General features: G+C 69.6%; 45 protein-coding genes and 7 pseudogenes (2 of these 52 running past the window's edge). 25 read left to right on the top strand and 27 right to left on the bottom strand.

Annotated features, from left to right (window positions below; genetic code table 11):
* The 10 genes and pseudogenes from NQU54_RS13555 to NQU54_RS13510 form a co-directional block, all read right to left on the bottom strand.
* Positions 1 to 1,029, bottom strand: partial view of a sodium:solute symporter family transporter gene (locus NQU54_RS13555; protein WP_257631278.1) — the 5' portion only. It extends 432 nt beyond the left edge of the window; 1,029 of the gene's 1,461 nt are visible here — the first part of the coding sequence; it begins with the start codon at positions 1,027 to 1,029; the stop codon falls past the left edge of the window.
* The gene (locus NQU54_RS13550; protein ID WP_257631277.1) at positions 1,026 to 1,952 is read right to left on the bottom strand and encodes an arginase family protein; all 927 of its coding nucleotides are present in this window, start codon (positions 1,950 to 1,952) and stop codon (positions 1,026 to 1,028) included. The genes NQU54_RS13555 and NQU54_RS13550 overlap by 4 nt, the downstream gene beginning before the upstream one ends.
* Positions 1,953 to 2,297: 345 nt before the next feature.
* On the bottom strand, positions 2,298 to 3,386 hold the full coding sequence (locus tag NQU54_RS13545) for a BUD32 family EKC/KEOPS complex subunit (RefSeq protein WP_257631276.1): 1,089 nt from the start codon (positions 3,384 to 3,386) through the stop codon (positions 2,298 to 2,300).
* A complete protein-coding gene (locus NQU54_RS13540; RefSeq protein ID WP_257631275.1) occupies positions 3,311 to 3,607 on the bottom strand; it encodes a hypothetical protein in 297 nt (98 codons plus the stop codon). The genes NQU54_RS13545 and NQU54_RS13540 overlap by 76 nt, the downstream gene beginning before the upstream one ends.
* A 197-nt stretch (positions 3,608 to 3,804) precedes the next feature.
* A pseudogene (locus NQU54_RS13535) lies at positions 3,805 to 3,942 on the bottom strand (VOC family protein); the annotation flags it as partial.
* 12 nt (positions 3,943 to 3,954) lie between these two features.
* Positions 3,955 to 4,941, bottom strand: a complete 987-nt coding sequence (locus NQU54_RS13530) for a fumarylacetoacetate hydrolase family protein (protein ID WP_257631273.1) — start codon at positions 4,939 to 4,941, stop codon at positions 3,955 to 3,957.
* Positions 4,942 to 4,944: 3 nt separating this feature from the next.
* Complete coding sequence (locus NQU54_RS13525; RefSeq protein ID WP_069868049.1) at positions 4,945 to 5,457, bottom strand: flavin reductase family protein; 513 nt, start codon at positions 5,455 to 5,457, stop codon at positions 4,945 to 4,947.
* Positions 5,458 to 5,504: 47 nt separating this feature from the next.
* Positions 5,505 to 6,674 (bottom strand): 3-hydroxy-9,10-secoandrosta-1,3,5(10)-triene-9,17-dione monooxygenase oxygenase subunit, encoded by a 1,170-nt coding sequence (gene hsaA / locus NQU54_RS13520; protein ID WP_257631272.1) that lies wholly within the window; start codon positions 6,672 to 6,674, stop codon positions 5,505 to 5,507.
* A 219-nt stretch (positions 6,675 to 6,893) separates the two neighbouring features.
* Positions 6,894 to 8,120 (bottom strand): annotated as a pseudogene (locus tag NQU54_RS13515) (acetoacetate--CoA ligase); the annotation flags it as partial.
* A gap of 9 nt (positions 8,121 to 8,129) precedes the next feature.
* The gene (locus NQU54_RS13510) at positions 8,130 to 8,417 is read right to left on the bottom strand and encodes a hypothetical protein (protein ID WP_257631271.1); all 288 of its coding nucleotides are present in this window, start codon (positions 8,415 to 8,417) and stop codon (positions 8,130 to 8,132) included.
* A 111-nt stretch (positions 8,418 to 8,528) separates the two neighbouring features.
* On the opposite strand from NQU54_RS13510, the gene NQU54_RS13505 reads away from it, so the two are divergent.
* Positions 8,529 to 9,092, top strand: a complete 564-nt coding sequence (locus NQU54_RS13505; protein WP_257631270.1) for a TetR/AcrR family transcriptional regulator — start codon at positions 8,529 to 8,531, stop codon at positions 9,090 to 9,092.
* Positions 9,093 to 9,288: 196 nt separating this feature from the next.
* On the opposite strand, the gene NQU54_RS13500 is transcribed toward NQU54_RS13505, so the two are convergent.
* A complete protein-coding gene (locus tag NQU54_RS13500) occupies positions 9,289 to 11,814 on the bottom strand; it encodes a SpoIIE family protein phosphatase (protein ID WP_257631269.1) in 2,526 nt (841 codons plus the stop codon).
* A gap of 427 nt (positions 11,815 to 12,241) precedes the next feature.
* Between NQU54_RS13500 and NQU54_RS13495 the strand changes: the two genes are divergently transcribed.
* The 5 genes and pseudogenes from NQU54_RS13495 to NQU54_RS13475 all read left to right on the top strand — a co-directional run bounded on the left by NQU54_RS13495 (position 12,242) and on the right by NQU54_RS13475 (position 16,619).
* Positions 12,242 to 13,357, top strand: coding sequence for a sugar ABC transporter substrate-binding protein (locus NQU54_RS13495; protein WP_257631268.1), 1,116 nt, complete (start codon positions 12,242 to 12,244; stop codon positions 13,355 to 13,357).
* Positions 13,358 to 13,388: 31 nt separating this feature from the next.
* Positions 13,389 to 13,562: pseudogene (locus tag NQU54_RS13490) on the top strand (ATP-binding cassette domain-containing protein); the annotation flags it as partial.
* A 5-nt stretch (positions 13,563 to 13,567) separates the two neighbouring features.
* A pseudogene (locus tag NQU54_RS13485) lies at positions 13,568 to 13,819 on the top strand (amidase family protein); the annotation flags it as partial.
* Between the two features lie 505 nt (positions 13,820 to 14,324).
* Complete coding sequence (locus NQU54_RS13480) at positions 14,325 to 15,395, top strand: glycoside hydrolase family 43 protein (RefSeq protein WP_257631267.1); 1,071 nt, start codon at positions 14,325 to 14,327, stop codon at positions 15,393 to 15,395.
* A 90-nt stretch (positions 15,396 to 15,485) separates the two neighbouring features.
* Positions 15,486 to 16,619, top strand: a complete 1,134-nt coding sequence (locus tag NQU54_RS13475; RefSeq protein ID WP_257631266.1) for a GDSL-type esterase/lipase family protein — start codon at positions 15,486 to 15,488, stop codon at positions 16,617 to 16,619.
* 75 nt (positions 16,620 to 16,694) lie between these two features.
* Here the strand turns inward: NQU54_RS13475 and NQU54_RS13470 are convergent, their stop codons facing one another.
* The 4 genes from NQU54_RS13470 to NQU54_RS13455 all read right to left on the bottom strand — a co-directional run bounded on the left by NQU54_RS13470 (position 16,695) and on the right by NQU54_RS13455 (position 22,064).
* A complete protein-coding gene (locus NQU54_RS13470) occupies positions 16,695 to 17,567 on the bottom strand; it encodes a carbohydrate ABC transporter permease (RefSeq protein WP_257631265.1) in 873 nt (290 codons plus the stop codon).
* The gene (locus tag NQU54_RS13465) at positions 17,564 to 18,586 is read right to left on the bottom strand and encodes a carbohydrate ABC transporter permease (RefSeq protein ID WP_257631264.1); all 1,023 of its coding nucleotides are present in this window, start codon (positions 18,584 to 18,586) and stop codon (positions 17,564 to 17,566) included. The genes NQU54_RS13470 and NQU54_RS13465 overlap by 4 nt, the downstream gene beginning before the upstream one ends.
* A gap of 83 nt (positions 18,587 to 18,669) precedes the next feature.
* On the bottom strand, positions 18,670 to 19,989 hold the full coding sequence (locus NQU54_RS13460) for an ABC transporter substrate-binding protein (protein WP_257631263.1): 1,320 nt from the start codon (positions 19,987 to 19,989) through the stop codon (positions 18,670 to 18,672).
* An 89-nt stretch (positions 19,990 to 20,078) separates the two neighbouring features.
* The gene (locus tag NQU54_RS13455) at positions 20,079 to 22,064 is read right to left on the bottom strand and encodes a glycogen debranching N-terminal domain-containing protein (RefSeq protein ID WP_257631262.1); all 1,986 of its coding nucleotides are present in this window, start codon (positions 22,062 to 22,064) and stop codon (positions 20,079 to 20,081) included.
* Between the two features lie 127 nt (positions 22,065 to 22,191).
* On the opposite strand from NQU54_RS13455, the gene NQU54_RS13450 reads away from it, so the two are divergent.
* The 3 genes from NQU54_RS13450 to NQU54_RS13440 all read left to right on the top strand — a co-directional run bounded on the left by NQU54_RS13450 (position 22,192) and on the right by NQU54_RS13440 (position 28,011).
* Positions 22,192 to 23,274: a LacI family DNA-binding transcriptional regulator gene (locus NQU54_RS13450; protein ID WP_257631261.1), complete on the top strand. Its 1,083-nt coding sequence runs from the start codon at positions 22,192 to 22,194 to the stop codon at positions 23,272 to 23,274.
* 221 nt (positions 23,275 to 23,495) lie between these two features.
* Positions 23,496 to 25,787, top strand: coding sequence for a hypothetical protein (locus NQU54_RS13445; protein WP_257631260.1), 2,292 nt, complete (start codon positions 23,496 to 23,498; stop codon positions 25,785 to 25,787).
* A 172-nt stretch (positions 25,788 to 25,959) separates the two neighbouring features.
* On the top strand, positions 25,960 to 28,011 hold the full coding sequence (locus NQU54_RS13440; protein ID WP_257631259.1) for a phosphocholine-specific phospholipase C: 2,052 nt from the start codon (positions 25,960 to 25,962) through the stop codon (positions 28,009 to 28,011).
* Positions 28,012 to 28,184: 173 nt separating this feature from the next.
* Here the strand turns inward: NQU54_RS13440 and NQU54_RS13435 are convergent, their stop codons facing one another.
* Positions 28,185 to 30,257, bottom strand: a complete 2,073-nt coding sequence (locus tag NQU54_RS13435) for an alkaline phosphatase family protein (RefSeq protein ID WP_257631258.1) — start codon at positions 30,255 to 30,257, stop codon at positions 28,185 to 28,187.
* Positions 30,258 to 30,779: 522 nt separating this feature from the next.
* Here NQU54_RS13435 and NQU54_RS13430 point away from each other — a divergent pair.
* On the top strand, positions 30,780 to 31,550 hold the full coding sequence (locus NQU54_RS13430) for a GntR family transcriptional regulator (protein ID WP_257631257.1): 771 nt from the start codon (positions 30,780 to 30,782) through the stop codon (positions 31,548 to 31,550).
* Between the two features lie 28 nt (positions 31,551 to 31,578).
* Here the strand turns inward: NQU54_RS13430 and NQU54_RS13425 are convergent, their stop codons facing one another.
* A complete protein-coding gene (locus NQU54_RS13425; RefSeq protein WP_257631256.1) occupies positions 31,579 to 32,319 on the bottom strand; it encodes a GntR family transcriptional regulator in 741 nt (246 codons plus the stop codon).
* Between the two features lie 215 nt (positions 32,320 to 32,534).
* On the opposite strand from NQU54_RS13425, the gene NQU54_RS13420 reads away from it, so the two are divergent.
* The 5 genes and pseudogenes from NQU54_RS13420 to NQU54_RS13400 form a co-directional block, all read left to right on the top strand.
* The gene (locus tag NQU54_RS13420; RefSeq protein ID WP_257631255.1) at positions 32,535 to 33,692 is read left to right on the top strand and encodes an ABC transporter substrate-binding protein; all 1,158 of its coding nucleotides are present in this window, start codon (positions 32,535 to 32,537) and stop codon (positions 33,690 to 33,692) included.
* Positions 33,689 to 34,585, top strand: a complete 897-nt coding sequence (locus tag NQU54_RS13415; protein ID WP_257631254.1) for an ABC transporter permease — start codon at positions 33,689 to 33,691, stop codon at positions 34,583 to 34,585. Before NQU54_RS13420 ends, NQU54_RS13415 begins: the two co-directional genes overlap by 4 nt.
* Positions 34,573 to 35,385, top strand: a complete 813-nt coding sequence (locus tag NQU54_RS13410; RefSeq protein WP_069868023.1) for an ABC transporter permease — start codon at positions 34,573 to 34,575, stop codon at positions 35,383 to 35,385. Before NQU54_RS13415 ends, NQU54_RS13410 begins: the two co-directional genes overlap by 13 nt.
* A 3-nt stretch (positions 35,386 to 35,388) precedes the next feature.
* Positions 35,389 to 36,465 carry an ABC transporter ATP-binding protein gene (locus tag NQU54_RS13405; RefSeq protein ID WP_257631253.1) on the top strand — a complete coding sequence of 359 codons (1,077 nt, stop codon included), beginning with the start codon at positions 35,389 to 35,391 and terminating at the stop codon, positions 36,463 to 36,465.
* Positions 36,466 to 36,503: 38 nt separating this feature from the next.
* Positions 36,504 to 37,313: pseudogene (locus NQU54_RS13400) on the top strand (HAD family hydrolase); the annotation flags it as partial.
* Positions 37,314 to 37,461: 148 nt separating this feature from the next.
* Here the strand turns inward: NQU54_RS13400 and NQU54_RS13395 are convergent.
* Positions 37,462 to 38,289, bottom strand: coding sequence for a calcium-binding protein (locus NQU54_RS13395; protein ID WP_257631252.1), 828 nt, complete (start codon positions 38,287 to 38,289; stop codon positions 37,462 to 37,464).
* Positions 38,290 to 38,538: 249 nt separating this feature from the next.
* Here NQU54_RS13395 and NQU54_RS13390 point away from each other — a divergent pair, with 249 nt between their 5' ends.
* Positions 38,539 to 39,006: an NUDIX hydrolase gene (locus tag NQU54_RS13390; protein ID WP_257631251.1), complete on the top strand. Its 468-nt coding sequence runs from the start codon at positions 38,539 to 38,541 to the stop codon at positions 39,004 to 39,006.
* Between the two features lie 128 nt (positions 39,007 to 39,134).
* Here the strand turns inward: NQU54_RS13390 and NQU54_RS13385 are convergent, their stop codons facing one another.
* On the bottom strand, positions 39,135 to 40,046 hold the full coding sequence (locus NQU54_RS13385) for a hypothetical protein (protein WP_257631250.1): 912 nt from the start codon (positions 40,044 to 40,046) through the stop codon (positions 39,135 to 39,137).
* Between the two features lie 4 nt (positions 40,047 to 40,050).
* Positions 40,051 to 40,413: a hypothetical protein gene (locus NQU54_RS13380; protein ID WP_093699924.1), complete on the bottom strand. Its 363-nt coding sequence runs from the start codon at positions 40,411 to 40,413 to the stop codon at positions 40,051 to 40,053.
* A gap of 123 nt (positions 40,414 to 40,536) precedes the next feature.
* On the opposite strand from NQU54_RS13380, the gene NQU54_RS13375 reads away from it, so the two are divergent.
* Together NQU54_RS13375 and NQU54_RS13370 are read left to right on the top strand one after the other, a co-directional pair.
* On the top strand, positions 40,537 to 42,774 hold the full coding sequence (locus NQU54_RS13375; RefSeq protein ID WP_257631249.1) for an aldehyde dehydrogenase family protein: 2,238 nt from the start codon (positions 40,537 to 40,539) through the stop codon (positions 42,772 to 42,774).
* 197 nt (positions 42,775 to 42,971) lie between these two features.
* A pseudogene (locus NQU54_RS13370) lies at positions 42,972 to 43,433 on the top strand (ABC transporter substrate-binding protein); the annotation flags it as partial.
* Positions 43,434 to 43,498: 65 nt separating this feature from the next.
* Here NQU54_RS13370 and NQU54_RS13365 read toward each other — a convergent pair.
* The 6 genes and pseudogenes from NQU54_RS13365 to NQU54_RS13335 form a co-directional block, all read right to left on the bottom strand.
* Positions 43,499 to 44,004, bottom strand: a pseudogene (locus tag NQU54_RS13365) (cation transporter); the annotation flags it as partial.
* A gap of 677 nt (positions 44,005 to 44,681) precedes the next feature.
* The gene (locus NQU54_RS13355) at positions 44,682 to 46,304 is read right to left on the bottom strand and encodes a dipeptide ABC transporter ATP-binding protein (protein WP_257631248.1); all 1,623 of its coding nucleotides are present in this window, start codon (positions 46,302 to 46,304) and stop codon (positions 44,682 to 44,684) included.
* On the bottom strand, positions 46,301 to 47,101 hold the full coding sequence (locus NQU54_RS13350; protein WP_257631247.1) for an ABC transporter permease: 801 nt from the start codon (positions 47,099 to 47,101) through the stop codon (positions 46,301 to 46,303). Before NQU54_RS13350 ends, NQU54_RS13355 begins: the two co-directional genes overlap by 4 nt.
* Positions 47,098 to 48,117 (bottom strand): ABC transporter permease, encoded by a 1,020-nt coding sequence (locus NQU54_RS13345; protein WP_257631246.1) that lies wholly within the window; start codon positions 48,115 to 48,117, stop codon positions 47,098 to 47,100. The genes NQU54_RS13350 and NQU54_RS13345 overlap by 4 nt, the downstream gene beginning before the upstream one ends.
* A complete protein-coding gene (locus tag NQU54_RS13340; protein ID WP_257631245.1) occupies positions 48,114 to 49,382 on the bottom strand; it encodes a hypothetical protein in 1,269 nt (422 codons plus the stop codon). Before NQU54_RS13340 ends, NQU54_RS13345 begins: the two co-directional genes overlap by 4 nt.
* The gene (locus tag NQU54_RS13335; RefSeq protein WP_257631244.1) at positions 49,379 to 50,917 is read right to left on the bottom strand and encodes an ABC transporter substrate-binding protein; all 1,539 of its coding nucleotides are present in this window, start codon (positions 50,915 to 50,917) and stop codon (positions 49,379 to 49,381) included. Before NQU54_RS13335 ends, NQU54_RS13340 begins: the two co-directional genes overlap by 4 nt.
* Positions 50,918 to 51,362: 445 nt before the next feature.
* Between NQU54_RS13335 and NQU54_RS13330 the strand changes: the two genes are divergently transcribed.
* From NQU54_RS13330 to NQU54_RS13310, 5 genes are all read left to right on the top strand, one after another.
* On the top strand, positions 51,363 to 53,018 hold the full coding sequence (locus tag NQU54_RS13330) for an MFS transporter (protein WP_257631243.1): 1,656 nt from the start codon (positions 51,363 to 51,365) through the stop codon (positions 53,016 to 53,018).
* 18 nt (positions 53,019 to 53,036) lie between these two features.
* Complete coding sequence (locus NQU54_RS13325) at positions 53,037 to 53,387, top strand: tautomerase family protein (RefSeq protein ID WP_308408485.1); 351 nt, start codon at positions 53,037 to 53,039, stop codon at positions 53,385 to 53,387.
* Entirely contained in the window at positions 53,374 to 54,234 is an 861-nt protein-coding gene (locus tag NQU54_RS50065; protein WP_372505866.1) for an alpha/beta hydrolase, read from the top strand. Before NQU54_RS13325 ends, NQU54_RS50065 begins: the two co-directional genes overlap by 14 nt.
* Positions 54,219 to 54,359 (top strand): hypothetical protein, encoded by a 141-nt coding sequence (locus tag NQU54_RS50060; RefSeq protein ID WP_372505865.1) that lies wholly within the window; start codon positions 54,219 to 54,221, stop codon positions 54,357 to 54,359. The genes NQU54_RS50065 and NQU54_RS50060 overlap by 16 nt, the downstream gene beginning before the upstream one ends.
* Positions 54,360 to 54,496: 137 nt before the next feature.
* Positions 54,497 to 54,955 carry an ATP-binding protein gene (locus NQU54_RS13310; RefSeq protein WP_257631242.1) on the top strand — a complete coding sequence of 153 codons (459 nt, stop codon included), beginning with the start codon at positions 54,497 to 54,499 and terminating at the stop codon, positions 54,953 to 54,955.
* Here the strand turns inward: NQU54_RS13310 and NQU54_RS13305 are convergent, their stop codons facing one another.
* Positions 54,956 to 55,855, bottom strand: a complete 900-nt coding sequence (locus tag NQU54_RS13305; RefSeq protein WP_257631241.1) for an alpha/beta fold hydrolase — start codon at positions 55,853 to 55,855, stop codon at positions 54,956 to 54,958.
* 150 nt (positions 55,856 to 56,005) lie between these two features.
* Between NQU54_RS13305 and NQU54_RS13300 the strand changes: the two genes are divergently transcribed.
* Together NQU54_RS13300 and NQU54_RS13295 are read left to right on the top strand one after the other, a co-directional pair.
* Positions 56,006 to 57,199: a CaiB/BaiF CoA transferase family protein gene (locus NQU54_RS13300; RefSeq protein WP_257631240.1), complete on the top strand. Its 1,194-nt coding sequence runs from the start codon at positions 56,006 to 56,008 to the stop codon at positions 57,197 to 57,199.
* Positions 57,196 to 57,671, top strand: partial view of an NADPH:quinone oxidoreductase family protein gene (locus NQU54_RS13295; RefSeq protein ID WP_257631239.1) — the beginning only. It continues 514 nt past the right edge of the window; only the first 476 of its 990 coding nucleotides appear in the window; the start codon lies at positions 57,196 to 57,198; its stop codon lies beyond the right edge, outside the window. The genes NQU54_RS13300 and NQU54_RS13295 overlap by 4 nt, the downstream gene beginning before the upstream one ends.

Genomic DNA, 57,671 nt, shown 5'->3' with positions numbered 1-57,671 from the left:
CCGCCGCCCGCCCAGCGGCCGCAGCACATCGTTGGTGAGCACCGTGGACGCCCCGATCAGCAGGCCGCTGGCGGTGGACATGGACGCGGCCAGGGCGGCCGCCATCACCAGCCCGAACAGCCCGACCGGCAGGACGAGCGAGGAGATGCGGGCGTAGGCGTCATCGGGGTTGGCGAGGTGGGGCAGCACCACCCGGCCCGCCGTGCCGATGAGGGCGCCGGCCAGGCCGTACAGGGCGCAGTAGAGGCCGGAGACGATGGCGCCCCAGCGGGCGACCTTCTCGGAGCGGGCGGTCAGCAGCCGCTGCCAGTTGCCCTGGTCGATCATGAAGCCGAAGAAGAACAGCAGGAAGTACGCGCCGATCGTGCTCATGCCGATGCCGGTCGGCGAGAAGAATCTTCCCGGCAGCTCGGCGCGCATCGCCGAGAAGCCACCTGCCTTGTGGACGACGAGCGGCAGCAGCACGGCGAAGACGCCGAGCGTCTTGACCATGAACTGCACCACGTCGGTGAGGGTGATCGACCACATCCCGCCCGCGACGCTGTACAGCATGATCGTGGCCCAGCCGATGAACGCCGCCGTCGTGGGCGGTATGTCGAAGACGACGGTCAGTACCGTGCCGATGCCGATGATCTGGCCCACGCCGACCATGAGCGTGTAGAAGACGACGATGACGGAGCTCAGAACCCCCGATGGGCGGCCGAAGCGGCGGCTCATGGCGTCCGGCACCGTGTAGACACCGCTGCGGAAGAGCCTGCCCGCGAAGAGCACACCGATGGCGGCGATGCCGATCGCGAGGGACAGCACGAGCACCATGCCGGAGATCCCGTACTGGTATCCGAGGCTGACGCCGCCGACGGTGGACGCCGCGCCCAGCACCACGGTGCTCATGGCCGAGGTGTACATGAACGGGCCGAGTCGCCGGCCGGCCACCGTGAAGTCCTCCGAGGTCCGGCTCCGGCGCATGCCGAGGTAACCGGCCCCGACCATCAGGAGCAGGTACAGCAGGATGATGAGCTTGTCGATCATGAGAGCGCTCCTTCGGGAGCCGCGTCGGGCGACCCCCCGTGGACGACGAAATGTGCCACGAGATAGGCGGCCAGGTTGGCGGTCCGGTCGTGCAGGTCGGTGAGCGGGTTGACCTCGGTGAGGACGAGGGCGTCGACGTACGGGGCCAGCCGCTGCACCAGGTCGAGCGCCTGGAAGGAGGTCAGCCCGCCGGGCTCGTGCGCACCCGCGCCGGGGGCGTGCGCGGGGTCGACGCAGTCGATGTCGAAGGCCAGCAGCACCTGGTCCGCGGCGGCGATCTGGGCGATCACGTCCTCTGCGATGGCCTCGGTGCCGCGCCGGTGGATCTCGGCGGCGGGGATGTTGCGCAGGCCCGCCTGCTCGCGGAAGGAGAGCGAGGAGGGGAAGTTGAAGTGCCGGGAGGCGAGCTGCACGCTGGCGGCGAGGTCGACGTTCGGCAGTTCGCTCGCCCTGCGCATGCCGGACGAATGGCTGTGGGCGCCTTGCTGTTCGCTGCGGTCGAGCAGATCGAGGTGGGCGTCGAGGTGGACCACGGCGACGGTGCCCGCGGTCGACTCCGCGAGGCCGCGGGCCGCCGGGTAGAGCAGGCTGTCGTCGCCACCGAGCAGCACGGGCGTATGCCCGGCGGCGAGCGTGTCGCGCACACCGGCGGCGGCGCCGGCGAGGGTGGCCTCCAGGTCGTGGGCGACGGTGTGGACATCGCCGCCGTCGGTGAGCAGGTCATCGGGGAAGGGGTGCAGCGCGGCGTGGTCGAGGCAGTAGATCTGCCCTCCCTCGCGGCGCTGGAGGATCCACCGCATCCCGGCACGGATACGGTCCGGGGCATAGCGGCTGCCGGGCCAGCCGAGGGTGGCGGCGCCGTCGAAGGGGGCGCCGAGCAGCGTGAAACGGCGGCTGGTCCGGGGCAGGGCGCGGGCGGTCATCTGGCTCCTCGCGCGCCCGTGGCATGCAGCCTGCGCTGCTTCGCCACATCGCGAGTGCCATCGAGCGCGGTTCGTCGGTTGGCCGCCCATCGTTCAGCACCCGTCCAGCCCGTACCCCCGGCCCGGATGTCGAACGTACGGGTCATCCACTGGCCCGTCCGGCGATGGACACGAGGCCCGTCTGGGGTGCACGGGCGGGCGGTCAGACTACGGCCAGTGTGGGACTCGCAGTGCCCGTGGGGCCGTCAGGGGCGCCGTATGGGGGAGACGGCGCCCCTGACGGGGCGTTCCCCGGTCTGCGCGGACGGGAACATCCCCGAGCGCACGGCGGCAGCGCGCTCCTTTTCACATCCCGGACTCGGAATCATGCTCCGGGCCGCGACGAGACCTGTCCGCATGGAGGGCCCGGCGGAGCGCCATCAACGGGTACGGGGTCTCCCTGTCCTCGTCCTGGATCGTGACGTAAAAGTCCGTCATCACTGCGGCGAGCGGTGCGTGGCGGGAGAGGATCGCCCTGGCCTCTCGCGGTCCGTCCGGCGGGTCCTCCCCCTCCGCGCATGCACGAATGAGTGCCTCGCGTTCTTTCCGCTCGTAGCCGTACAGATTCGTGATCAACCAGTTCACCAGCCAGCTGCGCGTGTAGCAGAGATCGTAGGTCCGGTGCAGTTCGAAGAAGCTGGTCTCGGACGGTGAGAGATCGAATTGGGCGGAGAGGGCGAGGCCGTAGTCGGCGAAGTAAAGGCGTCGGCCGTCGGTCAGGATGTTGTGAAAATGGGCGTCGAAGTGCAGAAGCCCGCGAGCGTTCAAGAAGGACGTGCCGGCCTCCAGCCCACCCTCCACCAGGGAACAGGCCAGGTCGGCAGACTCTTCATGAGCCTGCACCTGCTCGGTGAGCCACTCGTGGAGAGTCTGCGGGATGTATTCCACGAACAGCGCGAGGCTCGCAGAGGAACGCTGAAGGGCCTCGATACGACGACGTACCTCCGGCCTGCCTCCCCAATAGGCCACGACCCGCTCCACATCCGCGAGTTCCTCGGGCAGCGCGGCCGTGTCCGGCAGCACGCGCCAGTGGTACATCATCGGGAACCCTTGGTGCTGCCCTCCGAGCACCCAGTTCGTCGTCATGATGTGAACGGCGAGCTCCCGCCATGCCCCGAAACCAGGCCCCCCACCGACTCCGTACTGGCAGAAAGTGGGTATTCCGAACAGGTTGGCCGTGGATCGTGCATGCTCCGGCAGCCGCTCCATATCCGTGAGCGGCACCCGCTTCACGAAGACCGGCTTGCCCTCAACCTCCAGCAGCGCAGACCTCCCGCCGATACCGGAGCCAAGCGGTACGGCAGCGTCCACAAGCTCGCTCAGCTGGCGATCACTTCGAAGGGCGAGAGACGTGGAGACAGTGCTGTAGGTGGCCAAGCGCGCGTCTTCTGACATATGGAGAAGGCTGCCACGGTCCAGCGCCGGCAGGCAGCACGGAAGAGGCTCGCCGACCACAAGATCGTCCTCTTGGTCCGGAAAACGCCTGCGTAGCGATCGAGGAGGTGGATGATCAGTTCCTCGGCGTCGGCCTGCATACGGTCGAGCGTGAGCGGCTCGTCGAGCCGGTGGTTGTTCGCGCCGAATGTCTTGCCCGCACCGCGCTGGTCCCACTGCACGACGGTGAAGAAGTCCTCCCACGGCCGCTGGAAGCTCCATGCTCGCCCATCATGGGCGAGCGGGGGCCGCCGTACGCGTCCCACGGCGTCGGCGTCGTACCGAAGCTAGCTTAATTAAAGAGGCTTAGTTAGGGCCTGGGGCATGACACCGGTCGCTCGTCGGCCTCTGAGAGGGGATGTCCATGACCTCTGGCGTGCGCCGCCAGGAAGGAGATGCCCGGGTCCTGGGCGACCGGCACCAGACCCCATAGGCCGCGGTAGAAGTCGAGTTGGGCCTCGTAGTCGGGAACAGCGAGGTCGACGTGGCGCAGGTGGGTCAGCAGACGTTGTGTCATCGTGTCGTCCCTTCAGTGCTGCTCGGCGGCGCAACGGGTGATCTGTGTGCCGAGTCCGGTGATGGTGCTCTCCATGACGTCGCCGTCCCGCAGGAGCCGGCCCCGGTGGATGCCGTTGCCGGCGGGGCTGCCCGTGAGCAACAGGTCCCCGGGAAGCAGCTGGGTGGTCTGCGAGGCGTAGGAGACGAGGGCGGCGACATCGAAGATCATGTCCTTGGCCCAGTCGTCCTGTTTCACCTCGCCGTTGAGCTTCAGGGTGAGGCGAAGGCCCTCCGGGGCCCCGATGTGCTCCGCCGGGACGAGAAAGGGGCCCAGCGGGGTGAATCCGGGCAGGTTCTTACCGGGTCGCCAGTCGGCGCCGATCCGCCCGAGGTCGTCGCGGAAGACGGCATCGCGCGCGGAGACGTCGTTGGCGATCGTATAGGCCCCCACATGGGCGAGCGCCTCCTCGCGACGGACGCGGTAGGCGGGCTTGGTGATGACCGCGCACAGTTCCAGTTCCCAGTCGACCTGCTCCGACCAATCGGGGAGTCGCAGGTCGTCATAGGCGCCCGCCAGCGAGGAGTGCAGCCCGGAGAAGACGTACGGCTCGCCTTCGGCGGCGCGCCGGTCGACCCCGGCCGCGGCCTCGGCGCGGGCCACCTCCTCGGGGCGGTCGTCGTCCGCCAGCCGATGCGCCAGCGTCAGCTCGATCACGTGCTTGCGGTAGTTGGCGCCGGCCTGGAGGATCTGGTGGGGCTCCACGGGCGGGTGCACACGGAGCTCCTCCAGCGGCAGCCAGTCCTCCCGCCGCGGCGCGTCGGCGAGACGCCGCAGCTCCGTGAGCGCCTCGTCCCAGTTCTCCAGCAGCTCACGCGTGGTGCGTGCGCCGCCGGGTGACCTCAGCGTGCTGAGGTCGAGAGCGCGGTCCCCGACAACCAGTCCGGGGAAGGGCGCGGCTTCGGCGAGCGAGAAGGTTCCAAGGGCGAAGGGACCGGCGAACGCCACATTGCGGGTCATGGTTCAGAACGCTCCTTTGCCGAACGAGCCGCCGAAGAACAGCAGCGGCGTACCGTCCTCACGCATGGACAGGTCGGTCACCTCGCCGATGACCACGATGTGGTCTCCGGCCTCGTGGATGGCGCTGATCCGGCAGTCGATCGTGGCCAGCGCTCCGTCGATGTGTACGGCCCCGGTGGGGGAGGCGCGCCAGGGGATGGAGCTGAACTTGTCCTCGGCCCGCCGTCCCAGTGCCGCGCAGATGTCCTTCTGCTCCTCGGCGAGGATGCTGACTCCGAACCGTCCGGTGGGCTCGATCTGGGCCCAGCTTCCCGATCCCAGCCCGATGCAGACCAGGATCAGCGGCGGTTCGATCGAGAGGGAGGAAAAGGACTGGCACGTGAGCCCCGCGGGCTCGCCCTTCTTGTCCAGGCCGGCCACGATGGTGAGCCCGGAGGCGAAACGGCTCATGGTCGTGCGGAACTCACGCTCGTCAATGGTGCGGCCGACGTCACGGTTCGCGATCTGATGGCTCATGGTCTCCTCCTGTACGGGTGTGGTCACGGGCACTTGGCGGTGGGGAGTCAGAGCATGGGGTCACGGACGTCCAGACCGAACGCTTCCCGGCCGAAGAGCACCAGCGCCTTCTCCGGGTCATTGGTGATGTGGCCCCGACCCGTGTGCACGTCACGCCAGGCCCGCTGAAGCACATTGCCCCCGGCGCGCATGGCGCCTCCGCCCGCGTTGTCCATCAGCAGGTCCACGGCCTTCACGGCCCGTTCGGTGGCCAGCACCTGATCGCGGCGCAGGCGGGTGCGCAGCCGCATCGGGGGCTGCTCCCCGCGCTTGACGCACTCGTAGAGGTCGCTGATGTTGCGGCTCAACTGCAACCAGGCGGCGTCGATGTCGCTCGCCGCGCGGGCGGCACGGACCTGCGCGAAGGGATCCTCGGAGACGGGGCCGCCACCCGAGGCGCGGATGCGCTTGCGCATGGCGGTCAGATACGCCTCGTAGCCGGCCTCGGCCATGCCCACGATGGGCGTCGCAATGGCCGAAGTGAAGATCGAACCCAGTGGGAGGCGGTATACCGGCTCCTGGTTCACCGCGTGGCCGGGCCGGGTCCAGGACGCGACCTGGTCCGCGGCGATCGTCCGGTACGCGGGGATGAAGGCGTCCTCGACGATGATGTCGTTGCTTCCCGTGCCCCGCAGCCCCACCGTGTCCCACACCCTGTCGATGCGGTAGTCGCGGCGCGGTACGAGGAAAGTGCGCATCTCCAGCGGGCTGCCGTCGTCGTTGCGCACGATGGCACCGACCATCGCCCAGTCCGTGTGGTCGCTCCCGGAGGAGAAGCCCCACCGCCCCGACAGCCGGTACCCGTCCGCCAGGCGAGTCACCTTGCCCATCGGGGCCAGCGACACGCACAACCGGGCATCGCGGTCGGCACCCCAGACATCCTCCTGCGCCTGAGGGTCGAAGAGGGCCATCTGCCAGGTGGTGGTCCCCAGCACGCCCGCGACCCATCCCGTGGAACCGCAGGCGCGGCCGAGCTCCCGCAGACAGGAGTAGAAGACCACCGGATCGGCGCCGTAACCGCCGTAGAGCCGGGGCTGCAACAGCCTGAAGACCCCGGCTTCGGCAAGCTCCTTGATCGTGGCCTCCGGTACGGAGCACCTTGCCTCAGCGTCAGACGCCCGCTCTCGTATCGCGGGAAGCAGTTGACCGACCGCCGCCAGTACTTCGTGTTCGCTCATGCGCCTTCTCCGGAAAACATCGTCGTAATGAGCCGCTCGTCCCTCCGAGCTTCCGGTCAGGACACTATGGATTCCCAGTCCGCTGTGAACTGCCACTTTCCCGCTGAGCGGGAACCGGCTCTCTTCCGCTGCGCGGAAGCACGGGGCGGCCCGGGAACGGGAGTACATCCACGTCGCGTCAGCGGGCGGCGGCCCAGGGGAGCAGGGAACGACAGCCGCTCAGGTCCGGCCCTGGCGGCGGGTCCGGCGGTACTGCTCGAAGAAGTGGAGCGCCTCGGGGCGGTCCAGGGACGCCGGGTTGACCGCCTGGTCCACGCGGGCTCCGGCCAGGATCCGCTTGACGGGCACCTCGATGCGTTTGCCGGTGAGGGTGTGCGGGACCGCGGGTACGGCGATGATCTCGTCCGGCACATGACGCGGTGACAGCTCGGTGCGCAGCGCGGCTGTCACGGCCCCGCGCAGGTCGTCGTCGAGGGTCGCACCCTGTGCGAGGACCACGAAAAGCGGCATCCAGTAGCCACCGTCCGGCTGTTCCAGCCCGATGACGAGCGACTCCTCGATCTGCGGCAGGCGCTCCACGACTTCGTAGATGTCCGAGGAGCCCATCCGCACACCCTGCCGATTGAGGGTGGAGTCGGAACGCCCGTGGATGACGACCGACCCGCGACAGGTGTGGGTGATCCAGTCCCCGTGCCGCCAGACGCCGGGGAACATGTCGAAGTAGCTGGCGTGGTAGCGGCGGCCGTCCGGGTCGTTCCAGAAGTACAGCGGCATGGACGGCGTCGGCTTGGTGACGACCAGTTCGCCGACCTCGTCCACGACCGGCTTGCCGTCCGGGCTCCAGGACTCGACGGCGACGCCCAGGTTCGGTGCCTGGATCTCACCGAGGTGGACCGGGAGCGTAGGCACACCGCCGACGAACGAGCCGCAGACGTCGGTGCCGCCGCTCATGGAGACGAGCCAGACGTCCGAACCGATCTCGTCGTAGATCCATCGGAAGCCGTCCGGTGGCAGGGGAGACCCTGTGGTGCCGACGGTGCGCAGACCGGCGAGGTCGAGGTCGCGACCGGGGTGGACGCCGGCCTTGCGGCAGGCCATGACGTAGGCGGCGGAGGTGCCGGACACCGTGGCACCGGTGTCAGCGGCGACGCGCCACTGCGCGTCGGCGGCCGGGTATCGAGGACTGCCGTCATGTGTGACGATGCTCGCGCCCACCAGCAGACCGGCCAGCAGATAGTTCCACATCATCCAGCCGGTCGAGGTGTACCAGTAGAACCGCTCGCCGGGGCCGAGGTCGAGATGGAGGCCGGCCTGCTTGAGATGCTCGATGGTGATGCCCCCGTGGCTGTGCACGATGGCTTTGGGAGGGCCGGTGGTGCCCGAGGAGTACAGAACCCACAGAGGGTGGTCGAACGGCAGTTGCTCGAAGACCGGCTCGACGTGTGCAGGGCCGCTTCAGGAAGCCTGGAGTGCCACCTCGAACACCTCAGCCGGTGGCGACTCGACGCCGGTTTCCGCCGCGGTGCGCTCACGCACCGCGGCGTGCCCCTCCGGGTGGCGCGCGCCTTCCTCGGTCTCCCAGAGGGAGATCAACAAGGCCCTCTCGTTGTCGCGGTCGGTGAGGAAGTAGATGGCTTTGAAGCCCGAAAGGTCAGGCGCGGTCGGGAGTTGCTTCCGCATGAACGCCGTGAGCTCGTCAAGTTTCTCGGCCGGTTGGTGAAAATTCTGAACCCGAGCGAACATAAAGAGGCCCTTCCATGTGCGTCCCGTAACGAGACATCAATGTCTCATTGCTCGACACTCATGTCAATCTGAGATACGATCTCGGCTGACCGACGTTGAGGATCAGGGAAAATGACCAAGGGCGAAGTGCTACGCGACCTCACCGAAGCCGCGATCATCGACAGCGCGGCGACAGTGCTTGCCGAGCGTGGCGAGGCCGCGACCATGGAGGAGATCGCCCGCGCCGCCGGAATCGCACGCGCGACTCTCTACCGTTACTTCCCCAACCGCGAGAAGCTGCTCCGGGCCATGACCGCGGCGAGCGTTCAGGAGCTCGCGGTACGGATCGAGGAAGCCGACCTCGAAGCGGTCCCGTTCGAAGAGGCGATCGCTCGCCTGGCACGTGGCATGATCGCCACGGGAAGCAAGTACAAAGCGTTGGGCGGAGACAGCGCGAAGTACATCGGCGCCTACCCCGACGCCCATGCCAAGGTGATCGAGCCGATCCGCGCGCTGTTCGACCGCGCCGTCGTGGCCGGCTCCGTGCGGGAGAACTTCCCTTCCGATGTCCTCATGGACCTGTTCTCGGGCCTGATCACGGGAGCACTCGAGACGACGGCCAGCGGGCGCAGGGGGATCGAGGAGACCGCCGCCGCGGTATCGAGCCTCTTCCTGAGCGGCGCCGGCGCCTCTTGACCGAAAGGTCCATCCGGCTCCATCGGCCCCTGACCCGCTTCGCGGCCGTCCTGCCAGCCTCCGTGCCGGACGTGTATGTCCCTTGGCCGGAGCACATGTTCAGATAAGGGCCGCTTCGGTGTACGGCGGTTACGGAACCGGTGATCAAGCTCGACGTACCATTCGACGCCGGACGTCAAAGATCAAGCCAGGGCCTTCACGGCAGGGGCTGTTCGGTCCAGATGCACTTGCCCTCGGCCGTGTAGCGGGTGCCCCAGCGCTGGGAGAGGGCGGCTATCAGCTGTAGCCCCCGCCCGCCCTCGTCGGTCTCGGAGGCATGGCGGATCCGGGGCGTGGTGGGGCTGGTGTCGGACACCTCGCAGATCAGCCCGTCACCGCGCAGCAGCCGCAGCCGGAACGGGCCCTTGCCGTGCCGGATGGCATTGCCCACCAACTCGCTGACCAGCAGTTCGGCGGTGATGACCAGCGGTTCGAGGTCCCAGCGGTCCAACTGCTCGCGGACGTGTTCCCGGCCCTCGCCCGCCGCGATCGGCCCGTCCGGCAGGCACCACACCGCGACATCACCGGGTGCGAGGGCGTGGGGCCGGGCGATCAGCAGCGCGGCGTCGTCCGCCGTCCGCTGCTTCTCCGGCAGCAGCTCGGCCAGCACCTCGTCGCACATCCGCTCCAGCCCGGCCGGGCCGGGCGCGGCCCCCAGGCGGCTCGACGCGACGGACAGCGCGCTCGCCAGATGCCGCATCCCGCGGTGGATGTCCTGGTTGACGGACTCGACCAGCCCGTCGGTGTAGAGCACCAGCAGACTGCCCGCGGGCAGCTCGACCTCGACCGTCTCGAACGGCGGCAGCGCCGCGCCCAGCGGTGGGTCGGGGGTGAGGCCGGGGAACCGGACGGGCTCCCCGGGGCGTACCACCGCGGGCGGCGGATGTCCGGCGCGGGCGAAGACGCAGCGCCCCGCGACCGGGTCGTACACCGCGTACAGACAGGTCGCGTAGAAGTCGTCGCCGAGATCGCTGACCAGGTCGTTCAGCCGGGTGAGCAGTTCGGCGGGCGGGACGTCGAGGTCGGCGAGGGTGTGCACGGCGGTCCGCAGCCGCCCCATGGTGGCCGCCTCGGCCAGCCCGTGCCCCATCACATCGCCGACGACCAGCGCCACCCGGGCGCCGGACAGCGGGATCACGTCGTACCAGTCGCCGCCCACGTCGATGCCCTCGCTCGCGGGCAGATAGCGGGCGGCGGCAGTGACCGAGCGCAGCGCGGGCAGGCCGCGCGGCAGCAGTCCGCGCTGGAGCTCCTTGGCCCGGGTGTGCTCGGTGTCGTACAGCCGGGCCCGTTCGATGGCCTGGGCCGTCAGCCCGCTGAGCGCGGTGAGCAGCGCCCGCTCCTCGCCGTTGAGGTGGCGCGGCTCGGCGAAGGAGATGACCTGGCAGCCGATGGCGCGGCCGGAGACCATCAGCGGGAGGAAGGCCCAGGCGGACTTGGCGGCCGCGGACGGGCGCCAGCCCATCGATGGATAGCGCGCGATGTACTCCTCGGGTGAGTCGATGAAGACCGGCCGACGGCTGTGGTACACCTCGGAGACCGGGGAGACGTCTTCGACGGAGGAGCCGTCGAAGGTGTCGAGGAAGTCCCGCCCATAGCCGACCGACCCGGCGATCCGGATGATGTTCCCCTCGATCAGCTGGACCACGAACCCGGAGGCGCCGAATGGTGGCAGCACCCGCTGGGCGATCGCGTCCACCACATCGCGCATGGTCAGGGCCTCGGCGAGGGCGGTGGTCAGCTCGGTGACCCGGGCGGTGCGCTGGACCGCGGCGCGTTCGGCGGCGGCCTGCCCGGCCTCGCGCAGCCGACGCTCGGTGATGTCGGCGGCGTACACGGTGAGCCCGTCGACCACCGGGACCAGCCGCATCCGGTACCAGCGCCGGTCGGTGGGCCAGTGGACGTCGAAGCCGGCCGGGGCGGCGTCGGCGACGGCCCGCAGGTAGCGCGTCCGGAGATCCGGTTCGGCGGAGTCGATCCCCAGGTCGGCCAGTACGTCCCACAGGACGCGGCCGAGCGGGGTGCGGAAGCCGCCGAGCAGCCGCTCGGCGCCGCGGCTGACGAAGGTGAGCCGCCAGTCGCGGTCGACGGTGAACAGTGCGTCGGTCATCTGCCGCAGGATGCGGGCCACCGGGGCGTCGGCCGCGACGGGGCCCGCCGGGCCCTCGGCTGCTGCCTGGTCGGCCAGTGCCCGGTCGGGGGGCCGCAGCCGCGGGCCCGCCCAGGCGGCCAGCTCCTCGACGGCCGCGCGCCGCCGCGGCGGGGGCTTCTGGGCGGCCAGCACGGACAGCGCGCCCAGCGCCGCGCCGCCGCTGCCGTCCGCGGCCGGGAGCAGCGGGACGGCCAGCAGCCCGCCGGCGCCGGGCAGCGCCGGGACCGTACCGCCCCGGCCGCTCCCGGGCGCCCAGCGCATCACGCGCAGTGCCGTGGCCCGGGCCGGGGCGCTGGGGCCGCCCTCCGTGAGCTCGGCCCAGTCCCGGGCTCGGGCCACCGTACGCGCCAGCCCGTGCGCCGCGACCAGCACCAGCCGCCGGGTGCCGGGGACGCGCAGATGCACCATGCCGCCCAGCCCGCCGGACTCCGTCACGGCGGCGTCGAGCGTGAAGGCGGCCAGCTCGGAGTCGGCCAGCTCCTCGCCCGCCTTGATCATGGTGCGCAGCCGCGCGCAGGTGGCCTCGTCCATGGATGCCCCTGCTGTTCCAGGAAAGCCGTTTGATTCCAGTTCTTACTATATGAGGCTTCGTGGCGCGTTGGGCCGGTCAGACGGCCGTCAGCCCCGGGGGAGGCGGTCCATCGGCGCCAGCGGGGCGTGGATCACCGGGGGGTACGGCGCGGCCCGGACCAGGGCGCCAAAGGCTCGCCGAACCAGAAGCACGACGACGGGCAGCCTCACCCGCTTCTCCACTCTCACCTTCGCTCAGGCATCAGTAGCAGTGATGAGTGACATCAACATATTCGGTCTATTCCGATACGAGACCGTCCGCCATTCTTGCGTCACCCACAGGGCCATGCGGAGAACGTACGCAATCCCGCTCCGCGGCCGGCAACTGCCTCCCATTTTCGTGGCTGATACCACCCAACCCAAGAGGACCGATATGAAGGCACCAACCTTGGGCGCGAAGATCGCCGCCATGGCTGCCGCGATATGCCTCACGCTTTCCGCATGCGGCGGCGCGGCCAGCAGCTCCCAGAGCGGCGGCGGTGCCGCCGGCCCGACGGCTGATATCAAACGGGCCAAGGCGGCGATCGCGGGCTACGTGGGGCATCCCAGCCCCTTTCCGATCGACACTCCTCTGGTTCGGAAGCCGACCGGCAAGCGCATCGCCTTGGTGGACTGCGGCACGACGATTTGCGGACTCTTCTACACGCTCGCCAAGCCGGCGGCAAAGGCCCTGGGGGTGAAGCTGACCCGCATCAAGGCCACCATGGCCGCGGACAGTGTGGCCGGCGCGTTCGACACCATTGTGCAGGACAAGTATGACGGTGTCTTTGTGCCGGCCATCCCCATGCTGCTGTGGCAGGCGAGCCTCGACAAGCTCAATGCCGCACACATCCCCGTCGTGACCGCGGGAATCACCGGGACGGACAGATCGAAGATCCCGGTTGCCGCGTTCGATACAGACGCGATCAATCGAAGCGCCGAACTCCTCGCCGACTATGTGATCACACAGCACGGAAACGACACGAACGTCGTCTTCTACAACACCCCCGAACTCGCGTTCTCCAACCTCTTGCAGAAGCGGTTCGTGTCCGAGATCGCCACACTCTGTCCGCGCTGCAAGGTGCGCACAGCCAAGATCCCGGCCGCTGCGTTCGGGACCACGGCACCCAGCGTCGTGGTGGACGACCTCCAGGCCAACCCCGACACCGAGACGGCCGTCTTCGCGGTGGGAGAGCAGGCGGCCGGTCTCCCGGCCGCGCTCAAGACGGCCGGCCTGTCCGTCGAGGTGATCGCCAACTCTCCGGACCCGCTGTCGCTCCAGTACATCAAGGACGGTGACTTCTCCGCGGGTCTGGGCAGCGACCTTCCGGTGATCGCCTGGACGCTCATGGACTCCCTGGCACGCCTGTCGACCGGTCAGAAGCCCGCTCCCGGCGCTGTCGCCGATGTCATCCCTCAGCAGTTCCTCACCCGCAAGGAGTTGACGGGCGACGTCAGCCACAGCTGGGTGGCCTACCCGGACTACGCCAAGCGCTTCGCGGCACTCTGGTCCGCGGCGTCGTGACGGCTCGCTCCCACATGAGGAAGAGGCATCCATGAGCAGACCTCTGCTGCGGGTCAGGGGACTCAGCAAGACGTTCCCTGGTGTCAGGGCCCTCCGGGACGTGTCGTTGACCGTCTCCTCCGGCGAGGTCGTGGCCCTGCTGGGCCACAACGGCAGTGGCAAGAGCACCCTGGTGAAGATCCTGGCCGGTGTGTACGACGCGGACGACGCGACCACAACCCCAATCCGCTGGAACGCCGGATCGACATCGACGGCGTCGAGTACCCGTACTTCGACCAGCTCGTCTGGGCTGGTCTGGCCACCATGCCCGGCCTGCCCGCCACCGCCATACCAGCGGGCCGGACCTCCGATGGCCTGCCGATGGGAGTGCAGCTCATCGGTCCGATGTTCGAGGACCGCACCCCGTTGCGGCTGGCCGAACTGCTCGAGCAGAAGATCGGCGGCTTCCAGGAACCGAGGTAGGGCGTACTACCGGGTGTCCGTCGAGGATGAGGTGCGGATGACGTCGCCAAGCGCGAGGCGTACCCCGAAGCCGTCGAGCAGGCCCACGCCGACTTCGCCGTCCTGAAGGCCGGCGAAGTCCCCGGGCCCCGCCTCACTCTCCCTGACAGAGCGTCACTCTGATTACAGAGAGCTGCTTTTCGCTTCGCCGCAGCTTCGGGAGAGCAATGCCTTCACCGACGGCAGGCTTGTGCCGCGCGGTCGCCCGCACCTTCAGCTCGTCGGTGTCCGGCCACGCGGGGGCGGGCGAGCGGAGCCGGTGAAGGGCACGCTCGGCCCGGACTGCGCCCGGGCCGATGACTGCGCGAACCCTTGACAGAGCGCCATGCGATTGGTTCTGTACACGACAGGCTATTTTGAGCGCTCAAATAGCTACGAACAGCGGCCCGATGGAGCAATCACCCTGTTGACCGATGTGCGGAAGCGGTGGATCCGACTTCCGTACGGACGACCTTGGAGCGCGATCATGAAGCGACTGAGACGTCTCCACAGCCTCCTCGCCGTCAGCGTGTGCGGTGCTCTGGCCGCCGTGCTGTCGCTGCTGAGCCCCGCGCCCGCCCAGGCATCCCAGACCACCATCCACAACGCCGACCCGAGCGTGATCCGGGTCGGCGGTACGTACATCTCGGCGGAGACCTCCGGCGGCGGCATCGCCGTCCGGGAGGCGTCCTCCCCGAGCGCGCTCGGCGCGGCCACCGCCCGGAAGGTATGGACGAACCCCAGCGGTCGCGGCGAGGTGTGGGCACCGGAGATCGTCGTGGACGGCGGCCGGTACTACATCTACTTCACCGCCGGCGCCGGCGCGGCCCACCGGATGTACGTGATCAGCTCCGCCACCGCCAGCGGCGGGTACGGGAACGAGACGAAACTGGCCCTCCCGGACGACAAGTGGGCGATCGACGGCAACATGTTCACCTTCGAGGGCCAGCGCTGGTTCGTCTGGTCCGGCTGGGCGGGCGACACCAACGTCGAGCAGAACCTCTACCTGGCCAGGATGAGCAGCCCGACCACGCCGGCCGGCGCGCGGTACATCATCTCGCAGCCGCGCGAGAGCTGGGAGCGTGTGGTCGGCAACCCGTACATCAACGAGGCGCCGAACGCGATCAAGGATCCCAACGGCCAGCTGCACATCGTGTACTCGGCCAACGGCAGTTGGAGCGACCAGTACTGCATGGCCGACCTGCGGCTGCGGGCCGGCGGCGACCCGACGTACGTATGGGACTGGTACAAGTCGAACGGCTGCCTGTTCGGGTCGCACGCGGCCACGATGATGAAGGGGTGGGACCCCACCCTGTACGTCGACGGGTCCGGCAGCCACAGCTTCGTGCTGCTCAACGGTGACATCAACACCAGCCCGCCGGCCGGCCCGACGTTCCCGCTGATGTTCACGGCGGTCCCGAAGGGGACCCCGTACTCCTGGTCCGCCCGCTACTGGTTCACCGGGAGCTTCTGCTGGTGGGGCGACACCACGTACACCCGGGCCAACGTCCCCGGCGACACCAGCAACACCGGTTGGAGCCTGAAGTTCTTCGAGTAGGCGTGCCTGGCCCGGCCCCATCCCCGACCCCCATGGAGGGACGCGACCATGCCAGGTCCCGTGCCACCGCTTTTGCGAAGTCGCCACCACATGTCCCCGGGCGCCGTGCTGGCCGCCCTCTGCCTGCTGGCCGCGACGCTGCTCCTCGGCGCCGGACAGGCGTACGCCGCGCCCGCCGGCGCCGACCAGCAGGTCCGCCTCGGCACGCCCTCCGGCGGTGAGTCCGACGGAGGCGTGCGCATCATGCCGCTGGGCGACTCGATCACCGACGGGTTCAACGTGCCCGGCGGCTACCGCTCGGACCTGTGGCAGTACCTGGTCGCCGACGGTCACGCCGACGACTTCGTCGGCTCGCAGTCCAACGGCCCCGCGCGTCTCGGCGACCACGACCACGAGGGCCATCCGGGCTGGCGGATCGACGAGATCGACGCACACGCCGCCGACTGGGTGCGCGTCACGTCACCGCGCACGGTCCTGCTGCACATCGGCACCAACGACATGGTCCAGAACCACGACCCGGCCGGCGCCCCGGCCCGGCTGTCCACGCTGCTCACGCACATCACCGACGCGGCCCCCACCGCCGACGTGCTGGTCTCCGACCTGGTCCCGCTCGCCGACCCGGTCCTCGAAAGCCGCGCGGCACAGTACAACGCGGCCGTCCCCGGCGTGGTCTCCGCGCTTGCCGCGCAGGGTCGGCATGTGCACTTCGTGGCCATGCACTCCGCGCTCACCACCGCCGATCTGGCCGACGGGGTGCACCCGACGGCCGGCGGCTACTCCAAGATGGCCGCGCGCTGGTACTCCGCGCTGGTCTCCTCGCCGGTCACCCGCTGGGAGGCGGAAAACTCCGCCTACGCGTCCGTGCACGACGCCGACCTGTTGTCCAGCCCCACCGCGTCAGGTGGTGTGAAGGCCGGCCATATCGACAACGCCGACAGCTATCTCCAGTACGTCATCACCGCCCCCTACACCGGGGTCTACCGCATGTACGTACGTGCCGGAAACGGCATGGGCTCCACCTGCACCCATCTGCTCACCGTCGACGACGCCCCCGCCGTCACCGTCGCCTACCCCTCCTACGGCTGGGAGGAGTGGTCGATGACCGGCGTCGACGTCCACCTCCGGCAGGGTGCCAACACCCTGCGCTTCGCCAAGGGCACGTGCTACGCCGAGATCGATGCGATCGACTTCGCCACCCTCGGCGCACCCACTCCCTGGATCTAGCGCCTCCCCGGCGGGCCGCCGACGCCATCGGCGGCCCGCCGGGGAGGACACCTCCGCGGCCGCTTGCTCCGCTCCCTACTTGAGTCCTCCCGCGGTCAGGCCGGAGACGATGCGTCGCTGGAACGCCAGAACCGCGAGGACAAGGGGGACGGTGACCACGACACCGGCCGCCATCTGAGTTCCGTAGGGCTGGTCGAAGCCGTAGGCCCCGGTGAAGCGGGAGATGGCGACGGTGGCCGTTTGCATGTCCTTCTTGTTGACCATGGAAAGCGCGATGATGAAGTCGTTCCAGGCCGCGATGAACGTGATGATCGCGGTCGTGAACACACCGGGTGCCGCGAGCGGGAGGATGACCTTGCGGAAGGCTTGTCCCCGGGTGCATCCGTCGATCATCGCCGCTTGTTCCAGTTCGGCGGGGAGCTGGCGGAAGAACGATGTCAGGTACCAGACGGCCAGCGGAAGGGCGAACGACAGGCTCGGCACGATCATGGCCTGATAGGTGTTGATCCATTTGATGTCGGTGAACAGCTTCAGCAGCGGCACGACGATGGAGATCGGCGGGAACATGGATATCGCGATGATGACGGCCGCGACCAGGTTCTTGAAGCGGAACTCCAACCGCGCCAGCGCGTAGGCCGCAACGGTACCGATCACCAGCGTGACCACCGTGGTGATGCCCGCCACCACGAGGCTGTTGAGCAGAGCCCGTCCGAATCCGACCTCGGGTTTGAACACCGCGCGGAAGTTCGCGGTGGACCAGGGCCTGGGCAGGGCGGAGAGCTGGAACTGGTCGGAGGGCCGGCGGAACGCGGAGACCACCATCCAGAAGAACGGTGCCAGACAGTAGACGACGATGACGGCTACGCCGAAGTAGCGGAGGACGGCCGCGGCACCCGGGCCCTTGGCACTCGCTCTCCTGCTGGGCCGGTCCGTGGCGTGGGTGGTCATGCGGGAGTTCCCCTTCCTGCGAGCGGGCGCGTTGCCGACCGGCGCCGACGTGCCGGAGTCCTGGTCCGCGCTCCGGCGAGGAGATCTGCGCCGAGAATCTTGACGAAGGCGTACGCGACGATGACGACGTACAGGAACAGCAGCGTGGCGTAGGCCGCGGCAGGCCCGTAGTGCAGGTTGTTGGCTTCGTTGAAGGCGAGCACCGACAGCGTCTGCACGGAGTACTTCTGGTTTCCCACCAGCAGGTAGGGCAGGTCGAACATGCGCAGGACATCGAGGAGGCGGAACAGCACGGCGACGAGGAGGGCCGGCTTGATCAGAGGCAGTGTGATCTTTCGGAACCGAATCCAGGCATTCGCGCCGTCCACCCGGGCGGCCTCGTGGAGTTCGGCGGGAATGAGCTGGAGGCCGGCGAGGGTGAGCAGGCCGATGAAGGGGGCGGTCTTCCAGGTGTCGGCGATGACGACGGCCCACTTGGCCGGCCAGCCGTCCGCGGACCACAGGATCTGCTGCCCCAGGAGGTTGTTGGCGATGCCGTTGGCGTCGAAGACCCATCGCCAGAGCAGGCCGGATACGGCGGTGGGAACCGCCCAGGGCACCAGGATGCTGGCGCGCAGGAGGGCACGGCCGCGCAGCGCGTGATGCATGATCAGGGCCATGGCCAGGCCGATGACGGTTTCCAGAACCACGGTGGTGATCGTGAAGAACGTGGTGTTGCCGAAGGCGTTCCAGAAGCGGGAGCCGTTGGCCCCGGTGAAGGCGTCGGTGTAGTTGCGCAGGCCGACGAAGTGCTCGCCGCTGATGACGAAGCCGTTCGCGTCCAGTCCCTCTCCTCGCTGGTAGAGGGACCCGCGCAGGGCGGACACCAGCGGGTAGCCGATGACCAGGGCCAGGACGAGAAGTGTGGGCGAGAGCAGGAGGGCGGCGAGGCGGCCTTCGCCGCGATGGGCGCGGCGGATTCGGCTTTTCGGTGCGGGCTTTGCGTGCGGTGGAGCTGCGGCGGGTGCGGAAGTGGTCATGAATGGCTCGGTCTTCCGTGCGATCAGTCGGGAGGAGACGACGGGCCGGACGCGGGGGGAGGGGACGCGCCCGGCCCGTCCGTTCACGGCTGAGAAGTGAGCTGCGTCAGCTTGTCCTGTAGCGAGGCCAGCGCGGTGGCGGGATCGGTCCGGCCGGAGAGCGCAGGGTAGACGGCGTCCTGGATCGCCGCGGACACATCGCCATAACGAACGGCCTGGGGACGTGCGACCGCGGTGTCCAGCGACTTCTTGAGGCCGGCCAGGTAGGGGAACTTCTTCTGGAGGGCGGGGTCCTGGTACAGGGCGGTTCGGGTGGGAGCGGTGGACGCGGCGAGCAGGTTGGCGCGTTCGGACCTGTCGCTCGTCAGGTAGGTGATGAAGTCGCGGGCGGTCGTCTTGTGCTTGGTGAACGAGGAGACGGCGAGGTTGTAGCCGCCCAGGGTCGAGGAGCCGGTGCTGTCGAGGCCGGGCAGGGGTGCGACGTCGAACTTGCCGGTGACCTTGGAGGAGCCGTCGGTCTTGTTGGCCAGGTCCCACACGTAGGGCCAGTTGCGCATGAAGATCACTTTTCCGGACTGAAACGCCTGCCGTCCGTTCTCTTCCTGATAGGTGAGGTCCTCGTGCGGGATGGTGCCGTCCTTGAAGGCGTCTGCCATCCAGGTGAGTGCGGTCTTCGCCTGGGGGGTGTCGACCGTCGGCTTGCCGTTGGCGTCGAAGACATGCCCGCCGGAGGACTGCACGGCTTCGGAGAAGTTGACGACCAGGCCCTCGTACTTGTCGAACTGCCCCGCGTAGCAGGATGCCTTCTTGGCCTGAGGCTGTGCCTTTATCTTGGCGCAGTCGGCCTGCATCTCGCGCCAGGTGGTCGGTGGCGTCTTGATTCCCGCGGCGGTGAGCAGATCGCTTCGGTAGAAGAGGAGGCCGCCGTTGGTCTGCCACGGCACGCTGTAGAGGGTGCCGCGGTACTTGGCCGATTCGACGGCGGCCGGGAGCAGGCCGCTGGTGCTGGTCGAGGCGGGTATCGGGTCGATCCACCGGTTGGCCGCGAATGCGGCGGTCCACGTCACGTCCAGCCCCAGCACGGAGAACGCGCTCGACTTGACCTGGCCGTTCTGCTGGAGTTGCTGTAGTTGGGCGTCGGCGGCTGCCGGGAGTTCGTTCAGCGTGACCTTCTCCGACGGGTGGGCGGCGTTCCAGGCGTCCACCTGCTTCTGCAAGGCGCCGGAGGTGTCCTTGCCGACCGCGAAGGTGATGGGGCCACGATCGGTGCCACCGCCTGACGTGGACGTCTCGTCCTTCGCATCGCTGCCGGAGCAGCCGGCCAGGATCAGGGCACCGGTGGCTGCCAGGGCCGCCAGGCCGGCGGTTCTCGATGTGCGCCAGGTGGTGCGGGTGCGGCTCATGCGGGCTCCTTGCGGTGAGGGAGGGTACGGGCGGGGAAGCGGGTGCGGCTCGCGAGGGGTCGTCGCAGAGCCGGGGAAGGGAGTCCCGGTCAGGTGTGTCGAGGCTCGGGAACGGCTGTCAGGAGGCCCGGGCGATCGCCGGATTCGGTGCCCGTGCTCGTGGAGTCATGGCTTTCGAGGTAGTCGATCATCGCCACGGCCCCGGCCGAGGCCCATGCTTGCGGACGGCAGGCGTTGGGGTAGGCGAGAACGGGCTCACCATCATGGGCGGAGGTGCCCGCGTACAGTTCCGGAAGGCGGAAAGCGAACTCTTCGGCGGCGGTGACGACACCTTCCGCCAGCGAATGCGCGGCGGCGTGGTGACCCTCGGCGGCCAGCCCGAGCACCGCGATGGCCGTGTCGTGCGGCCAGACGCTGCCGCAGTGGTAGCTGTGCGGGTTGAAGGCCCTGCTCGTCGAGGACAGGGTGCGCAGTCCATAGCCGCAGTCGAGGTCGGGGCGTGACAGGCGACGCGCCACCAGGTCCGCCTCATGGGAGTTGAGCAGGCCGGTGCCGAGCAGATGCGCCATGTTCGAGGCCGCTCCGTCCACCGGCCGTTTGTCCGCGTCCAGGGCTATGGCGGGATAGACGCCGGTGGCGTCGTCGATCCAGAAGGTGGCGCGGAACCGCTGTTGAAGCCGGGCTGCCCAGTCCCGCCAGCGGTCGGCTCCGGGCAGTCCGAAGGCGTCGAGGAGGGTGGCGCCCTGGGTGGCGGCCGCATACGCGTAGCCCTGCACCTCGCACAGCGCCAGCGGGGATGCCACGCGTCGCCCGTCCGCCCAGCGCACGGCGTCCGGGGTGTCCTTCCACCCCTGATTGGCCAGGCCGCCCCGGGTGGAGGACCGGTACTCGATGAAACCGTCCGCGTCGCTGTCGCCGTGGGCCGTGATCCACTCCAGCGCCGCGAGCAGGCTCGGGAGAAGCGCCTCGATCTCGGCCTCGTCCACGCCTGCCTGCCAGGTGCTGTGCAGGAGGCGGACCCACAACATGGTGGCGTCGATCGTGCCGAAGTAAAGGGGAGGGATGACCATGTCGTTCAGGCGCAGAGTCTCCCGGCGGACTTCGTGCAGAATCTTGCCCGGCTCCTCCTCCGCCACGGCGTCGTGACGTTCCCCCTGGCGCCGCTGCAAGGTACGCAGTGTCCCGAGGGCCAACCGCCGGGCACCGGGCAGAAGCAGGGAGGCCGACCACAACGCGTCGCGGCCGAAGAGGGTGAAGTACCAGGGGCTGCCGGCGGCGAGGAAGGAGTCCGCGGGCTCAAGGGGATCGGCCAGCAGCATGCGCTGAAGATCCCGCAGACTCGCCTGGAGCAGTTTGCGGCGCTGGGGGTCGCGCGGCTCCTCCGCTCCGGTGGTCCGGTGGGCGAGTACGGGCGGATTCCGCGGAGCGACGGACAGGAACGTACGCTGGGCCGTCTCCGGATCGTTGTTCCGGGCGGTCGCCCGCAAGGTGACCCCGGACGGTTGCTCCGGCGCCAGGTCGACGGTGAACGACAGCACCACGTCCGCGTCCTCGGACGTCATCCGCGCCGGAACCGGTTCCGCGGTCAGCAGGACCTCCTGTACCGCTCCGGCCCAGCACGCGCCTCCGGCCACGGGCCGAGGAGCCACGTGAGGCGCCTGCCGGCCGCCGCGCACGACATGGACCGGTGCCAGATCGGTTCGGGCACGCGCCCGCACGGTCGCCCGCACGGGGGCGGCACCGTAATTGACCAGCTCCAGTCGTTCCTCGAGCCCGTCCTGGCCCACCGACCGGTAGCGGTGCATCACCACCGATGGATCGGCGCCCTCGTCACCGTCCAGGCGTACACGGGAGGTGAAGACGGCACTCGCAGGGCCCTGAAGCCGGCATCCGACCGGCTCGACCACAGCGTCGGCCACCTCCACCTCCAGGCCGGAGAGCGCCCGGTAATCATTGGTGTAGAAGCCGTCGAGCCCCTCCGCACGTATCTGGCCGTCGCCGGAACTCAGGCACACGGAGGGTGCCCAGAGCAACGTGACCAGTTCGTGCAGAGAGCTCTGGCGGAAGTGGCTCACATCGCCTCCGTGAACTCGGACGGGTGGAGTTGCGGTAAAATTTGAGCGCGCAAATCGCGAGGAAGCGAACCGTAGCAGACCGGACGACCGCCGACCAGGGACCGAGTTCAGGGACAATGCACTGCGGGTGAAGCAGAAGGAACTGGAGGCGTACATGGCGGAGCCGGGACACCACGAGCCAGTGGGCGGAGGCGCTCCCACCCTCCAGGACGTGGCACAGGCGGCCGGAGTGTCCAGACAAACCGTGTCCAATGTCCTGCACGCGCCCGAGCGGGTGCGCCCCGCCACCCGCGAGCGCGTCGTGGAGTTCATCTCCCGGCTCGGCTACCAGCCCAATCGCCAGGCGCAGGCTCTGGCGCGCAGCGCCTCACACATGATCGGGTGCCGGATCCGCCCGCTGACTCCCGGAGCCCTCACCTCGATGCACGACAGGTTTCTGCATGCTCTGGCCGAGGCCGGCCGGGCGGCCGACCACCACCTGTTGCTGTTCGCGGCCGAGGACGAGTCCGCGGAGATCGACAGCGTCGGCAGGCTCCACCGCGGAGGAGCTGCCGACGCATTCGTCCTGTACGACCTGACGGCCGACGACCAACGCCCGAAGGCGCTGCTCGACATGGGGGTTCCGTTCGTCGCGTTCGGGCGGACGGATACGGGCGCCGACACCTATCCCTGGGTCGACGTGGACAATGTCCTGGGCACTCGCCTCGCCGTGGACCACCTGGTCAATCGCGGTCATCGCCGCGTCGCGTTCCTCGGCTGGCCGTCCGGTCGCACCATCGGCGACCGCCGGGCACGTGGCTGGCACCAAGCCGTCGAAAGCCACCGTCTCGCCTCGACCTGTGGAGTCCTGGACGTGCGGAGCGAGGACTCGGTCCAGGCGGCCATCCAGGTCACCTTCAGACTGCTCGAACACTCCGAGCCCCCCACCGCCATCGTCACGGCCACCGACACGCTGGCCGTGGGCGCCATGCAGGCGGCTCAGCGATGGGGGCTCGAGGTGGGACGCGACCTCGCTGTCGTCGGTTTCGACGACACGCCCACGGCGGCCGCTCTGGAGCTCAGCAGCATCCGGCAGCCCATCGAGCTGGTCGCCCGGCAGGTCGTCGCGGCTCTGCTCGGCACTGACGAGGTGGGTCCCGGGTGCTGGCTCCTGGAACCCCAGCTGGTCATTCGGTCCTCCAGCGCCCGGCCCGCGAGCCCGCGGCGGTAGCCCCGCCCGTCCCACCGACAACCCGGCCGATGCCGGGCACCCCAGAGCAATCGGTGTGCGAACCCTTGACAGGCCCGGCATCGGTTGGTTCCTTAGGGGCGCCGCGTTTGAGCGCTCAAAAACCCTCTGCCGACCGCGGCACCCGGCCTCTACGGCCACCGCAGAGCACGATCAGCCCCTGTCGCCTCTGATCCTGGCGACCGACGCCCCCAGGAATCGCCATGAGCCGCATCACACCGTCGCCGGTGCCGGCCGACGGACCTCCCCGCCTCCGAACCCTGCGCCGACGCCTTCTCAGCGCGGTCATCGGACTCGCCCTCGTCGGCTTCGCCGCCGGTGTCCAGACCCTCCAGGCCGCTCCGGCCCGTGCCGGCACGAACCAGGTCGACAGCGCGGTCATCGGCTGGGACGGAGACAAAGACGCCGCCATCGCCCATCGGGACGGCAGTTTCGACATCCGCGCCGGGAAAAACACGACCGCCAGATTCGGGATCCACAACAACCCCGCGTCTCTCCAGTGGTCGAATGCCGAGGGCTACTACCCGGCGCTGGTGACCAGCTTTCAGCGCGACAACACCACCGTCACCATCACCAACTTCGGAGACAAGGTGACGACCGGTGGCAACGACTATGTCGCCGTCTACTCCCGCGTCACCGTGGACAACCATGACACGGTGGCCCACACCGAGGACCCGGCGCCCTCATCCGGCCTGATCCCGCTGAACGACGTGGGCAACACGGTGCAGCCAGGTGAGTCGGTCTCGCACGACTACGTCATCGCCGTCGACCGCTTCGGGGCTTCGTACCCGTGGCCCTCCGACAGCAGCCTGGCCGCGGCCGGCTCGTACGATTCCCACTACGCGCACATGACCAACCACTGGGACGGCCGGCTCGGGGAGATCGCCCAGCTCGACCTGCCGGACCCCCGGCTGGTCAACGCCTACAAGGCGGGCATGATCTACGGCGAGATCGTCAAGGACGGCACCGCGCTCCATGTCGGGGAGAACGGCTACGACCAGGTCTGGAACCACGACCTCGTCGGCATGCTCGTCAACCGTTTCACCCAGGGCGACCTCTCCGACGCCAAGACCCAGCTCACCGAGTTCGACCCGAGCAACTCTCCGGTCGACTACGACGACGGGCACTGGACCTTCCCCTGGCCCTGGGCCGTCTACCTGGAGAAGACCGGCGACACCGCCTTCGTGCAGAGCAACTTCAACCGCATCCAGACCGAGGCCCACCGGATCCAGACCGACCGGACCGGGCCCGGCGGCGTCATGAAGGCCACCTACGACATCGACAGCGACGGCTACTGGACCGTCGACAACGCCGAGGCCCTCATGGGCCTGACCGCCTACCACTACATCGCGGCCAAGCTCGGCAAGACCTCCGAGGCGAACTGGGCGCAGCGGACCCACAAGTCCCTGCTGTCCGCGGTGAACACAGCGCTGACCAAGACCATCGACGCCAACCACCTCAACTACATCCCCTGCGCCGTGAACGCGCCCAACGACGGCAATGCCTGCGGGCAGAAGAACAACGCCAACTGGGCCGCGTTGTTCCTGTTCGGCCGCTGGAACTGGGACGGCTACCTCTTCGGCGCCCAGCAGAGCGGCCCGATGACCACCATGCTCGACTCCACCTACAAGAACGGATTCGCCAAGCTCTCCGGGCTGCCCCCGCACACCTACGGCGGCTACACCGGCTTCAGCACGGGCTACAACGCCGGGTACGGGGAGGCCGGGCTCGCTTCCGCCGACCACCGCGCCGAAGGCGTGTACGACTACCAGTTCATGATCACGAACTCGCAGAGCGCGCCGTTCTCCTGGTGGGAGGGCATCCCCACCGCCGGGTCCACCAACTGGTCACCCGGCACGCACGCCACCGCCGGAACCGGTTCCAGCCCTCATATGTGGGGTCAGGCCAATGCCTCCAAGGTGCTGCTCGACTCCCTCGTCGCCGAGAAGTCCGACGGGCAGGTCATCGTCGGCCGCGGCCTGCCCACCGAATGGCTGCGCTCCGGCGCCACGACCAGTGCCACCAACGTCCCGATCGCCGGTGGCCACCGCATGGGTGCCACCATCACCAGTACCGGCTCCGCGGTGAAGCTGACCCTGAACGGCGACACGCCCGCCGGTGGGGTGTCCTTCCAGGTCCCCGGCTTCGTCGGGAACATCGCCTCCGCCACCGCGGGCACCGTGAACTCGGCCGCCGGGACGGTCACCCTCCCGGCCGGCACCACCTCCACCACCGTCACCCTCACCAAGCCCCCCGCCTTCCAGAGCTCCGGCGGTCTCGACCTCAACGGCTACTGCAAGTCGGTCGGAAACACCGGCGGCGTCAGCCTCGACGGCACCACCGCCAGTGACTGGCACTGTGTCGCCCCCGACGGCAACCACGTCTCCATGAGCATGGACGACGCCTGCACCTACGGCTACCCGTACGCGGCAAGCGTCTTCTCCCGCGCCGCCGACGCCGACGATCCCCACAGTTGGGCCTGCTGGCACTTCTGATCCAAGCCGGTCGGCCCGCACCCTCGGACAGGCTCCCGGCCTGGCGCCCCGGACATCGGGCCGGGAGCCCCCACCGTTCGAGAACGTGGTCACCACGTTCAACGTCACTCCGGGCACTTGCCCGGCCGCAGTCCCTGACTCTGAGCCCCACACCGGATCTCCAGGAGCGCTTGTGACCGACGTCAGTCGCCGTAGGTTTCTGCAACTTGCCGCGGGTACGGCCGCGGCGTCCAGTCTGTCGGCCGGGATTGCGCGGGCCGCGTCGATTCCGCCTGCCGCCGGGAGTGGCACGCTCGCCGATGTTGAGCATGTCGTGGTGTTGATGCAGGAGAACCGGTCGTTCGACCACTACTTCGGGACGCTCCGCGGGGTGCGGGGTTTTGGTGATCCGCGCCCGCTCGTGCTGCCGTCGGGGAAGACCGCTTTCCACCAGGCGGCGACCTCGGGGCGTGAGACGCTGCCGTTCCGCCCGGACGCGGACGACCTGGGCCTGAAGTTCATCCAGGACCTCGACCACAGTTGGTCCGGCACGCACGCGGCGTGGAACGGCGGCGCGTACGACCGGTGGATCCCGGCGAAGTCGACGACCACGATGGCGTATCTGACCCGTGAGGACATCCCGTACCACTACGCGTTGGCGGACGCGTTCACGGTGTGCGACGCCTACCACTGCTCGATGCTGAGCTCCACCGACCCCAACCGGTACTACATGTACACCGGTTACACCGGGAACGACGGCAGGGGCGGCGGGCCGGTACTCGGCAACGAGGAGGCCGGCTACGCGTGGACCACGTTCCCGGAGATCCTTCAGCAGTCCGGCGTGTCCTGGAATGTCTACCAGGACATCGGCACCGGGCTGGACGCCGCCGGCCACTGGGGGTGGACCAGTGATCCGTTCATCGGGAACTACGGGGACAACTCGCTGCTGTACTTCGACAACTACCGCAACGCGGAGCCCGGCGACGCCCTGTACGACAAGGCCCGCACCGGCACGAACGCGGCCGCCGGCGACGGCTTCTTCGACCGGCTGCGCGCCGACGTCGCGGCCGGCACGCTGCCGCAGGTCTCCTGGATCGCCGCCCCCGAGGCGTTCTCCGAGCATCCGAACTGGCCGGCGAACTACGGTGCCTGGTACATCTCGCGGGTTCTGGACGCGCTGACCTCCAACCCGCAGGTGTGGAGCCGTACGGCGCTGCTGGTGACCTACGACGAGAACGACGGGTTCTTCGACCATGTGACCCCGCCGTTCCCGCCCGCCTCCGCGGCCCGGGGGTTGTCGACCGCCGATGTGACGCAGGACCTGTTCGCCGGGTCCTCGGGCTACGGCGCGGGACCGTACGGGCTCGGTCCGCGCGTGCCGATGCTCGTCATCTCCCCGTGGAGCACCGGAGGGTGGGTGTGCTCGCAGACGTTCGACCACACCTCCATCGTGCAGTTCATCGAGAAGCGTTTCGGCGTTCACAACCCCAACGTGTCCGCGTGGCGCCGTGCGGTGTGCGGCGACCTCACCTCCGCGTTCGACTTCTCCGGCAGCGATGCCGGCGTGCCCGCCCTGCCCGACACCACCCGCTACGTCCCGCCGAACCACGACAACCCCGGCGACTACGTGCCCGCGCCGCCGGCCACCGGCACGCTGCCCAGGCAGGAGAGCGGGCTGCGCAACGCCCGGCCGCTGCCGTACGACCTGGTCGTGGACACCAAGGCGGTGGGCGGCAGGATGCAGTTCACCTTCACCAGCCTCGGTGCGGCGGGGGCGGCATTCCATGTCACGTCGGCCACCCGCGGCGACGGTCCCTGGCCGTACACGGTCGAGGGCGGTAAGAGCCTGACCGACAGTTGGGCGCTGCCCGGCAGCCGCTACGACTTCTCCGTCCATGGCCCCAACGGGTTCCTGCGCCGCCAGGCCGGCACCAACACCGCCGTCGGCCCCGAGGTCACCGCCCGCCATGACAACGCCGCCGGGCAGGTCACGCTGACGTTCACCAACGCGGGAAGCGCCTCCGTCACCTTCACCGCCACCGACGCGTACGCACCCGACGACCACTACTCCTACACCGTGCAGCCCGGCGCCTCCCGGACGGTCCCCGCCTGGGGCGTGCCCGCCGGCCACCACTGGTACGACGTCACCGTCACCTCCAACACCGACAGCGCGTTCGTGCGACGGTTCGCCGGCCACGTCGAGACCGGCACAGCCAGCACCAGCGACCCCGCAACCACCACCTGACTCTTCCACTGCGGCCACCGCATGATCTTCAGGAGTTCACACAACCCCCGAGGATCACGCGGTGGCCGTACGTGTTCTCAGCCGGGTCCACCGCACGATCGCCAAACCGGACACCGGCCGAGGCCGGATTCGATGCGGGAGGCGGTGGCGGGTCGGCCGAGTGCGGGATCCTCTCAGATGGGGGCGATCCGCCCCGCGTAGCGCTGCGTCCAGGCGGTGTCGGTGTTGACCGTAACGACCACGTCGTAGTAGCCCTGCTGGGTGGGCCACATGACGACCTTCGTCCGGCCGGGGGCCACGGTGACGTTCCGGGTACGGCCGAGGTAGTCATGGGCGGTGAGGGTGTAGTCCACCGGCTCGGTGCCGTCGTTGTGCAATGTGAGCTTCACCTGGGCCTCTTGTGTGATGCCCTCGCCCCTCAGCAGGGCGACCTCGACCCGCGGGAGGGCACCGTCCGTCTTTCCGGCGGGCGCGACCTGGCCGGCGAAGGAGCGCACGAAGCCGTCGTTGGAGTAGATCGAGAACGCGTACTTGCCGTCGGTGGCGTTGGCGTCCCAGGTGTAGTCGCGGGGCTTGCGCGCGGCGACGGTGAACGGCGTGCTGGAGAACGCCTTGTACTTGTCGGGGAAGACCTGGAAGCTCAGGGCCTTGTCCTTCGGGCCGCCGGTCAGGGTCATCCTGGCGGTGACCGTCCCCGACGCGCGGTCCTCCGAGATCGTCGCGTGCGGGTGGAAGCTCAGCGGGCGGGCCTTCATATGGTCGGCGGCGATCGACACCGGCCGCTCGGCGCGCGGGTCCGGGAGGGCGGCCGGCCCCGGTTGCGGGTGGGCGAAGTCGAGGGCGCTGGTCAGGTCACCTGCGATCGAGCGCCGCCAGTCGCTGATGTTGGGGCAGCGGAACGGCTTGCCGAGGTGGGCCGCCCAGATCTCGAGGAACTTGATCGTCGAGGTGTGGTCGAAGACCTCCGAGGCGACGTACCCGCCGCGGGTCCACGGCGAGACCAGCAGCATCGGCACCCGGGGACCGAAGCCGAGCGGATAGTCGCCGGTGTACTCGCCCGCCGTGCCCGCCTCGGGCCAGGGCGGCAGCACGTGGTCGAACTTCCCGTCGTTCTCGTCGTAGTTGAGGATGAAGAGGGTGTGATTCCAGATGTCGGGGTTGCTCTGGAGGATGTCGAGCGTCTTCTTGACGTAGCGCTCGCCGTGAAGAGTGTCCGCGCTCGGGTGCTCGGACCAGCCGTAGGGCGCCACGATCCAGGAGACGGCCGGCGGCGGGTGTTCCGCGCCCGGCTGGCAGGCGTCATGGAGGTTCTTGAGGACCGCGTCGAGGTTCTCGTCGGAGTCGTCATTCGGTGAGGTCTTGCCGGAGTAGTAGGTGGCGTTGCCGCGCCAGATCAGGCCGGTGCCGGGCCGCAGCTTCGGGTCGTCGGCGCTCAGCCCCTGCGGGTCGAACCCCTTGAAGTACTTCAGCTCGTTGTCGCCGTAGTCGCCGACCCAGGTGCTGATGTAACCCTGTCGCCCGTTGCCGCTGTTGTCGGAGTAGAGCCGCCAGTCGATGCCCACCTGCTGGAGCTGCTCGGCCACCGTGATCCAGGGACGGGAGTAGTTGGACTCGTCGGTGTTGCCCGTCTCGCTGTTGGCGGTGCCGCTCCACAGGTACTTCCGGTTGGGGTCGGTCGGCCCGAACTCGGAGCAGAAGTTCTGGTCCGCGATGGTGTACTGGGCGGCGATCGAATGGTAGAAGCCCATGTAGGCGTCGCTGTGGTAGTTCATGCAGCTGGCGCCGTTGTGCTGAACCCACAGATCCCACTTGCGATGGTCGACGTCGCCCCAGGCTTCGTGGTTGTTGCCCCAGGTGCCGTCATCGGCCTTCGGGGTGACGATGTTGCCGTTGCGGTCCTTCTGCTGGAAGACGGTGGTGCCGTCCTGGAACCGGAGCGCCTGCTTGTCATTGAAGCCGCGTACACCGGGGAACGTGCCGAAGTAGTGGTCGAGGGATCGGTTCTCCTGCATCAGGATCACGACATGCTTCAGGTCGGACATGTCGCCCTGGAAGCCCTTTGGCAAGACGTACCCGGGGTTCGAGGCGGCGTACGCGCCGCCCGCCCCGGCGGTCCCACCGAGCACCAGCGTCCCGGCGGCGACCCCCGCGCCCTGGAGGAAGCGACGGCGGGTGGCGCCGGTCGTCGTCTCGGGTCTGTCGCCGGGCTCGGACTCGGGCTTGGGGATATTCGGATTGCGAACCACGGAATCTCCTTACATGGGCATGGATGCTCGGAAACGAGTGCCGCGCCCAGCTCTCTCGTGGAAGCGAGGTGTCACCAACTCTGTATGCACACCGGCCGAGTGGTGATCGGCGGAGCGTCGGCTGCGAGGTTGTCGATTTCCGGTGTACGTGGTGGCGCGTGTCCTTCACGCCAATGTTGGCTGTACAACTTCGCCCCCAGTAAGCGGCCCGACCGAGACTGTTCTGTGAACCGCAGATGACGGACAACCGGAAGAGAGCCGAAGACTTCGCCCCACCCGATGGGCGGGGCGGGCCGGTCAGTCGGACCGTCGACACATCAAGGTCGCGACTTCGGACAGTGAGCCGGACGCCGGTGACCAGCTGAGCGGATGGTGCTGCCGGGGGATGGGGTGGGAATCCCACTGTCCGCTCGTAGCCGGCCGACTGCCGGACGACATGGGGCGACGCGTGGCGGACACGAAGCGGATAGGGTCCAGCGGGACCGGGGTACGCCGCGGTGTCGAGTCGACCAGGGAGGAACGTTGCAGGACGGGCGTGCGGAGCCGCCGAAGGACACCCTGTACCGCAGGGTCGCGGCCGACCTGCGTGAGGCGATCGCGGCCGGCGAATACGGGTCGGGCGGCCGGCTCCCGGCCGAGAGCGCGCTGGCCGAGCGGTACGGGGTCTCCCGCGGCACCATCCGCCAGGCGCTGGGGGCGCTGCGCGCCGACGGCCTGGTCACCTCCCGGCGCGGCACTCGCCGCGTCGTGCTGGGCACCGCCCGGGTGCAGAGCTTCGCCGAACTGGTGAGCTTCACCAATTGGGCGCGATCCCTCGGCGAGGAGCCCGGCGGGCGGGTGGAGCGGGTCGAGAGGCGCCCGGCCGACGCCCGGGAACGCGAGCAGCTGCGGCTGGAGCCCGGCGCGGAGGTGGTCCTCGTCCTGCGGGTGCGTACCCTGTCGGGCCGACCGGTCATGGTGGAGCGGTCACTCTATCCACTGTGGGTGGGTGAGCTGGTGGCACGGATCCCGCCCGACGCGGTCTCGCACACCGAGCCGCTCCAGGAACACGGTGTGGTCTTCGCCGACGCTGACCACACCATCGATCTGGTGGTGGCGGACGCCGACGACGCGCGACTGCTCGGCTGCGAAGCCGGGGACGCTCTGCTGCGTGAACGCCGCCGCTCCACCGATCCGGCCGGGACACCGGTGGAATGGTCCGAGGACCGCTACCTCCCGGGCACCGTCGCCTTCACCGTGCACAACTCGATCGCGACCTCCGCCCTCGCCCGCCGCCACCGCCGGTCGGACTGATTCCAGGCATCGACCCTGCACGAGCTCGTCAGTCCGCCGTTTTGCGGGCCAGCGCGTTGTTCCCGATCGAGTTGTGCACGCTGAAGCTCACGGCGTCCGAGCGGTAGCGGTCGTCCGACCACTCCACCGGTCGCCCTTCGCGAGTGGTCGTGACCCTGCGGACCCGTAGCAACGGGCTCGTGCGGCGGATGCCGAGCAGTTCCGCGTCCTGCGCGCCCGCCGCGACCGCGTCGATGACGTGCTCGCCGTAGGCGAAGACCAAGTCCGTGTCGTCGTAGAGGCGCTGGGTGACCGACGGGCAGTCGGGCTCGATCGCCGCGACGGCGGGGGAGATCCAGTCGGCGTACACGGTCCGCTCCACGAGGACCGGCTCGCCATCCAGGCCGCGAACCCGCAGAACGTGCAACACCGGTGTTCCGAGGGGCAGTTGGAGGCGTACGGAGTCCTCCTTGGTCGCCGGGCGGTGTTCCTGCGCCACCACCCGGCCCGTCGCTTCCCGGCCCATCGCACGCGCCCACTGGGCGAAGCTGCGCAGTTCGGCGAAGGTCTGGCTGCGGCGGCTGGTCAGCACCACGCGGCGGGCGCCCTGGCGGGAGCCGATCAGGCCCTCGGCCGTGAGGGTCGCGATGGCCTGGCGCACCGTGCCGCGCGAGACGCCGTAGCGGGCGGCGAGTTCCGTCTCGGGGGGCAGCAGGCTGCCGACGGTGTACTCCTCGCGGTCGATCGCCTGCCGCAGTGCATCGGCGATCTCCTCGTGTCGCGCCGGCATGCTTCCCCTCTGAGTCGACAACTGTGCACAGCATGGACAGCTTAATCGAGACCTGGAGGTGATGGCACCGTCCGCAATTATGCAGGGAAACAGGGGGAAGGGTTTCGCCGGTGTTTACGGGGACGACATCCGAGACGGCCTTACTGAGGCCAACTTGTTCAGACAAGTTCTCCGTTTCATCTCCTTGAACCCTCGTGCGTCCCCCTGGAGTGACCGTGACCGTGTCCCTGCCGAGAACAGCCGTCCTCAGCGGCTCCCTCGCCGTCGTCGCCGCGTTCGCCCTGAGCGCCTGCGGCGCCGCACCCGACAACGCGTCGAGCACCGCCGACGGCAAGAGTGCCGCCACCGCCACCTCCGCCGCCGATTTCGGCGGCATGGACGCGCTGGTGAAGGCGGCGAAGAAGGAGGGCACGCTTCAGGCCATCGCGCTGCCCCGCGACTGGGCCAACTACGGCGCCCTCATCGACGGCTTCCAGAAGAAGTACGGCATCAAGATCAAGGTCGAGAACCCGGACGGGTCCAGCCAGGACGAGATCAACGCAGTCACCTCCCGCAAGGGCCAGAACCGCGCCCCGGACGTTCTCGACCTGGGCAGCTCCTTCGCTCTCAGCGCGGCCCAGCAAGGGCTGCTCGCGCCGTACAAGGTGGCCGACTTCGCCGACATCCCCGAGGGGCAGAAGGACGCGCAGGCCCGCTGGTACAACGACTACGGCGGCTACATCTCCATCGGCTGCGACGCGAAGCGGGTCAAGACCTGCCCGACCACCTTCGCGGACCTGCTCAAGCCGGAGTACAAGGGTCGGGTGGCGCTCAACGGCAACCCCACCAAGTCGGGTTCGGCCTTCGGCGGTGTGTACGCGGCCGCGCTCGCCGGCGGGGGCTCGTTCGATGACATCCAGCCCGGCCTGGACTTCTTCGCGAAGCTCAAGAAGAACGGCAACTACACACCTGTCGAGTCGACTCCGGCCACCGTCGAGAAGGGCGAGACGCCGATCAGTATCGACTGGGACTACCTGAACGCCGGGTACGCCGAGGAGTTCAAGTCCAAGGGGGTGGACTGGAAGGTCGCCGTACCGGGCGACGGCACGTTCTCCCAGTACTACTCACAGGCCATCAACAAGGACGCCCCGCACCCGGCGGCCGCCCGCCTGTGGCAGGAGTACCTCTACAGCACCGAGGGCCAGAACCTGTGGCTCAAGGGCTACGCCCGCCCGGCCCTGATGACCGCCATGGACAAGGCCGGCACGCTCGACACGACCGCCGCGGCCAAGCTGCCGGAGGTGTCCGGCACCCCCGAGTTCCCGACCGAGGCCCAGCAGAGCAAGGCCAAGAAGGTGCTCGCGCAGGGCTGGGCGAAGGCCGTCTCCGGATGACCGCCACCCTTCCCAAGGCCGGTGCGGTGCCCGTCGCTTCGATGAAGCGGCGGCGCCGCGCCCCCGGCTGGCTCGCCGTCCTGCCGCTGCTGGTGTTCACGGCACTCGCCTTCGGACTACCCGCCCTGGCCATGTTCAACGGCGCCTTCACCGTCAAGGGTCAGACCACCGGTGCCACCTCCTACAGCCTGTCCAACCTGACGACCTCGCTGCACGGCGCGTACCTGACGGCCCTGCTCGGCAGCGTCAAGCTGTCCGCCGTCTCCGCCGCCATCGCCGCCGTTCTCGGGCTGTCGCTCGCCCAGGCCGTGGTGACCTCGCGCTTCCGGGCGCTGCGCGAGGCGGTGCTCACCGCTTCCGGGGTGCTCGCCAACTTCGGCGGTGTCCCGCTGGCCTTCGCGTTCGTCGCCACGCTCGGCAACTCGGGCGTTCTGACCCGGCACCTGGGGCTGGCGAAGCACGGGTGGGACCTCTACAGCTTCTGGGGACTGATCACCGTCTACCTGTACTTTCTGATTCCTCTGATGGTCCTCACCATCACCCCCGCCCTGGAGGGACTGCGCTCCCACTGGCGCGAGGCCGCCCGCAACAACGGCGCCACCGCCCTCCAGTACTGGCGGCACGTCGCCCTCCCCGTGCTGGCGCCCTCGCTGCTCGGCGGGCTGGTGCTGCTGTTCGGCAGCGCCTTCGCCGCGTACGCCACCGCCGCGGCCATGGTGGGCAGTTCGGTGCCGCTGGTCACCCTTCAGATCGCCGACGCCATCTCCGGCAACGTGCTGGTCGGCCAGGAGAACGTGGCGCTCGCCCTCAGCCTCGACATGGTCCTGGTCGCGGGCCTGGTCATGGCCATGTACCTGCCTCTGCAACGACGGAGTGCGCGATGGCTCGCCTGAATCCATGGCGCTGGTGCGTGTTGGCCTGCGCCGGGCTGTACTTCCTGGTGCCGCTCGCCGCGTCCGTGGTCTTCACGGTGGACGTGCCGGGCCAGGGGGTCACCTTCGACGCCTACACCCACATCCTCTCCGCCGACGGTTTCCTCTCCAGCCTGCTGCTGTCGCTGGAGCTGGCCGCCGCCACCATCGCCGCCGTCCTGTTGCTGATGGTGCCCGCCATGGTGGCGCTCCGGCTCGGTGCGCCGAAGCTGCGGCCGGTCGTCGACGTGGTCTGCTCACTGCCGCTGGTCGTCCCGCCGATCGCGCTGGCGGCCGGGATGGGCACGGTGCTGAAGTGGGGACCCGAACACCTCTCGCGTACCCCGCTGTTCCAGACCTTCGTGGCGATCCAGAACCCGAGCTTCCCGTTTGTGCTGGTCCTCGCGTACGTGGTGATGGCCCTGCCCTTCGCATACCGGGCGCTGGACGCCGGACTGCGCGCCATCGACGTGCCCACCCTCGTCGAGGCCGCCCGCAGCTGCGGCGCCAGCTGGCCGCAGGCACTCGTCCGGGCCGTACTGCCCAACCTGCGCGGGGCACTGCTCAACACCTCCTTCCTCACACTGGCGCTGGTACTCGGCGAGTTCACCGTCGCCCAGCTGCTCGGCTTCCAGCCCTTCGCGGTGTGGATCGTGACCGTCAGCGGCTCCCAGGCCCAGCTCTCCGTCGCCGTCTCCGTGCTCAGCCTGCTCGTCACCTGGGCACTTCTCCTCGCACTCGCCGGCTTCGGCGGGCGCTCCCGTACCGCTTCCCGGGGATGAACCATGACCGCCACCACACGTGACAAGGCAGTTGCCGAGAAGGCGGCCACCGTCGAATTCCGGCGCCTGCGCCGAGAGTTCGGGAAGACCATCGCCCTCGACGGGCTCGACTTGGCCGTGCGACCGGGTGAACTGCTCGCCCTGCTCGGTCCGTCCGGCTGCGGCAAGACCACCGCCCTGCGCCTGCTCGCCGGCTTCGAGCACCCCGACGCCGGCGAGGTGCTGGTCGACGGCCAGGACGTCACCGGTGTTCCGGCCCATCGCCGCGACGCCGGGATGGTCTTCCAGTCCTACAGCCTCTTCCCGCACCTCAGCGCCGTCGACAACGTGGCCTTCGGGTTGCGCATGCGCAAGGTGCGTACGGCCGAACGGCGGGCGCGAGCAGCGGTGTTGCTGGAGCTGGTCGGCCTCGGGGACAAGGGCGAGCGGTTCCCGCACCAGCTCTCCGGCGGCCAGCAGCAGCGCGTGGCCCTCGCCCGCGCGCTCGCACTGCGCCCGCGCGTCCTGCTGCTCGACGAGCCGCTGTCGGCGCTGGACGCCAAGGTGCGCCTGACCCTGCGCGAGGAGATCCGCCGACTGCAACGGGAACTCGGCATCACCACCCTGTTCGTCACCCACGACCAGGAAGAGGCGCTGTCCATGGCCGACCGTGTCGCGGTCATGCGCGCCGGACGGCTCGAACAGTGCGCACCCCCGTCCGAGTTGTACGGACGGCCCGCCACCGCCTTCGTCGCCGAGTTCGTCGGCACGATGAGCCGGATTCCCGGACACCTGGACGGTACGACCGTCGAGGTGCTCGGGCAGCGACTGCCGGCCGACGGCGAGGTGCCCGCGACGCCGGAGGTGGACGTGCTGGTGCGGCCCGAAGCCGTCCACGTCGCGGCGGAAGGACAGGGCGACGCCCGCGTGGTCGCCACCGCGTTCCTCGGCGCGACCACCCGCCTCACCGTACGGATGGCCGACGGCGTGGAGATCAAGGCCGACTTGTCCACCCACGAGGCCGCCGCACTGGCCGCCGGGACCGCCGTACGGGTGTCACTCCCCCGGCGGCCGGTGCTGGTGGCCGAACGCGCGCACTGAAGTTCCCCCGCGAATTCCCCGACCTGAAAGAGACCACCGTGACTCGACTCCCGCTCCAGGCCGTCCTGTTCGACATGGATGGCACGCTCGTCGACACCGAGCGGCTGTGGTGGGAGGCGGTGGAGCAGGTCGCCGCGGGTCTCGGCAGACCCTTGACCTTGCCCGACCAGCCGGAGGTGCTCGGCCGCCCGGTCGAGCACACCGCCGCGTGGCTGGGCGCGGCCACGAGCCGGCCGGCCGCGGACGTGGCCGACGCGCTGCACCGGGAGTTCACCGACCGGGTGCTTACCGGCATCGTGCCGCGACCGGGTGCGCTCGACCTCCTCGACGCCCTCGCCCGCGACGGTGTCCCCACCGCCCTGGTCACCGCCTCATCCCGGGCCGTCGCCGACATTGTCCTGGCCGTCCTGGGCGCCGACCGGTTCGTGGTCTCCGTCACTGCCGACGACACCGAGCGCACCAAGCCCGCTCCTGACCCCTACCTCACCGCCTGCCGCGCCCTCGGCGCAGACCCCGTCCGCTGCGTGGCCGTGGAAGACACTCCCACCGGCGTCAGCTCCGCCGAGGCGGCGGGGTGCGCGGTGCTCGCCGTGCCCTCCCTCGCGCCCATCGATCAAGCGCCCGGACGCACGGTGCTGGCCAGCCTGGAGGAGGTCACGCCGGAACGGCTACGCGCCATGCTCCCTTCGTGGACCGCCTCGGCGACCCCGACGTCGGCTTCTACGGAGCGGCGGGTGCCCGGATCCGGATAGCACCGGGTCGGGAGGTCGACGTCTGGACCGCCCACCCGCACCGCACACCGTACGGGCCCTACGAGTCCGCCTTCGGACGGGCTCCCGTCCGCCGAGCACCGCGAGGCCACCGGCTGGCGGATGGTCTGTGCAGGGGTGAGGGCGAGTTCCGTTGCCCGTTCGGCGGTGGAACGGCCCGGGTCGTCGACCCGGGCCGTCTTATTGTTCAGGCTTTTGAGATCTCTTGTGGTCTCTCGAGGTTTCCTCAGAATCCCTCGGGCATGGATCCGTCCTGGTCGATGACGTTGTCGCCGGGGCCGCCGTCGATGTCGTCCTGGCCGGGGCCGCCGAAGAGGTAGTCGTTGCCCGGTCCGCCCTTGATGGTGTCGTCGCCCTCTTGGCCGTCGATCGAGTCGTCGTTGCCGGCGCCGTCGAGATAGTCGTTGCCGGGGCCGCCGTAGATCTCGTTGGCCACGTCATCGCCGATGACGGTGTCGTCGCCGTCTCCGGCCCACACCGCGAACGAGTCGGTGATGGTGTCGTCGCCGGCGTTGCCGTTGGCGTTCGTGGCGTGGCTGATGGTGTCGTCGCCGTCGCCGCCCACCGCGACGGAAGCGCCGATGATGGTGTCGTCCCCGGCCCCGCCGTAGACGTTCACATCGCCACCGGAGATCTTGACGCTGTCATTGCCGTCGCCGAGTTCGACGTTGCCCTGGTCGCGCGGGTGGTCCGGGTCGGGGACGGGCACGGTGCAGGTCACATACGTCAGGTCGGCGGCGGTGGGGTGGGTGCAGGCGGCGCCGACGGTGATCTCGACAACGTCGTCGACGGCGAAGGTCAGCGTGGTGTCGGTCTCGCTGACCCGCTTGATGGTGAGCTTGTTGGTCTGGCCGTCGGCCGCCGTGTAGGTCATCCGTTCGTCGGTGACGGTCACGGTGGCCGGCGACGCGGCCGACGACACCGGGGAGGCCGACGCGGGCGAGGCGGCGGCCTGGGCGTTCCAGGCGAAGAGTCCGGTGCTGGCCGCGACGGCCAGTAAGGCGGCGACGCCGACCGGGCGGACGCGGGGGGAGGGCGGGCCAAGGGTGGACACGAAAAACCTCCGTGGGGAGTGGATCTGATTTCCGATCACCCGTTTCGACGTGGAAAATCCGCGCGGGGTTGTGCCACTTCCGTACCCTCTTCACCGATCTTTTCGAATTCACATTTCGCGTTCAGCTATACGACACCGGAAATTCCCCTCGCGGGTCGCCGCTGCGATGGTCGGCGCTCAGCGAGCCGGGTGATTATGCGGCCACGCGGACCTTGGGCGTCGGATAGGGTCCGGCGAGGAGGTGCGGGGATGAGCTTCCGGTTGGCGGCGTACGCCGTGTGTATCGAGGACGGGCGGGTGCTGCTCGCCCGCCACGTACCGCCGGAGGGCGGGAGCAACTGGACTCTTCCGGGTGGCAGGGTCGAGCAGGGAGAGGATCCGTTCGATGCGGTGATCCGGGAAGTGGCGGAGGAGACCGGGTGCGCGGCGGTAGTGGATCGCCTGCTGGGAGTGGACTCACGGCTGATTCCTGCGGCCCTCGCGCGTGCGGGAGTCGAGCACCAGAATGTCGGCATCTTCTACCGGGTCCGTATCACTGGCGGCCGGCTCCGGCCTGAGCCGAACGGAGAGATCGCCGAGTCGGTGTGGACTCCGATTCCCGACGTGGCTTCCCTGCGCCGGTCATCGCTGGTCGATATCGGCCTCACGCTGGCACAGACGCTTCCAGCGACCGGTCACGTCGCTGCCGTCCCTGTCGGCGGCCTGATCCAGCACTGAGGCGCTACCAACATCGAGACTGGCCGGCCCGCGGGCGGTGACGTTGAGTCCGGTCGGGTTGGCGGTTTCCTGCACGAGCGTGCCGGACCATTTCCACGTACTGTCGAGGCGGGGCCGGAGCCGCCCGATCACCTGCCTTTGCGCACTTGGCGGGTGATCTGCTGACCTTCGGCGGGGGTGAGGGAGCCGGTGCTGTCAGCAGGTGCGGTGCCGAGCGCCACGGCGAGGGTGCGGCCATGGAGGTCGACCGCCGATTCGCTCAGGTCGGTGAGCTCGGCAATCGCGGTCCGGGCTCGTGTCCATGCGCTGAGGCCCGTGACCAATGCGATCAGCAGCGCCGGCCACCACAGCGTGCCGAGTACGAGGTAGGGCAGAGCCCATGCCCCGGTGACGATGGTGGTGGCGAACTGACCGTTGGCCGTGGTGAGTTCGGCCCGGATGTGCTCCGGCAGCACCAGCCAGAGGCGTGGCCAGCCGAATCGGAGGTCGAGCCCGTACCTGTCAAGGCTGATCTGCTCGACGGCGGCGATGCGATCACCCATCCATGTGGGTCGGGCGGGCTTCGCCGGGGACAGCCGGTTGATCCGGTGCGCGATGGTGTCGATGTCGTGCTGCCGCTCGGGAGTTCGGCCGGGCAGCGGGTACCGCCGCTGGAGTTGCTGCCGGTGCTCGACCAGCCTGACCCATCGGCCCGTGCGTGCTCGGGTCCGCCACCGCGCCGCCCACCGCAATCCCGTCGGCCACTGGCCGAGCCACCACGCGCGGAGCGGCGCCGTGAGTGCCTGCACGATCAGTCCGACGCCTGCGGCGGCGAGCAGCAATGCGACGATGGCGAGGATCTGAGCCGGACCGGACGCCTTGTTCAGGGAGGCGCCGAGCGCGGTGGTCTTCGAGGCGAGCAGGCGCAGGTCGAGGGCGTACGTCCAGCCGAGTTGCAGACCTGCCCAGGCGCAGGAGACGAACAAGAGACCGGGTACAGCGAGCAGTCCGACCCAGCGCTCTGCCAGCTTCTTGGCCAGTTCACCGAAGAAGTTGCCCATGTCGTCAACGGGAGATCAATGGCAGACCGGTGAGCTCGCATCGCGGTATCGGGCCCGCCGGTACGGCGTGGACGACCCGGTCGCAGGCGCCGTCAGGACAGGCGAATGTCTCCTCGTCGGCTCGTCCGGAGCCCGCTCCCGGCAGGCTGCTGCTCAATCCCCGAACCGTGTCGGCTCCGCTGGTGCCGAGCAGTTGATCCAGCAGGGCCAGGATCGGGCGGCGCTCGCGAGCCTCGGCCTCGATCCGGGACAGGAGGAGCCGCTTCTCCTCGGTCTGGACAGCGCACTCCCGCCGGAGTTCGCGCAACTCGTCGCACAATGCCGCCAGTGCGAGCCGTTCAGCGGTATCGGGGGGACCATGCTCCATGATCTGAAGAGCCTAGCCGCGAGCCACTGGCTATGTGTAGGTGTGAGGTGGCATGTTGTTCTTGTGCGTTGGGCATTTCGACGGCGGCCGGAACCGCGAGAACGGCCCGAAAGGCCGCTCGACGTGGCGTTTCGTCAGGTCCAGCAACGTCTTCTCGACTACGAGCGATCCGGCGACCCGTCGAGGATCCTGGGGGATGACGCCGTCGCCGACGCTGAGCTGCTGGCCGAAGGAATTCGGCCAGATGCCGTCGGCGAGTTCATGCCTGAGGAGCGGCAGTTCTTCGACCAGGCGTGCCGTGCGATCGGCTGGCTGCACTACCACCGGTTCAACGTGTCACCGGGAGACGCTGCTCTTGTCGACCTCGCGAAGGCGGCGTTCTTCCTCAGCCCGGTGGCCGAGGATCCGGACTTGGTTCCCGAACGCATGCGAACTCTGATTGGCCCCACCGCGGTTGTCGAGACCCGTGCGGGCCTCGCCGGGAGCCTTCTGACCCGCGCCTCGGAGACGGGCGATCTCGCCCTGCTCAACGCGACCATCGACATCCTCATGCTCTTCATCGCGGACACGGCGCACGATCGCGTCGAGCGGGCGACCATGCTGTCCGATCTCGGCATCGCCTTCCAGGTCCGGCACTCGCTCACTGGGCAGTTCGACGATGTGATGCGGGCGATGGATGTGGGTGAGCCCGCGGTCGCGGCCATCCCTCCAGACCATCCCGAGCGGGCGAGATGCCTGTCGGATCTGAGTCTCGCGTACGGGGCGTGGTACCGGCGGAGCGGGCTGGCCGAGCACGGGGACCGGGCCATCGAGCTCGGCGAGGCGTCGGTGGCAGCCGCCTCGGCCGACGACGTCGACCGGCCGAGGTTTCTGTCCAACCTCGGCCATGCCTATACCGCCCGGTTCGAGCGGGCCAAGACGGTCGCTGACGTCGACCGGGCCGCTGAGCTGCTTGAACAGGCGCTCGTGGCCACACCCGCCGACCATCCGCAACGTGCCGCGTTGTTCGCGAACCTCAGCAGCGACTACCGGGCTCGCCATGCGCACACCGGTTCACCCGAGGACCGTGAGCGTGCGATCGCCGCGGCCGAGCAGGCAGTGGCAGCGGCTCCGGCGAATCATCCGGAACGAACGCGGTACCTCGCCGTACTCGACGCCGCGCGGCGGGAAGCGTATGTCGGCGGCAGCGCGTATGTGGGCGGCAGCGCCCCGAAGACCACCGACCGGGACGAGCGTGGGCCGGACACGTCGGCCGCTTTCGCGCTGCTCGCCGACGCCATGCGTACCTCCGATCCGGCGCCGTTGAATACCGCGATCGAGCTGATCACCGCGAGGCAGCCGCTACCCGGCCTCGATCATGGCTGGCTACCGCACCGACTGACAGCCCGTACACCAAGTTCGGCGGTCCCGGGCATGCGGCGGCGAGCAGCGGCGGCATGTCCTCTCAGGCGGGGCTGTGACCGGGGTCTGTGCCCACGTGCGCACCAGCCACGGCGCGCCCTGCTCCTCCTGAGGGGCGTGTTCAACGTCGTCAACGGCGAGGGCCGTTCGGCAGGCGTGCCGCTGGTTCGCCGCGGCGGAGTGGACATCGTCTCACTCAACGGGGACTCCGCGATGGGCAAGGACGTCACGCGCGCGGCGGCCGACAGCCTCAAGCGTGTCCATCTCGAACTCGGCGGCAAGGCACCCGCCGTTGTCCTCGACGACGCCGACCCCGTCGAGGTCGCGGATGTCCTGCGGGGCGCCGGCTTTTACAACGCCGGACAGGACTGCGGCGCCGCGTCCCGCGTCATCGTCACGGCCCAATTCCACGACCGTGTCGCGGAGGAACTGGTCCGGGCGGTTTCCTCGCTGCGTGTGGGCGCTCCCGCCGACCCCGGCACCGAGATGGGTCCCCTGGCCCACGCCGCGCACGCCGAACGCGTCCGGGGCGTCCTCGACCGCGCGGCCGAGGCCAGGGTGTCCTTTCTCACCGGTGGCGGTGGAGCCGACCCCGGTGGGTGCTACGTCGCCCCGACTGTGGTGACCGACGCCGCCCAGCACAGCGAGATCGTCCAGCGGGAGGTCTTCGGGCCAGTGATCTCGGTGCAGCGCGCGGCGGACGCCGAAGCCGCCTACACGATGGCCAACGACGTGGTCTGCGGGCTCGCCGCGTCCATCTTCACGCGGGACATCGGTCAGGCCATGGACGCGGCCCGCCGGCTGCGGTTCGGCACAGTCTGGATCAACGACCATGGAGTGTCCGCCTCCGAGATGCCGTGGGGCGGCTTCAAGGAGTCCGGGCACGGCAGGGAACGGTCCGTGTACTCGCTGGAGGAGTTCACCGAGCTCGAACACGTCATGGTCAAGCTGCCCGCCTGACGGACATCAGCCAGTTACTCGGGCCACCATGAAAGAGGCATCCCGTGCGCACAAGGAGAACGTTGGCCGGGGGCGGCGCCGGTCTCACCCTGCTGTTCGCCACCGCCTGCGGCCGGCCCCCGCCGCCACCCGGCACCTCCGCTGCGGACTCGGCCGGACCCGCGGCGACGGCAGAATCCGCCAGTGACCTGGGGGGCATGGCCGAGCTCGTCGCCGCCAGGAAGGAGGGAACACTGAACGTCATCGCCCTCCTACCCGACTGGGCCAACTACGGCGACATGATCGCGGGCTTCGAGGTGAAGTACGGCGTCAAGGTCCACTCCACACAGCCCGACGCCAGCAGCCAGGACGAGATCAACGCGGCCAGGCAACTGAAGGGCCAGAGCCGCGCACCCGACGTCTTCGACCTCGGCAGCAATGTCGCACTGGCCAACACCGCCCTGTTCGCTCCGTACCGGACGGCTGCCTGGAAGGACGTCCCGAACCACCTCAAGGACCCCAAGGGGCGCTGGACCAGCGACTATACCGGCTACCTCGCCATCGGCCACGACGCCTCCAAGGTCCCCGCGCCCGTCAGGATGAACGACCTGCTGGGGCCCGCCTACAAGGGCAAGGTTGCGCTCAACGGCGACCCGACCCAGGCATCCGCCGGCTTCCACGGAGTCGCCGCGGCCTCGGTGGCGAACGGTGGATCGGCGGACGATCTGGCCTCCGGTGTGGAGTTCCCGCGCAGCGCCCGCCGGTGGAAGGGCCACGCACCCCAGGTCGCGACCGGTGTGGCGAGCGAGAAGCAGGCGTACTGCCATGGGTCGAACTGCCAGGCGGGGAGGAGACGAGCATCACGGGTACCGCCAGCGACGCCGTGACGACGAGCCGTTCGAGGTCGCCGACCTGATCGCGGTCGGGTCCGGCTGCCCCGTCCCCCGCGGCAGACGACTGGTCATCGTCTCCCCTGGCCGGGGAGGGAGGTGCCGGGAGTTCGGCGGTGTACCCGGCCCGCTCGACGGTGGCGATCAGCTCCTGCGGGGTCACGGTGGGCGGATGGCGGACCCGCGCCGTACCGGTGGCCAGGTTCACGGTGGCGCTCACTCCCTCTACGCGCGCCAGCTTCTTCTCCACCCGGGCCATGCAGGCCGTACACGTCATCCCGCCGACCAGCAGGTCGGTGGTGCGCACGGGCGCGTCGGACGGGCTGGTCCGGTCGGGCTCGGTGCCCGGCTCCTCGCTCATCGCACCTCCTACGGCACGCCGCGGCCGCGTGTCCCCATGCCATGCGTGTCCATGCCCCCGGCCCCGCCGTCCTCCGGCACGCTCCGGTGAATGCCGGGTGCCACTGGACCAGCGGCCCGCCCCACCACGCAGGAGGCGGCCATCAGCGCCACCAGGAGGGCGAGAAACCCGACCAGGGCAGGGGGCGGCAGCGCGCGACCCGCTCGGGCACCGCGTGGCTCCGCTCCTTCGGCCGCCGGTCGCGGCGGTGAGGCGGTATCGGTCAGCGTCCTCATGGGCAAGAACGACCGGGGTCCACCCACCTTTACGGGCCGGGTCGGCCGGCTCCTCACCATCCGAAGGCTCTGTCGAACAAGGAGAAATCCATCCCGGCCGGGAACTGTTCGGACCTGTCAGCTGACATCTGAGCTGTGAGAAGTCTTTGCCCCAGCCCGAGGGGCTTTGCCCCGGCCCTGCGGAGAACGGGCGGTCCGACCGAACGGTGGCCGAGGGCCGGCCGCACGGAGAACCGCGGGCCGGACCATGACCCTGCGGGTTCTGGCCTCGCCGCCGCCGGTCGCCCGGGTGACTGTGCCTATGGCCGCGAAGGCCGCATGCGCCTGGTCGTACGCGTACAGCGGGTGACTGGAGGACGGTTGCGACCGCGTCAGACCGCACCCAGGGGCCGGGCCCGCCGCTCACCCTGTGCGAGCCGGGCCCTTGCCCGGTACCGCATCGAGCAGGCTCGCCGTGTAGGGGTCGCGCGGCCGGGCAAGCACCTCCGCGGTCGGCCCCTGCTCGACGATGGCCCCCTCCCGCATCACGGCCACCGTGTCGGAGATCTGGCTGACCACCGCCAGGTCGTGCGAAATGAACAGATAGCTCAGCGCGAACTCCTCCTGGAGCTCGGCCATGAGCCGCAGGATCTGCGCCTGGATGACGACGTCGAGCGCGGACACGGGCTCGTCGAACACCACGAGATCCGGGCGGAGCGCTAGCGCGCGGGCGATGGCCACCCGCTGGCGCTGCCCTCCGGACAGCTCCTTCGGCTTGCGGTCCGCGACCGTGGCGGGCAGCGCCACCTGATCGAGAAGTTCCCGGACCCGGGCGGTACGGCTCCGGCGCGTTCCGTCCCGGAACGCGTGCAGCGGTTCGGCGACGATCTGGCGGATCGTCATCAGCGGATCGAGTGCGGTGTACGGGTTCTGCGCGACCAGCTGGATCCTGCGGCGGAACGGCCGCAGCGCCCGTGCGCCGAGTCCTTCCAGCGCCACTCCGTCGAAACGGATCGTCCCGGACGTGGGGTCGGCGAGGCGCGTCACCAGACGGGCCGTCGTCGACTTCCCCGAGCCGGACTCTCCCACCAGGGCCAGGGTGCGGCCCCGCTCGATGCCGAAGCTCACCTCGTCAACCGCCCGCAGCGAGCCGGCGCCGGGGCCGCCTCGCACCGTGTAGACCTTGCTGAGCCGGTCCACGGACAGCAGCGGCTGCGTGGGCGGGCCCTGTTCGCGCACGGCGACCAGGCGCGGGACCGAGGCGAGCAGCAGCTGGCTGTACTCGTGCCGGGGGGCGCTCAGCAACTGCCCGGCCGGGCCCTGTTCCACGATGCGGCCGCCATGCATCACGGCGATCCGGTCCGCGCGGTCGCCCGCCACCGCGAGGTCGTGAGTGATCATCACGACTGCGGTCCCCGACGACCTGGCCAGCCGCTCGATCCGGTCCAGCACCCGCTGCTGCACGACGACGTCCAGTGCGGAGGTCGGCTCGTCCGCGACGATGAACCTCGGTCCGGCGGCGAACGCGATCGCCGTCAGGACGCGCTGCCGGTAGCCGCCGGACAGTTCGTGCGGATAGCGGTCGGCGATTCGGCCGGGATCGGGTATGCCCGCCCGTTCCAGGTTCGCCAGCACCGTGGCGCGCTCGGTGTCCGGATCCGACGGCCGGTGGATGCGCAGCGCTTCGGCGACCTGCTTCCCCACGCGCTGCACCGGATTCAGCGCCACTCCGGGATCCTGCGGGATGAAACCGATCCGCGCCCCTCGTACGTGCCGCCACTGCCGTTCGGAGAACCGGTCCAGGCGGGCGCCGTCGAGTTCGATACGGCCGCCGGACACTTCGGCTGTGCCGGGCAGCAGTCCGGTGAGCGCGTGCGCCAGCGTGGACTTGCCCGAACCGGACTCACCGACGATCGCTATGATCTCCCCGGGGTTGACCTCGAGGCTCACTCCGTTCACCGCGTCGACGCGGTGGCCCGCGATGCGGTACGAGATCCGCAGGTCGGTGACCGTCAAAGTGGCGGACGGCGAGGTCGACGTGTTCACCGGCGCCCGCCCCGGTCCGCCAGCCGCCGTCCGAGCTGGTTCGCGGCGATCACCGACACGACGATGGCCAGGCCGGGCACGGTCGTCATCCACCAGGCCACCTCCAGATAGTCCCGTCCGGCGGCGACGAGCGAGCCCCAGTCCGCGGCGGGCGGCGGCGCGGCGAAGCCGAGGAAGCTGAGGGCCGCCATGGCCAGGATCGCGTTGCCCAGCTCCAGACTGGACAGGGCCAGGACGGGCCGGGCCGCGTTCGGCAGGATGTGCCGGGCCAGCGTCGTCGCCCGGCCGGTGCCCGCCACCGTCGCGGCTTCGACGTAGGCCGCACGCCTCACCCTGAGCACTTCGCCGCGCGTCATCCGGGCGAAGCTCGCGGTCGCGGAGAGCCCGACGGCCACCGCGACGTTCACGGTCCCGAACCCCAGGATCGTGATGATGGCCAGGGAGAGCAGGAAGTGCGGTACGGCCAGCAGCATGTCCACCACCCGCATGACGGCGTCGTCGGTCCATCCGCCGGCCGACCCCGCGACCACGCCGAGCAGTGCGCCGGAGACCAAGGCGATGCCGACCGCCAGAGCCGCGGCCGACAAGGAGAGGCCGGCGCCGTGCACCACGCGGGCGTAGAGGTCGCGCCCGAGTTCGTCGGTGCCGAACCAGTGGGAGCCGCTGGGCGCCCGCAGCCGTTCGGCGAGCACACCCTCGTTCGGGTCCCGGCGCGTGAACAGCGATGGCCGCACGGACCAGCCGAGCACCACCGCGATCAGCAATCCGGACCAGCCGATCCGCCGGACGGTCGTCATCGGCCGCCTCCCGGCGCCGGCGCGGCCGCCCGCGCGGACGGCCGCTGCCGGCTCCGTACGGCCGGGCGCCGGACGAGCACCCGCGGGTCGGCGAGCGGATAGACCAGGTCGACCGCCAGATTGACCAGTGCGAGGCAGACGGCGGCGAGCAGCACCAGGCCCTGCACCATCGGGATGTCCTGGGTACGCACCGCCGCTTCGGTGAGCCGGCCGATCCCGTCCCGCGCGAAGACCGTCTCCACGACGACGGAGCCGGACAGCTGCCAGCCCACCAGTAGCCCGAGCATCGTGAGCGTGGGCATGACCGCGTTGCGCAGCGCGTGACCGCGCAGGACCCGCGACCGGGACGCGCCCTTGGCCCTGGCCGTGTCGGCGTACGGTTCCCCCATCGCCTTGATCAGTTCCGACCCCAGGGTCTGGGCGATGAACGCGGCGGAGGGGATCGCCAGCGTGACGGCGGGCAGCACCAGCGAGGCGAAACCGGTGCCGCCGCTGGCGGGAAATGCCCGGAAGGTGAAGGAGAACAGTTCCATCAGCATGAGCCCCAGCCAGAACGTCGGCACCGAGATGAACAGCGATGGCACGGCCAGCAGCGCCGCGCGCAGCCGGGGCGACGAGGCGTACGCCGCCGACCACGCGACGCTGCCGCCGAGCATCGCGCCGAGCCCGAGCGAGGCGCCGGCCAGCGCCAGGGTGTGCGGCAGCGCCCGGAACAGCTCGGTGATGACCGGCACGCCACTCTGGATCGACTGGCCGAGGTCGCCGTGCAGCGCGCGGCCGAGCTGCGTGACGTACTGCGTCACCACCGGCCGGTCCAGCCCGTACTCATGGCGCAGCCGGGCGAGTTGGCCGGGACTGGCGTGTGCCTGCGGACCGATCATGATCTGGACCGGATCGGAGGGCAGCAGATAGAGCAGGAGCGAGGTGACGGTGAACGCCGCCCAGATCACGAACACGGCCTGGCACAGCCGGCGTACGAGGTAGCGCGGCAGCCCTGGAGGCAGCCTCGCCGTCATTGCCGCACGTCCAGCAGGAGCACGGGTTCCGAACGCCGGGCCGTGGACTCCACCGCCGCCCGGCCCTCGCCCGCGTACAGCACCGTGCCGTCGGGGTGGAGCCGGCCGAGGACCGCGAGTGCGGGCAGCGGCTCACCGCCGGTGAGCAGCCGGTATCGGCCGGTCCGGGCGGTGAAGAGGGCCGGTTCGGGCAGCAGGCGCCGGCCCTCCACGACCGTCGTCTCCGGCGGCGGGCCCGGTTCGGCCGCCGCATCGGGGCGCAGCGCGTATCGATGCCCGCGCAGCGCCTGCCCCAGGTCGACGCGCCATGGGCCGCGGGCGGGCCCGGCGGACTCGGCCTCGAGGTCGAGTGTGACGGTGCCGGCGTCCGCCGCGCTCTCGCCGCGGACCAGCCGGGCGGTCACGGGGCGGCCGGTCGCCGGTTCCTCCGGGGGCAGTGCCGCGAGGTCGCGGTGCGGCAGTTCGAGGTAGTCCGCGGCGGCGGGGACGAAGAACAGCGGCTGCTCCTCGTCGTCCAGCACCGCCTCCGGTGACCACGCCAGCCGGTAGCGCGGAGCCAGCAGGTCGCCACGGGACAGTACCGCCGGCAGCACGGAGCCGCCGGGCCACTGGAAACCGTAGGCGGACAGCCGCGCCGGCCCCGGGCCGCCCACGGCGGCGACCGCCGCGAAACGTACGACCGACCGGTGCGCGATCCGCCGCGTGGTCAGTTCCAGCACGAAGCGGTCACGCTCGTCGACGATGCGCCGCAGTCCTTCGGCCGTCACCAGAAGCCGCGTCTCACCGTGGCGGTCGAACGGGATGAGGGCGTCACGCAGCAGGACGAGCTGGTGCAGCCACTCGTTGTACAGATTGCGTGCGGGGTGCCCGCCGGCCGGCCCCATCAGCCACTCCACGACGGAGGGCGTCCAGCCGTAGCCGACGCAGGGGCTGCGGAGGTCCGTAACCCGCCGCCCGCCGCCGGAGCCGGCGCCCGCCTGGACCAGGTCCATGATCAGCTCGGCGGCGGCGGCCGCGCTCGCGGTCAGTTCCGCACGCGCCGCGTTGCCCGTCGCCGGGACATCCAGCCGGGTGGTCGCATAGGGCCCTGCCAGGTCGAGCGAGGCGGCCAGTCCGGCGACCAGATGGGCTCTGACCTCCGCGGCGGGCCCGGAGACCGCCCGCACCGCACCGTCGAGCAGGGCCGCCGAGGCCGCTACGAATTCCGCGGGTGAGACCGTTCGGCCATCACCGAAAGCGTTCCAGCGATCATCTGTGCCGCTCACTTGCTGACCTCCGCGTCGTAGAAGATGGGGCGGCTGGACGAGTCGAGCCTGATGCCCTTGACGGCGTCCCCGACGCCGATCGAGGCAGCCTGCTCGAACAGCGGGATGCCGTGGCCGCCGTCGAGGATGGTGTCGACGGCGCTGTCGACCGCTTGCTGCCTGCGTGCGGGGTCGAGCGTTTCGCTCACCGCGCCGAGCGACCGCTCCAGCCGCCCGGGTTTGGTCCTGCGCAGCGGGTTGGCCGAGTCGACCGTGAAGACGGTGGACAGGACGGACGGGTCGCCGCGGGTGACTCCCCAGGACACCAAGTCGTAGTCACCGGCCGCCTGGCGGGCGTTGTTCCGGGCGTCGTCGAGCGGGGTGAGGGCGAGATCGATGCCGCTCTTGCGCAACTGCTGGGCGACCAGCTCGTAGACGGAGCCGTACGGGTCGGTCGACGCGTAGACGAGCCGGACGCGCAGCGCACGGCCGGCACGCTGCCGGATCCCGTCGGGACCGGGTGACCAGCCGGCCTTGTCCAGCATCGCGGCGGCGGCCACGGGGTCGTGGGGGAGCGCGGCCGATCGGTTCGAGTAGTCCGGGGTGGACTTGGCGAGCAGGCTGGTGGCCGGTGCCTCTCCAGGCGACAGCAGGGGTGCGAAGGCCGAGCGGTCGATCGCGCGGCTGATCGCGACCCGGACGGCGGGATCGGAGAGGACGGGGCTGGTCTCGTTCGGCAGGAGTGTATAAACCAGACCCGGGCGCACCTGGGACAGCAGGTCGGGCCCCGCGCCGGTGAAGGAACGCTTGTTCTGCGGCAGCACCTGCGTGTCCACGTCGGCCCGTCCGGAGACGAGATTGCCGTGCCGGACCTGGGCGGTGGGAACGATCTGGAAGGTCAGCCCGTCGACGCGAGCGGCGCCGGTGTGCCGGGTCAGCGGGGTCGGCCAGGCGTAGTCCCGCCTGGTCTTCAGGGCGATGGACTCGTTGACGGCGGTGGAGGCCAGCGTGAACGGACCCGATCCGGCCACCCTGCCCGAGCAGCGCTGGCCGGGGCTGCGCTTGAGCGTCGCCGGGGACAGCAGACCGAGGGTCGGTGTGGAAGTGGCCTGGAGGAACTGGGCGTTGGGCTTGGCGAACTCGACGGTCACGGTGCGGGTACCGGTCGCGCGCGCCGCACGCAGATCGGCGAGATAGCTGAGCCCGAGCGGCGACTTGGCGCCCAGGGCGGTGATGTCCTTGATGTTGGCCACGACTGCCGCGGCGTCCAGCGGGCTGCCGTCGCTGAATTTCACACCGTCGCGGAGGGTGAAGACGAAGCGGGTGGCGTTGCGGTTGACGGTCCAGCGGCTTGCGATCCAGCCGACGATCTTCCCCGTCCGCGGATCCTGGTCGGTGAGGGAGTCGACCAGCTGCCGTGCGACGTTCAGCGCCGACGTCTGCGGCGCCTGGTGCGGGTCCACGCATGTGATGGACTCGGCGAGGTCGACCGTGACGGTGCGGTGGGGGCTCGCTCCGCCACCGCCGACGCAGCCGGCCAGCATCGCCGTCGCCATCAGCGCGGCGGACGGTACGGAGATTCGGCGAGGAACGGCTCTTGGCATCTTGCGGGCTCCGGGATCAGGGTCGGCACGGGTGACCCGCTCACTGTCGGCAGCGGACGAGGCACGGCCCAGGGCCGATTTCCGGTGAGTGGGAGAGGCGAACGAGACTTCATACGGGCGCAACAATCCGGATTTCGGCCGCTGTACATAGACGGGCACGGGAACGGCCACCGGCACGGGCGTGGCCGCGGGGCAGGCGCGGCTGTCGGCCGGGGTCCGGGCGGGTGCGGCGGGACCGGCGACGGTCCTCGGTGCCTCTCGGCGGCGGCAAGGGCTTCCCATTGAGCGGAATTCGACGCGTGGCTTATGTCACTGGCCGCTCTAACCTGTGGCAACCCCGCTTCGACGAGTTCAACACGACGTGATGGCCCCGCGAAGAACCGCTCCAGGAGGCACGATGAAAAAGGAAGAATTCAAGGTTGTCGCAGCGTCCGCGGTAGGAACCGCGTTCGAGTGGTACGACTTCTTCCTGTACGCCTCGCTGGTGCCTGTCATCGGCGGGAAATTTTTCGGCGGATACAGCGAGGCGGCCCAGACCGTGTTCGCGCTCCTCACGTTCTCCGTGGGATTCATCGTCCGCCCGATCGGTGCGCTGATATTCGCCCGGCTCGGCGATCTGCTCGGCCGTAAAGCGGTCTTTCTGCTGACCCTGGTCATCATGGGGTCGTCCACCGTCGCGATCGGGCTGCTGCCGACGTCCCAGCAGATCGGCGCCATGGCCCCGGTCCTCCTGCTGGTATGCCGGATCGCACAGGGGCTGGCCGTCAGCGGGGAATTCGGGGCGGCGGTGACATACGTTTCCGAGTACGCGCCCAAGGATCAGCGTTCCTACTATGTGGGGTGGCTCACCGGCACGACCGCGCTGTCGTTCAGCCTGTCACTCGGGGTGCAGCTCATCGTGCAGAGCGTGGTGGGTGCCGACGCCTTCAGTGCCTGGGGCTGGCGGATTCCGTTTGTGATCTCCGTCCTTCCGCTCGGCCTCTCGGTCTGGATTCGGCTGAAGCTCCGCGAAAGCCCGCTCTTCCTCAAGATGAAGGAGCAGGGGACCCATTCCAAGGCTCCGCTCCGCGAGGCGCTGCGAGAGAAGCGGCACCGCCGGATGATCCTCATCGTCTTCGTGATGGCTGCCGCGCAGTCATTCATCGGCTATCTGTCGACGGTGTACATGCTCACCACCATGAGGACCAGCTACCAGGTGGACGGGCGTACGGTCAGCTGGATCTTCATGCTGGTCTTCCTGATCGGCTTCTTCCTCTGTGTGTTCTTCAGCTGGCTGTCGGACCGAATCGGCCGGCGGAAGGTGCTGATCACGGGTCTGGTGCTCGCCACCGTCACCGTTTTCCCGGTTTTCAACGCACTGACCAGCGCGGCCAATCCGGCGCTTGCCACGGCCCAGTCCGACGTCAAGGTCATGCTTCGGGCGAACCCGGATGAGTGTTCCTTCCAGTTCAACCCGGCCGGGAATGTGAAATTCACCTCGGCGTGCGACCGGGCACGCGAGGTCTTGCACGCCAGTTCCGTGAAGTTCGACCGGCAGGACATCGGCGGCCCGACCGAGGTCGTGATCGACGGTAAACACATCACCGCGGGCCCCCGGATGGAGGCGGACATCACCGCAGCCGTCCATGACGCCGGCTACCCGGTGCGGGGGGCCGCGATCACCGTGGACGGCGTGACGGACTTCCTGTCCTGGCCCGTGCTCAAGGTCGCCGCACTGCTGCTCCTCCTCGTGGCATACGCACAGATGGCTCAGGCGCCGGCGGCGACCGCGATGGCGGAGGTGTTCCCCACCCGCATTCGCTCCACCGCCATGTCCCTGCCCTATCAGACGGGCGTGGGGGTATTCGGCGGATTCCTCCCGGCCACCATGGTGGCGATCGGTGCCGAGACGGGCGATATCACCGACGCGCTGTGGTATCCGGTCGTCGCCATGGCCATCGGCTCGGTCATCCTGGTCTTCGCTCTGCCGGAAACACGAGGCGTCGACCTGGCGAAGGCCGACGGCGAAGAGCCCACGGCGCCCACGGGCGGCCCCGGCACCACGGCGGCCTGAATCAGCCATTCTTCCGGTGTGGGCCGCGGACATCACGCCGCGGCCCGCACCGCCGTGCGGCGATTCGCCGTACCTCGACCCGCAGCGATTCCCAGGAGTACAGCCATGCCGATCATCGACGTGTCGTTGCTGAGCGGACGCCGGAGGGAAGACCTTCAGCGTCTGATCCACGCTCTTCACGAAACAACCGTGCGGGTGCTCGACGCACCGCCGGAATCCATCAAAGTGCTCATCCGCGAGATACCCGCCGAACACTGGGGGTCGGGCGGGATCACCATGGCGGAGAAGCGTGCCGCGGCACAGCGGCACCGGCCGGATCCCGCGGGCCGACCGAATCCGGTGGGGGAGAGCGGCGATGGAGCCCGGTAGCTCCCGGAATCGCTGGAACCTCGTGATCGGTACGCTGGGAACCCCGGCCGCGAGCCCCTCCGGCCGGATCAGCCCGGCCGCCGCCGAAGACGCCGGTCCGCGCGGCGGGAGGAAACACAGCACAGTGGCGATTCGGTTTCTGCTCGTGCACGGAGCCTGGCACGGCGCGGGACACTGGGCCATGCTCGGCGCAGCCCTGACCCGGCGAGGGCACGACGTATGCGCCGTGGACCTGCCGGGACACGGCATGTCCGCCCGCTTCCCCGCGTCCTACTTCGACGCGGAGCAGCGCAATCTGGCACACGACGTCTCACCGGTCAGCCACGTGACCCTGGACACCGCCGCCCAGTCCGTCGTCGCGGCACTGGAGACCCTGCACCGTCGGCGGGACGGGCGGCGGTGCGTCGTGCTGGTCGCCCACAGCATGGGTGGCGCTGTCGCCACCCGGGCCGTGCAGGCGGTTCCGCACCTGGTCGACCACGTGGTCTATGTGTCCGCCTTCGTGCCGACGCGGCTGGGCAGCGCCGGCGCCTACCTGGCGCTGCCCGAGGCGGCGAGCGCCTCGGGCGCCGGTCTGTATCTGGGCGATCCCGCCGAGACCGGCGCCGTGAGAATCAATCCCCGGTCCACCGATCCCGCCTATCTGGAGGAGCTTCGCTCGACGTACTCCACCGGATGCCCACGGCCGAGTACCTGGCCTACGCGCACGCGCTCACCCCGGACCAGCCGCTGGGCTTCCTCACCGGCGAGGTGGCCGCGACCGCGGACCGTTGGGGCACCGTGCCCCGGACCTATGTGCGGTGTCTGCGGGACAGGGCCCTGCCGCCGCCGTTGCAGGACCGGCTGATCCGCGATGCCGACGGGCTCACACCCGGCAACCGCTTCCGGCAGGTGCCCCTCGACAGCGGCCATGCGCCGTTCGCGTCGCTTCCCGAGGAACTGGCCCGCGTACTGGTGCGGGTTCCGACATGACCGCGGTTTCCGTGCGGCGTTTTCTCCACCGCCGTTCCACTGAATGGAAAGGCGGTGGAGATAATGCCCCTCCTGTCGATTGGCGTCCGACTTATCCGAAAAGCGCGATGTGGAATTGCGCGGAGGAGCTGGATGCCATGACTTTCCGACACCGGCGTACCCGGACCATCACCATCCCCGCACGGGACGAGCATGTGCCCCTGGCCCGCCGCGCTGTCGTGGACACTCTCCGCGCCTGGGGGCTGCCCGAGGACGGCGAGGCCGTCTACGCGATCCGCCTCAGCTCCTCGGAACTCCTGGCCAACGCCGTCCGCCACGCCTGCGCCGTCACCGCCGAGATCACCGTCGTCGTGGAACTGGTCGACGGCGACCGGATCCGTGTGGGGGTGCACGACGACCATCCGGGCCGGCCGGCCCCCGCCGACGCGGCCGCGGACGCGACCAGCGGCCGTGGTCTGCGGATCGTCCACATGATCGTCGGCGAACTGAACGGCGTGGTCTTCACCGAGCACACCGCCACCAGGGGCAAGACCGTCTGGGCCGAACTGCCCTGCTCCGTACGGGAAGAGACACCCGTCCCCACCGCCCCACGCTGATCACGTCATCGACGGCAACTCCGGCGCGGCGCCGTGCACGACCGCGGTGAGGATCTCCGACAGCGCTCCGGGCTGTTCCTCCGGCAGGTAGTGGCCGCAGTCGTCCACCAGGTGGCTGCTCACCTCGGCCGCCGCCTGCTGGACGGAGTCCAGCCAGCTCAGACCGATACCGTGAGCAGCCCCCACCACCGCGACCCGCTGAGTGAGCCGCGCGGCGCCGCTCAGGGCGCGGTTGTCCGCGATGTCCGTCGGCAGGGCGCGGTAGTAGCCCATGGACGCGCGCACCGCGCCGGGGGCGGCCAGACTCCGCGCATAGACGTCCAGCGCGGCTGCGTCGATCGCGTCGGTGACGTACAGGCCGATGGAATCCCGCAGGAACATGAACTCGAGGAAGTCGCGTTCCCTTCCCGCCAGCAGCAGTTCGGGAAGGTCGTGGACCATGTTGAAGCCGAAGTGCCAGGAGCCGCCGCGCAGCGGATTGGCGGCGTCCTCGCTGTTGCCCAAGCCGGGAATGCCGGCCTCGATGAACGTCACGCTCGCGACGGACTCCGGGAACTGGGCGGCGAGCGGATAGGCGACCTGTCCGCCGACGTCGTGGCCCGCCACGTGGTAGACGTCGTGCCCGAGTTCGGTCATGAGCAGGTGCAGCAAACGGGCGACGGTCTTCTTGTCGTAGCCGTCCCGCATGCGCGAACTGGCCCCGAAACCGGGCAGGTCGGGCACGACGACAAGGAAATCCTCGCTCAGCCGGGGAGCGACGAACCGCCATGCGTGGCTGGTCTGCGGCCAGCCGTGCAGCAGGAGCAGCGGCTCGCCGGCCCCCAGAGTCGCGCAATTCAAAACGGCGCCGGGAACACGAATCCGCCGCATGGCCGCCGGAAGCAGATCACGATGAGTCACGCACCGAGTATGCGGTGCCCACGCCATGCTGTGGCGCCGCGTTTTCCAATGAGTGGAAATCACCGATTGAACAACGTCGGAACGTCGGGCTGACTGGTCGAAACGGAGTTCTTCATCTTTGCGAAACGAGGGACCAGCGTGATCGAGGGTATGAAAGTCCTCAGCTTCTCGCACTTCGTGCAGGGCCCGGCCGCCTCCCAGTACCTCGCGGATCTGGGCGCGGACGTGACCAAGGTCGAGCCGCCGGCCGGTTCATGGGAGCGCAGGATCGGCAGTGCCGGCATCCGGCTCGCCGGCCAGAGCGTGACGTTCCTCGCCGTCAACCGGAACAAGAAGTCGATCGCCGTCGACCTCAAGCACCCTGACGCGGCGCGTGTGCTGCGGCCCCTCATCGAGCGGTGCGACGTCGTCATGGAGAACTACCGCGGTGGCGCGCTGGAGAAGCTGGGACTGGGCTACGACGCGGTCCGTGCGGTCCGGCCGGACATCATCTACGCCTCCGCCACGGGCTGGGGCTCGTCCGGCCCCATGGCGGGCAAGCCGGGCGTCGACCTGCTCGTACAGGCCCGCTCCGGCCTCGTCTCCGTCACCGGTGACGGAGACGGGCACGTCACGGCCGCCGGCACCCCCGTCGTGGACCACCACGGCGCCGCCCTGCTGGCGATGGGCGTGCTGGCCGCGTACGTCCGCAGACTCGCCACCGGACAGGGCACCCGCGTCCAGTCCAGTCTGCTGGGTGCCGGGCTGGACCTCCAGGCGGAATCCCTGGCGCTGTACTACTCCGGGCGCAGGAGCCGTACGGACATCCGGCGGCCCGGGGCCCTGGCGGCCTGGTTCATCGATCCTCCCTACGGCGTCTACCGGCTGCGCGACGCACACGCCGCCATCGCCCTCAGCGGCACCATGGACGACTTTGCCGCGGCCCTCGGCTCCGAGGAACTCGCCGCCTTCGACCAGCAGGCCCGCCGCGACCGCCGTGCGCAGTACACCCGGCTCCTCGAACAGACGCTGTCCGCCTGGACCTACCAGGAACTGGTCGGCAGACTGGAGCCGCTGGGTTTCTGGATCGAGCGGGTCGCCGACTACGACGACGTACGCGACGACGCCCAAGTGGCCGAAGAGGGACTGCTGATGGACATGCCGGTCGGCGACAGCCACGCCACCGTCCTCAACCACCCGGTCCGCTACGACGGCCGGCTGCCACCGCTGCGCACCCCGCCTCCGCGACTCGGCGAACACACCCGCCCGCTCCTGCGAGCGGCCGGCTTCGGCGACCCGGAGATCGACGAGCTGATCAGCTCCGGCGCGGTGGTTGCGGGCGACGACGGGACGGCCCGGGGATGAAGGCGCTGCTCTGTACCCGGCTCGGCACCCCTGATGTGCTGGAGGTCGTCGACCTGCCGGAGCCCCGCCCGGGCCCGGGGGAGATTGTGGTCGAGGTCGCCTACGTCGGCCTCAACTTCCACGACACGCTGGTCGTCGCCGGCCGGCACGTGGTCCGTCCGGACCTGCCCTTTTCGCCCGGCAGCGAATACGCCGGTGTGGTCACGGCCGTCGGCGACGGCGTCACCGCGGTGACGGTCGGCGACCGGGTCGTGGGCAACGAGGAGTACGGCTGCGCCCGGCAGTTCGTGGTGGTGCGCGCGGACCGCGTCACCAGGCTGCCCGACGGAGTGTCCGCCCAGGACGCCGCCACCGTCCTCGTCGCCTATGCGACCGCTTACCACGCCCTGGTTCAGCGCGCCGGGCTTCAGCCCGGGGAGAACCTGGTCGTTCTCGGTGCCGCCGGCGGCGTGGGGGCCGCCGCGGTGGACGT

It is taken from the genome of Streptomyces malaysiensis subsp. samsunensis (assembly GCF_024519315.1).
GTDB classification, from domain to species: domain Bacteria; phylum Actinomycetota; class Actinomycetes; order Streptomycetales; family Streptomycetaceae; genus Streptomyces; species Streptomyces malaysiensis.
The sequence above is the reverse complement of the archived record's forward strand: the minus strand, read 5'-3'. Positions and strand labels throughout refer to the sequence as shown.

Excerpts from the sequence above, each read along its gene's own strand:
- NQU54_RS13310 (WP_257631242.1), top strand. The coding sequence starts at position 54,497 with ATGACTTTCCGACACCGGCGTACCCGGACCATCACCATCCCCGCACGG.
- NQU54_RS13545 (WP_257631276.1), bottom strand. The coding sequence starts at position 3,386 with ATGTCAGAAGACGCGCGCTTGGCCACCTACAGCACTGTCTCCACGTCT.
- NQU54_RS13505 (WP_257631270.1), top strand. The coding sequence starts at position 8,529 with ATGACCAAGGGCGAAGTGCTACGCGACCTCACCGAAGCCGCGATCATC.
- NQU54_RS13335 (WP_257631244.1), bottom strand. The coding sequence starts at position 50,917 with ATGGCGACGGCGATGCTGGCCGGCTGCGTCGGCGGTGGCGGAGCGAGC.
- NQU54_RS13460 (WP_257631263.1), bottom strand. The coding sequence starts at position 19,989 with ATGAGCCGCACCCGCACCACCTGGCGCACATCGAGAACCGCCGGCCTG.
- NQU54_RS13415 (WP_257631254.1), top strand. The coding sequence starts at position 33,689 with ATGACCGCCACCCTTCCCAAGGCCGGTGCGGTGCCCGTCGCTTCGATG.
- NQU54_RS13550 (WP_257631277.1), bottom strand. The coding sequence starts at position 1,952 with ATGACCGCCCGCGCCCTGCCCCGGACCAGCCGCCGTTTCACGCTGCTC.
- NQU54_RS13405 (WP_257631253.1), top strand. The coding sequence starts at position 35,389 with ATGACCGCCACCACACGTGACAAGGCAGTTGCCGAGAAGGCGGCCACC.
- NQU54_RS13345 (WP_257631246.1), bottom strand. The coding sequence starts at position 48,117 with ATGACGGCGAGGCTGCCTCCAGGGCTGCCGCGCTACCTCGTACGCCGG.
- NQU54_RS13510 (WP_257631271.1), bottom strand. The coding sequence starts at position 8,417 with ATGTTCGCTCGGGTTCAGAATTTTCACCAACCGGCCGAGAAACTTGAC.
- NQU54_RS13465 (WP_257631264.1), bottom strand. The coding sequence starts at position 18,586 with ATGACCACTTCCGCACCCGCCGCAGCTCCACCGCACGCAAAGCCCGCA.
- hsaA (WP_257631272.1), bottom strand. The coding sequence starts at position 6,674 with ATGAGCGAACACGAAGTACTGGCGGCGGTCGGTCAACTGCTTCCCGCG.
- NQU54_RS13525 (WP_069868049.1), bottom strand. The coding sequence starts at position 5,457 with ATGAGCCATCAGATCGCGAACCGTGACGTCGGCCGCACCATTGACGAG.
- NQU54_RS13350 (WP_257631247.1), bottom strand. The coding sequence starts at position 47,101 with ATGACGACCGTCCGGCGGATCGGCTGGTCCGGATTGCTGATCGCGGTG.
- NQU54_RS13300 (WP_257631240.1), top strand. The coding sequence starts at position 56,006 with ATGAAAGTCCTCAGCTTCTCGCACTTCGTGCAGGGCCCGGCCGCCTCC.
- NQU54_RS13380 (WP_093699924.1), bottom strand. The coding sequence starts at position 40,413 with ATGGAGCATGGTCCCCCCGATACCGCTGAACGGCTCGCACTGGCGGCA.
- NQU54_RS13410 (WP_069868023.1), top strand. The coding sequence starts at position 34,573 with ATGGCTCGCCTGAATCCATGGCGCTGGTGCGTGTTGGCCTGCGCCGGG.
- NQU54_RS13390 (WP_257631251.1), top strand. The coding sequence starts at position 38,539 with ATGAGCTTCCGGTTGGCGGCGTACGCCGTGTGTATCGAGGACGGGCGG.
- NQU54_RS13530 (WP_257631273.1), bottom strand. The coding sequence starts at position 4,941 with ATGACCCGCAATGTGGCGTTCGCCGGTCCCTTCGCCCTTGGAACCTTC.
- NQU54_RS13385 (WP_257631250.1), bottom strand. The coding sequence starts at position 40,046 with ATGGGCAACTTCTTCGGTGAACTGGCCAAGAAGCTGGCAGAGCGCTGG.
- NQU54_RS13470 (WP_257631265.1), bottom strand. The coding sequence starts at position 17,567 with ATGACCACCCACGCCACGGACCGGCCCAGCAGGAGAGCGAGTGCCAAG.
- NQU54_RS13330 (WP_257631243.1), top strand. The coding sequence starts at position 51,363 with ATGAAAAAGGAAGAATTCAAGGTTGTCGCAGCGTCCGCGGTAGGAACC.
- NQU54_RS13500 (WP_257631269.1), bottom strand. The coding sequence starts at position 11,814 with ATGGACGAGGCCACCTGCGCGCGGCTGCGCACCATGATCAAGGCGGGC.
- NQU54_RS13480 (WP_257631267.1), top strand. The coding sequence starts at position 14,325 with ATGAAGCGACTGAGACGTCTCCACAGCCTCCTCGCCGTCAGCGTGTGC.
- NQU54_RS13475 (WP_257631266.1), top strand. The coding sequence starts at position 15,486 with ATGTCCCCGGGCGCCGTGCTGGCCGCCCTCTGCCTGCTGGCCGCGACG.
- NQU54_RS50065 (WP_372505866.1), top strand. The coding sequence starts at position 53,374 with ATGGAGCCCGGTAGCTCCCGGAATCGCTGGAACCTCGTGATCGGTACG.
- NQU54_RS13445 (WP_257631260.1), top strand. The coding sequence starts at position 23,496 with ATGAGCCGCATCACACCGTCGCCGGTGCCGGCCGACGGACCTCCCCGC.
- NQU54_RS13425 (WP_257631256.1), bottom strand. The coding sequence starts at position 32,319 with ATGCCGGCGCGACACGAGGAGATCGCCGATGCACTGCGGCAGGCGATC.